The sequence below is a fragment of the Pseudomonas sp. ATCC 43928 genome (assembly GCF_005938665.2).
In the GTDB taxonomy this organism is placed as follows: domain Bacteria; phylum Pseudomonadota; class Gammaproteobacteria; order Pseudomonadales; family Pseudomonadaceae; genus Aquipseudomonas.
This window is the reverse complement of the sequence record NZ_CP041753.1, coordinates 1,152,617-1,210,287: the sequence shown is the minus strand read 5'-3', so window position 1 is coordinate 1,210,287 and position 57,671 is coordinate 1,152,617. Positions and strand designations below refer to the sequence as shown.

Sequence of the window (57,671 nt, the reverse complement as noted above, 5' to 3'; positions counted from 1 at the left end):
CTTCCCTGATCAGGAAGTTGCCGCTCATCTGGGCGAAGTCCTGTGGGCCAATGGCAAACAACGCGAAGCCAAACAAGTCTGGAGCAAGTTCCTCAAGGAGCAGCCCGACAGTCCTACCCTGCGCAGTACCATCAAGCGCCTGACCGGATCAGAGACTCTTTAAAATTATGTTTTTGCGCCACATTATCGTTTTCAGCTTCATCGCCCTGCTCGCCGGTTGCGCGGGCTTCAGCGCCCGTGAATCGGTCGGGGGGCACGGTAACCCGGCCCAATGGCGCGAGCACAAACAACAACTGAGCAGCCTCGACGGCTGGCAGATCAACGGCAAGATCGGTATCCGCGCGCCAAAAGATTCGGGCAGCGGCACCCTGTTCTGGCTGCAACGCCAGGATTACTACGACATCCGCCTCTCCGGCCCGCTGGGTCGCGGCGCGGCCCGCTTGACCGGGCGCCCCGGCAAAGTCTCGCTGGAAGTGGCCAATCAGGGCCGTTATGACGCGTCGACTCCGGAAGCCCTGGTCGAAGAGCAACTGGGCTGGAAATTACCGGTGTCCCATCTGGCGTGGTGGGTTCGCGGTCTCCCGGCCCCGGACAGCAAAAGTCGTCTGACCCTGGACGTCGACAGCCGCCTGGCCAATCTCGAGCAGGATGGCTGGCAGGTCGAGTACCTCAGTTATGCCGAGCAAAACGGCTATTGGCTGCCCGAGCGGATCAAACTGCACGGCACCGACCTTGATGTCACGCTGGTGATCAAGGACTGGCAACCGCGCAAACTGGGGCAGTGAAGATGACTGCCCCACGCCTGACTCTGCCCTCGCCCGCCAAACTCAACTTGATGTTGCATATCCTCGGCCGCCGTGAAGACGGTTACCACGAGTTGCAGACGATTTTTCAGTTTCTCGATTACGGCGATGAAATCACCTTCGCCGTTCGCGACGATGGCGTGATTCGGTTGCACACCGAATTCGCCGACGTCCCTCACGACAGCAACCTGATTGTCAAAGCCGCGAAAAAACTCCAGGAGCAATCCGGTTGTTCGCTGGGCATCGACATCTGGATCGAAAAAATCCTGCCCATGGGCGGTGGAATCGGTGGCGGCAGTTCGAATGCGGCGACCACGTTGCTGGGCCTCAATCATCTTTGGCAACTGGGCTGGGATGACGACAGGCTGGCCGCGCTGGGTCTGACACTTGGCGCCGACGTCCCGGTTTTCGTGCGTGGCCACGCGGCTTTCGCCGAGGGCGTGGGGGAGAAACTCACGCCTGTAGAACCCGAGGAACCGTGGTATCTGGTGCTTGTGCCGCAAGTATCTGTAAGTACAGCAGAAATTTTTTCAGATCCGCTGTTGACACGTAACACTCCTCCCATTAAAGTGCGCCCCGTTCCCAAGGGAAACAGTCGAAATGACTGCTTACCGGTGGTAGCAAGACGTTATCCAGAGGTACGTAACGCCTTGAATTTGCTAGGTAAATTTACCGAAGCAAAACTCACCGGAACTGGAAGTTGTGTGTTTGGGGGCTTCCCAAGCAAAGCTGAAGCTGATAAAGTCTCGGCCCTTCTTACAGAGACCCTTACAGGGTTTGTAGCAAAAGGAAGCAACGTTTCGATGTTGCATCGCAAGCTGCAAAGTCTGCTCTAAAAGGAATCGGGTACTGGGTACTCGTAGCAACAGATACAGGGGCGTCGCCAAGCGGTAAGGCAGCAGGTTTTGATCCTGCCATGCGTTGGTTCGAATCCAGCCGCCCCTGCCATTTTCCTATACTCATCCAGGTTACCCTCAGCCTTCAGGTACTGCGCGTGTCCAAGATGATGGTCTTTACGGGGAACGCTAACCCCGATCTGGCTCGGCGTGTCGTACGTCAGCTGCATATCCCTCTCGGTGACATCTCTGTCGGTAAGTTTTCCGACGGCGAAATTACAGCCGAGATCAATGAAAACGTCCGCGGTAAGGATGTCTTCATTATTCAGCCGACTTGCGCTCCGACCAACGATAACCTGATGGAACTGGTAGTGATGGCTGATGCCTTCCGCCGCTCCTCGGCTACTCGTATCACTGCTGTTATTCCTTACTTTGGTTATGCCCGTCAGGATCGCCGTCCGCGTTCCGCACGTGTGGCTATCAGCGCGAAAGTCGTTGCTGACATGCTTACCGTAGTCGGCATCGACCGTGTTCTCACGGTTGATCTGCATGCTGACCAAATCCAGGGTTTCTTCGATATTCCGGTAGATAACATCTACGGCTCCCCGGTACTGGTGGATGACATTGAAGATCAGCGCTTCGAAAACCTGATGATCGTGTCCCCGGACATTGGCGGCGTCGTGCGTGCACGGGCTGTTGCCAAATCCCTGGGCGTGGATCTCGGGATCATCGACAAACGCCGTGAGAAAGCCAATCACTCTGAAGTGATGCATATCATCGGTGATGTCGAAGGGCGTACCTGTATTCTGGTCGATGACATGGTCGATACCGCCGGCACTCTGTGTCACGCGGCCAAGGCCTTGAAAGAGCATGGCGCTGCCAAGGTTTTCGCCTACTGCACGCACCCTGTGCTGTCGGGTCGGGCGATCGAAAACATTGAAAATTCCGTGCTGGACGAGCTGGTGGTGACGAACACCATCCCGCTGTCCGCTGCAGCACAAGCCTGTGCGCGTATCCGCCAACTGGATATCGCACCGGTAGTTGCCGAGGCGGTCCGCCGCATCAGCAATGAAGAATCGATCAGCGCGATGTTCCGTTAAGGGCCCTGCCCTTTTCATTATATCCTGTTGACGAAAAGCGCCCCGCCCCGGCATTCATGTCGGGGCGGGGCTTTTTTGCCCATATCGCCTTTAGCGCTGGTCGCAAACGCTGGGGCGAATGTGGTTATTTTGGAGATACAACATGAACGATTTTACTCTGAATGCTGAAGTGCGTTCCGACCTGGGGAAAGGTGCGAGCCGCCGCCTGCGTCGTCTCGCAAGCCTGGTTCCAGCTGTAGTTTACGGTGGCGAAAAAGCCCCTGAATCCATCAGCATGCTGGCTAAAGAAGTTGCCAAACTGCTCGAAAACGAAGCGGCTTACAGCCACATCATCGAGCTGAACGTTGGCGGCACCAAGCAAAACGTAATCATCAAGGCTCTGCAGCGTCACCCGGCCAAAGGCCACGTGATGCACGCTGACTTCGTACGCGTAGTTGCTGGCCAAAAGCTGACCGCTATCGTTCCAGTGCACTTCATCAACGAAGCTGCTCCGGTGAAGAAAGGCGGCGAGATTTCGCACGTTGTTGCTGAAATCGAAGTGTCCTGCCTGCCGAAAGACCTGCCTGAATTCATCGAAGTTGACCTGGCTAACGCCGAAGTCGGCTCGATCATTCACCTGTCCGACATCAGCGCTCCTAAAGGCGTTGAATTTGTTGCTCTGGCTCACGGTAACGACCTGGCTGTTGCCAACGTTCACGCTCCACGTGTTGCTCCAGAAGCTGCAGAAGGCGCTGCAGAGTAATTTCACTCTGTACGCCGGAGTGACCGGAAACATCGCGGACTAGAGCGTAGCGAGAAAGCGGGCGAGAACGCGGAGTTTACATAATGGTAAATGAGCACTTGTCGTCCACTTTCGCCGCACTCCCTGATGGCGGCGATGTTATCCACCACTTCAAGGAAGGGCCCCTATCGTGACTGCCATCAAACTGATCGTTGGCCTGGGAAATCCAGGCGCTGAATACGAACAGACCCGGCATAACGCAGGGGCCCTTTTTGTTGAGCGCATCGCGCAGGCACAGGGTGTCAACCTTGTGGCCGATCGCAAATATTTCGGCCTGACCGGGCGCTATTCGCATCAGGGTCAGGATGTTCGTCTACTGATTCCCACCACCTACATGAACCGCAGCGGCCAGGCCGTAGCGGCACTTGCCGGCTTCTTTCGCATAAAGCCGGAAGAGATTCTGGTGGCGCATGACGAACTCGACCTGCCTCCGGGCGTTGCCAAGCTCAAACAGGGCGGCGGCCATGGCGGTCATAACGGGTTGCGCGACATCATTGCGCAACTGGGCAATCAGAATACCTTTCACCGCCTGCGGCTTGGCATTGGCCACCCGGGCGTTGCCAGTATGGTTTCAAACTTCGTCCTGGGTCGTGCGCCACGCGCCGAACAGGAAAAACTCGATGCCAGCATCGACTTTGCCCTCGGCGTGCTGCCGGATATCCTCGCCGGGGAATGGAACCGCGCGATGAAAAACCTGCACAGCCAGAAGGCCTGACTCTTACCCGAGGGGAAACACCATGGGATTCAATTGCGGCATCGTCGGCCTGCCTAACGTCGGCAAGTCCACCCTGTTCAACGCCCTGACCAAGTCCGGGATCGCGGCCGAGAACTTCCCCTTCTGCACCATCGAGCCCAACAGCGGTATCGTGCCGATGCCGGATCCGCGCCTGGAAGCCTTGGCGGCCATCGTCAAGCCCAAGCGTATCCTGCCGACCACCATGGAATTCGTCGACATCGCAGGCCTGGTGGCCGGCGCCTCGAAAGGTGAAGGCCTGGGCAACAAGTTCCTCGCCAACATCCGCGAGACCGATGCCATTGCCCACGTGGTCCGCTGCTTCGAAGACGAGAACGTGATTCACGTCTCCAACAGCGTCGACCCGAAACGCGACATCGAGATCATCGACCTGGAACTGATCTTCGCCGACCTCGACAGCTGCGAGAAGCAACTGCAGAAAGTCGCTCGTAACGCCAAGGGCGGTGACAAGGACGCAGTGGTCCAGAAAGGCCTGCTGGAGCAGCTGATCGCTCACTTCACCCTGGGCAAGCCTGCGCGCAGCCTGATGAAAAACATGAGCACCGATGAGAAGCAGGTGATTCGCGGTTTCCACCTGCTGACCACCAAGCCGGTCATGTACATCGCCAACGTCGCTGAAGACGGTTTCGAAAACAACCCGCTGCTGGACGTGGTCAAGGCCATCGCCGAAGAAGAAGGCGCCGTGGTGGTTCCGGTCTGCAACAAGATCGAAGCCGAGATCGCCGAACTGGAAGACGGCGAAGAAAAAGACATGTTCCTCGAAGCCCTCGGCCTCGAAGAGCCTGGCCTGAACCGCGTAATCCGCGCCGGCTACGAAATGCTGCACCTGCAGACCTACTTCACCGCCGGTGTCGAAGAAGTCCGTGCCTGGACCGTCCGCGTCGGTGCTACCGCACCGCAAGCCGCCGGCGTGATCCACACCGACTTCGAAAAAGGCTTCATCCGCGCCGAAGTCATCGCCTACGACGACTTCATCCAGTACAAGGGCGAAGCCGGCACCAAAGAAGCCGGTAAATGGCGTCTGGAAGGCAAGGACTACATCGTTAAAGACGGCGACGTGATGCACTTCCGTTTCAACGTGTAATGGTCTCCGTGGATTTACACGGAACCCGATAGACAGAAAATCCCCGTAATCACTGGCTGATACGGGGATTTTTGCGTCTTATGATCACCATCATCTGCCATTGCGATCTGAGGTATTGCTGGGTACGCTACCGGGTATGACGCCTGAAGCCGGTTTTAAAAACCGGGTACGACGGAAGTTCGGAGATCATCCCATGCTCACCGATACCCAATGCCGCACCGCAAAACCCAAGGACAAGCCCTACAAGCTCACAGATGGGAAAGGGCTGCACCTAGAGGTCAAACCCAACGGTTCAAAAGCGTGGCGTTACCGTTTCGAGCTTCGATCCGGAGACACGACAAAGGAGAGTACCTTTGCGATTGGCGACTATGCGATCGCGCCTCGGGGCGAATCTCCGGAAGAGGCCCAAGCTCGAAAAAATGGTCGACGCTTCACGTTGGCAGAGGCGCGGGACGAGCGCGTTAAAGCCAGAGACTTGGTGAAGCAAGGCATCAACCCCGCCCGGCATCGACAACTCGAGCGCATCAAGCGAGAGCAGGAAAACGCCACCACCTTCGAAGCGGTGGCGAAAGAGTGGCTGGCCCTGAAAGATTGGGCAGAGATCACCAAGACCAGGCGCCTAGATATGCTCAAGCGCGTGGTCTTCCCCAAGATTGGTCCATGGCCAATCAAGAGCATCACCCCAGCGCATATCCTGGATGTGCTTACCACGTCGGCGAAAAAAAACGGCCTGACGGTCGCGGCAGAGGCCAAACGCAGCATGTCCGGCATCTTCGAACTCGCGGTTTCGACGCTGCGAGCAGATACCGATCCGGTGTATCCAGTTCGCAAAGCACTCCCAGCAAATAAAACCCAGCACAAGCGCCCGCTAACGGCGGATGAAATTGGTCAACTCCTGAGGGACGTCGAAGGACATTGCGGTCGCCACGAAACCATTACCGCATTCCGCCTAATGTGGCTGGTGCTCTGCCGACCGAACGAAGCAGTGGAAGCCCGATGGGATGAATTTGATCTCGATGCCGGTCGCTGGCGAATTCCCGCTGAGCGGATGAAAAAGCGCAAGGAGCACATTGTTCCTCTACCCACCCAGGCAATGGACATGCTGCGAGCGCTGCATTCCATCACAGGCAGATATGAGCACTTATTTCCCCACCGTGATGAACGAACCAAACCGATGGTCACGGCTTCCTTCCGGCAGATGCTCAAAGCCCTGGGCTGGAGTGGAAAATACAGCCCCCATGCCACCAGAACCACGGGAAGTACCCGACTCAACGAGATGGGCTATCCCGCCGACTGGATCGAGCGACAACTCGCCCACGCCGAGCCCAATATGGTTCGGCGCACCTATAACCATGCAGAGTACCTGGCGGATCGTACGAAGATGATGCAGCAGTGGGCAGACATGCTTGATGTATGGACTCTCGGCGAAAGCAACATCACGCCCTTCAATCGAAGTGCCAATCCATAGCCAATACCTGTTCTACCTACTGGCGACACCAGCGACAGGCTGGAAGGGGGCGACAGTATTGGTGACCGTCGCCACTTTTTCTAGCTCGCGAATACGCTTTTCCGGCCAAGCCCTCATGGCAGGGAAGGCTCCGCATTCCCTGCCATGAGGGCTCACATAACAAAGCCGACGAACGGCTAGGCCTCCACCGAAAGCCATCGATTTCCAGGACCATCCAGTGGCCTCAACTGGCGCCACGCGCATCAAAAACAGCGATTGACCCGCAGCCAGGCAGGGCTTAAATCAAGCCCTGAGGACCGCTGTCGTTGACAGCACCCAACCCAGGTAGCCAGAACCTTTAAGGCTACGCCACACCGTGGTGGTTCTCCCCCAAGTGCGATTAGCGTCCGGCGGCTCGCACAGTCACAGCGATGTGATGGATGCCTACTTCTCAGCTTTGCCTACTGCGGCAAAACCCACCCTACCCGGCTGCCCTGCAGCAACCTATCCGCTTGGCCATTTCACTGCGCCAACCTGCGTTCGTCTCTTACTTCCAGGAAGAGACGAACGCGCCTACCGCTGCTGCAGCCCAACTCGTACAAGGCTTTGCGGCATTCCCCCTCGTGACAATCGGCATGACAAACACCGAATACTCACCCGCAGCAGCGATGCAGATGAAGGTGCCGCAGCCCACGGAATGGACTGTACCTGACTGACAGTCAGGCATGCCCCAGTCATCGCATCACTGCCTTCACCCGACTCAGGATCTCGCGGCATTGGTCTCGTCAGGCCAGTGCAGCCTCCACCCGCCCACTTCCTCGGAAGTGCTCAGGAGGCCAGATCATGAGATGCCCAAGCTCTTGGCCGTAAAGAGCCGCCAGTCCCGCGTTAGTGGACAACCCTCACAGGTCGCAGGGGCCTTGATCCCTGATAGCACTCAACATCCATGGCGGGATGACGTGGGGAAAGTTTCAAGGGTTTTGGCTTTAAGAGGAGTTTGATCATGGCATTGGTCGGTAGACGGGACGGGCGAAATTTTGGATGGGGCCGGCAACTGAGTTATGCCGGACCACAAGCATTGCGCGACATGTTTGGCGGCGGGCATTACGGCACGGTCAAAGCACACAGTGATCGGTGGCAGGCGTTTGTGCGCTGGTGTCGGTCGGAGGATGGGCCAGGGTTTAACGATGCGCGAAAAATTGATCGGCAGACCTTGTTTGACTACGCCGGATATCTGCGGCAGCAAGTCGAACAAGGGGCTATCTGCATCGCCACCGCGCAAAACCGGTTGTCCAGCGTGAACCGAACCATGGCCGCGCTGCGCGGTGATCAGTATGTGAAAGTGCCGAGTCCGAGCAAGGCGCTGGGAATGCGGCGCACCAGTGTTCGTCGCTCGGAGCCGCAAGGCCAGGACCGCGAACACGTGAAGCGGATCGTCGACGTGCTCTGCGAACATAAAATGCCGCGCGCCGCGGCCATCGCTCAGTTGGCGCGAGCCACCGGTATGCGCTTGCGCGAGGCCATTTTGGCCGACCTACCGCGTCTAAAACGTGAGGCTGAACAATACGGCAAGATCAACATCCAAGAGGGCACCAAAGGGGGCCGCTCAGGTGCCTCGGCACCTCGCTGGATTACGGTAGATGAGCATATTCGTGACGCTCTGAGGTTTGCCGAACAGGTCTCGCCTGAGGGTAGCCGCAACCTGCTTGCACCGGATGAACGCTACCTCGATTTCCAACGGGGAATCGTTCGTCCGGCACGGGACATCCTCCATACGCACAACCTCAAAGGCTTCCACGAGTTGCGGGCGGCCTATGCGTGCGAACGCTATGAGCAAATCACCCAGCATCTCGCACCCATCAACGGTGGCCGCTGCTACCAGCTCGACCGACGCCTCGATCAGGAGGCCCGAGCACAAATTAGCTGCGAATTGGGGCACGGTCGTATCGACGTGGTATCGGCTTACATCGGTGGCCGAGCATGAGCACGGCATTCGATATGGAGCTTTTCCTTGCTGGGGTGCTGACCGGGGCACATGTCACACGCGAACGTCACATCCGCCAGGCCAAGACTATTCAAGCAGCCATTTCTGAACGCTGGAACCGAGATAATCCATGGACATGGCAAAGAAAACATCTCGTTTGGTTTTTAAACCACCATATGAACTCAAACTCGAAATCGACGCGCTACTACTACCTGCTGACCACAAGTTTGATCACTCTGCGCCTAGGAAAATCCTGGAGTTTTCAACGCTAGCCGAGTGTCAGCAACTGCGCGTTCTATATCCCTCCCCGGCGGGTTGCGCCAGCCAACGATTTGATTGTGGTTAGGGCGGGCCTCTTGAGCCCCCTGAACCAAACCTTGTAGTGATAACCTATGTTTTACTGATGGACTGAGGGTTTGTAGCTCAAGGCTACAAGCTTCATCTGAGACGTAGAGGCTGAAGGTGGTGATAGACACTAGTCTGGTGGCGAAGCTAAGGGCTGAGAATGCAAGATTAGTTGCCTTGCTGGATGCTCATGGCATCGATTGGCGCCCGCCTGCTGAGCCAGTCAAGATAGCGATTGTCCAAGCAGAGCCATCACAGCAACTCGATACTGAAGGAAAGCTTGCCCTATTCCGAAGTTTGTTTCGCGGTAGGACGGACGTTTATCCAACCCGCTGGGAAAGCAAGGCAGGCAAATCAGGGTACGCACCCGCTTGCGCAAACGAATGGAAGCCTGGCGTTTGTGAGAAGCCCCGAATTAAATGTGGCGACTGCGGTAACCGTCAGCTACTTCCGCTGACCGATGAGGTGGTCTATCGCCATCTAGCAGGTGAAGTGGTTGTTGGTATCTACCCCTTGCTTCCTGATGACACCTGTTATTTTCTGGCTGTCGACTTCGATGAAGCCGAATGGCGTGATGATACCCAAGCTTTTGCTCAGTCGTGCCATGAACTGGACGTCCCAGTGGCACTGGAAATATCGCGCTCAGGTAACGGGGCCCACTGCTGGATTTTTTTCGAGCGAAATGTCCCTGCTCATGATGCGCGCCGCCTCGGTGCGGCAATCATCAGTCATGCATGTGAACGCACGCGCCAATTGGCGCTCAGCTCCTATGATCGACTGTTTCCAAATCAGGACTATATGCCTAAGGGCGGCTTCGGGAACCTCATCGCGCTCCCTTTGCAAAAGCGAGCCAGGGCCAAAAACAACAGTGTTTTTGTAGACGACACGCTTGAACCTCATCCCGATCAGTGGGCCTTCCTGGCATCGGTTCAGCGGATGAACCCAGAGGATATCCAGGCCGTTGTTACCCAGGCGATGGGTAACCGGGATCCTATAGGTGTCACCCATATTGATGACGAAGGCGATGCAGAACCTTGGAAAGGTCGGGACTCAAGATCAAGCAAATTGACATGCCCGTTACCGGCGTCCGCCAACATCACGCTGGCTAACATGATTTACTTTGAAAAAACGGCATTGCCACAGCCATTGGCAAACCAGCTTGTCCGGCTCGCTGCGTTTCAAAACCCCGAATTCTACAAAGCTCAGGCCATGCGTATGTCGGTGTGGAACAAGCCAAGGGTCATCGGCTGTGCCCAGAATTTCCCCAAACATATTGCACTGCCACGTGGCTGCTTGGATGCTGTGCTGGAGCTTTTAAGAGAAAACGGCATTACCCCAGTTTTTCAAGATGAACGCTTCGCAGGCAATTCCATCGACGTGAGCTTCCTCGGGACCCTGCGCCCCGACCAGGAAGATGCGATCAGCACAATGCTAAGTCATGACACCGGCATCCTCTGCGCGCCGACAGCGTTCGGTAAAACGGTGAGTGCTGCTGCCTTGATTGCTAAACGTGGCGTTAACACATTGGTGCTTGTGCATCGGACGGAATTGTTAAGGCAGTGGCAAGAGCGCTTGCAGGCGTTCTTGGGAGTCGGGAATGGTGTCGTTGGAACTCTTGGGGGCGGAAAAGCGAAGCTTACCGGCATCATCGACATTGCCGTAATGCAGTCTTTATCGCGAAAAGGCGAGATCAGCGATCAGGTAAAAAACTACGGCCAAATCATCGTTGATGAGTGTCATCACCTATCAGCAGTGTCATTCGAGGCACTACTGAGGAGCGCAACCGCGCGGTACGTGCTGGGACTCACGGCAACCCCTGTGCGCCGAGATGGGCAGCAGCCCATTATTTTCATGCAGTGCGGACCGATCCGACATTCTGCTGCTCGACCAGCGAATGCGCCTCATGACCTATCTGTCGTGCCTCGATTGCTGTCCAAACCAATAGTGGTCCCCGACGGTTTTGGAATTCAGGACATATTTCGGCGTCTAGCCGACGACTCTGAGCGGACAGCCAAAATCGTCTCGGAGATTGAGCTGGCGTACAGCGAGGGTAGAAAAGTTCTAGTGCTAACGGAGCGGACGGAACATGTGGACGCCCTTGAATTAGAATTGAAGCAGCGCGTGCACAACCTTTTCACGCTTCATGGGCGAGTGCCCAAGAAACAGCGCATTTCCCGTATGCATGAGCTTGAGTCCCTTCCCCCTGATGCTCCACGGGTGCTCTTGGCAACAGGAAAACTAGTAGGTGAAGGTTTCGATCACCCGCCGCTGGACACGCTGGTACTGGCAATGCCCATCTCATGGAAGGGAATCCTTCAGCAATATGCGGGGCGGTTGCATCGATCGCATACCGATAAGGCCGACGTGCGAGTGATCGACTTCGTTGACGGGGGTAATGTCGCGCTGATGAGGATGTGGGATAAGCGCCAGGCAGGTTACAAAGCGATGGGCTACCGTATGGCTGACTCCATGGCCACCATGGACCTACTCTAACTCTAACGTGGTTGACGGTTCAGAGAGCAACGCAACCGCTGTGAAAGTAAAATCATATACAGCTTCAAAACCGGGCGCTAAACCGGGTATGACGTAAATTTACCCGTACTAAAGCCTAGACTTTATAAGGTCTGCACCCCATGACTTCTGGTTTAACGTGTAGCGTTGTTGGCATCGAAGAAGCCGCGTTGATTCGCGGCTTTTTTTTGGGCGTTATATCGACCTGCTATGCGCGACTAGAACAGATAGCCCATGTAGATTGCGGCGCCTCCACCGGCCTGCACCCCAGCGTTCATGCCGGCCATGACCACCGCCCTCTTGGCCGACTGCAGCAACTGCCGGTTGACCGTGGAGGAGGCAATGGGAACAAATGTCCCTGGCGCCGCCTGACACCCTGCTGAACTATTACGGAGTCCCGTTTCTTCCATGCAGGAGGTAGCCAGGTCGACGACTCAACCGTTCGTAATAGGCACTTACAGCAGGAAAGTCTGGATGATCGAGCGGTGTTTCAAACCACCGGTTAACCGACAGGCCTATCGGTATGTCTGCGAGAGAAAACCCGTCTTCACTGACATAGGCTCCTGTTGATTCGAGTTGTCGATTCAGGATCTCCATGTGCCTTGACCACAGACTGCAAGCGGCTGCCAAGGCTCTGCTGTCCTGATGGTCAGGCGAATGCCTGACCAACGACATGAAGGCATACGTCCACGATTTGTTGAGGTCCGACGCTTGCCAGTCTATCCATTGGTCCACCCGCGCTCTTGCTCTCGGTTGGACCGGGTAAAAATGACCTCCGTTATAGCGAGACGCCAAATACCGAATGATCGAGTTTGACTCCCAGAGCACGAAGTCGTCGTCCAGGATCACCGGCACCGTTGCGTTAGGGTTCAGCGAAATGAATTTGGGCGTGCGCGTCGACTTGAAGCCTGACCCCCAATCCTCTCGCTCAAAGGGGATTTCGATCTCGGCGCATGCCCAAAGTACCTTTCGTACATTGATCGACGATGCCTTACCCAGTATGCGCAACATTTCATGTCCTTATCGTTCAGGGTGGTTGGTCAGGGGCTTTCGATAACCCGCTCGGATCTTTCTCTAGTGCGCCTGGCGCGATGCACAGGGGCCGCTCTCAAATCCGGGTGACGCAGGTTTACCGCGCCGCACCAACCGCAAACAGCCCGGTTCAGCGCCGCCCTTCTACGGCCATGCGCACGGCCAGCTCGCGAGGACCGTCCCCGTCCCCATCAGCCAGCGTTGCACGATCTGCCACACGGGCCTGCTGGCGAGAAATGTCACGATGGCGCCAGCCATGACGGCAATCAGCGCGTTGACGCTCACGCTAATGACGATCTGTGTAAAACCAAGCACGATGTATTGCGCCAGCATGCTGCCGTGGTCGGCGTGTTGGACTTGACCGCTTGCCAGGCAAGGTAGAGCAGATAGCGCGCGCAGCCGAGTCGTAGCGCGTCATACGCATAGGGAACCGCCAAGACCAAGGCTGCGATAGTAGGGTGGTCAAAGGGGGAACGTTAGATACAGATTGACTGACAAAACGTCATACAGCGGTCGCAGCACTGGGTATCCGCTCCCTTGGAATACGTTCGACTTCAACGTGAGCAATGGCTTGCCCCAATAGCGCATCCAAACACTCTGACGCAGTCAGCCGCGTGCATTATGGATGAGGGCTTTCGGTCAGGAACCGACTGTTGTGACAGGCCAAACAACACCCTGTCGCGGCAGCGGGGGGCTTGGGCCTTGTCGCGCTACAGTTCTGCTGCGAAGGTCTTGGCTTTCTTCGGCGTGACACCGTACCGTTGCTTGTAGACCTTGATGAAGTGGGAGGTATTTTCATATCCCACCTCCGCAGCCGCGTCGGTGACGGAATAATTTTTAGCCGTCAACAGCTGATGCGCGATGTCGACTTTTTTTTCGATGATCCAGCGGTTCGGGGTGGTGTTGTAGCTGCGCCTGAAGTCGCGGATAAAGGTCGACACGCTGCGTCCCGTCAGCAGGGCATAATCTTCAATCTTCAGCTTGTGCGAATAGTACTGCTCCATGAAGTCGGTGATGAGGCGGCGTTTGCGGCTGCCGCCGCAGGACAGCTCGCGCAGGAAACGGAAGGACTTGTCCTGGATGGCGATCAGGTGCAGTAGTTCGAGCAGTTTCAATTCCAGCAGCGCGTCGGAGCCCTCCGCGCCCTTGTAGACATAATTCAGCGAATCGATATAGCGCTGAATCTGTTCATTGGCGTGCAGGGTATAAGTGCCGTGCACGTTTTTCTGCAGGCCGTCCGTATGCGAATTACCTGTGCCGGCCGCGCGCGACAGGTATTTGGCGATCAGCTTGTCGTCGAAAAACAGCAGCACCGCCTCGAAGATATCGCTGCCAGTGACGTAGTCCGATACCGTGTAAACGCCTTTGGAGAGGAAAATCAAATGATTCTCGTCGACGACATTGGCCATGGCGTCATAGTCGCGAATAATCTGCTTGCCCTGCTTGATGTAGACGATCAACGGCGTGGCGATATAGATCGCCTTGTTTTCCAGGTTCGTTTCAAGCGTTTTATGGAGGATGGACGAGCTACCGTCAGCGAGGATTGGCTTTACGTTGCGCATCGAATAAAGCGCCGTCGGTACTACTTCGAGTGTCATTGCTATGGCTTCTCAACAAATTGGCCGCCCCATTTGGACAGGACGGTATCCAGCAGCGCGACATGCTGCTGCCCAAGCGTGTAGGACGTTCGGGACGGAAGAGGATATCCAGGAAAATAGCAGAAAATACATAACAGCAAATAGCGCGTGTATGCCCGAGATGGCGCCGGAGGCGCAGCCGGACTCGCCGCACGCGCCCTGCCGCTGACGTTACGGCATCAAACTTCGCTGAAGTAGCCGCTGACCGGTGCACTGCTCAGATGCTCGACGATGACGCTCCACTGACCGCTCGAGATCATCTGGTCGACGTGGGTGCCGTGCATTTCACGCGAATCCCAGGCTTCCACTAGCGTGAACGCGAGTGGATCCTCCAAGTGGTTGAGGATCTTGACCGTTTGGCAACCGTCCACCTTCGGCAGATTGATCTTCACGTCGTTCATGATGTCCTTGAACGATTGCAGCTTTTCTTCTTTTACATTAAAGCTGATGACGAGATTGACGGACATATTACTTCTCCAGTTGGATTTGAATACAAAATACATCGTCGATTACAGAAACCGTAGATTGACGAGGCGGCCAAACAAAATGCGCAGGATACGAAAAGAATGTTCAGGCTTTCATTTGCTGTTCCGTTCCCGTATCTAACATGGCCAAGCCGACCAGCGAAACCACTAAGTTCTTGATCCATTGCTTGACCTGGACTGCATCAATAAAATCTTTTCCTTTCACATGACGCACAGCGCTAGCCCAAAACCCTCTTTCGTTAGAGATCATTATGTAAATTCCTTTTTGGTGTAGATTCGCTATGGCGCAAAGAATTCGCTATGGAGCAACTACTATATATATAGTTAAAAAATGAAAATGATTAAAAATGATTAAAAATGCACGATTCCAGTCACTCTTGCGTTTTTCTTGCGCGACGGTCGATGGCATGCGCCGCCTGCGGGAACGGGTCCGTGATTCACTCTCTGGATGACTTATCTACAGGAAGCGGGACAAACCGCGCATCAAGACCTGAAAAAAGAGTAGCCAACATTAAAGTGTATACGGGGGTGACTATATTTCTGATTCCAGCGCAAACATCCCTTCAGCCACGGCCCCTGCAGCCTCGACTTCCGGTTTAACGTGTAAAGAGGAACCGTGGTTTTCCACGGACCTCGATAGACACAAAATCCCCGTAATCACTCGCTGATACGGGGATTTTGCATATTGGGACACCCCCCCTCCTCCATCCGTAGCCTGTCCGGTAACGCGGGAACGCTGCCCAGTTATGCAAGAATAGTTTTATTGGCAATCACTACAGGGATGAAGAGCATGCCATTTCCTTTCGAGTGTCTCCTGGTTTTGCTTGATGGCATTGCCATCAGGTCCCAGATCATCGCCGGACTTGAACACCTGGAAAAACATACCTCAGGCTTGCCGCTTCAGGTCGCCAGCGTTTTCGTGCAGTGGGCACACAGGAATTTCAACAAGTGAGCCTGGTTACAACCAAAGACGCCTCTTTCGCCTATCAGGCGGTGTACCGCTATCTGGTCGAGCTGATCGAAACCGCCAATTCGGAACGTGAACAGAAATTGCCGTCCTTGCGGCAACTGGCCCGGCGCCTGAATGTGTCGGTGTCGACGACCAAGTACGCCTATTCGCTTCTCGAAGACGAGGGACGGATCTATGCCAAACCCAAGTTCGGTTATTTCACCAAGGCGATGCCGGCCCCCTTATTGAACGAGGGCTCGCCCAATCTGCTGGACAGCGTATTCTCCAACGCGCGCCAGCCGGGGATGCTGGCCCTTAGCAGCGACGCGCCGGCGATGTTGTTGTCGCTGGAAAACCCGTTGTTGATGATGGAGCGCGAACTGGCCCGGCAATACCCGCGCTCCCATGCGCCACTCTATCAGCCGTTCGGCGAGCCCGAGTTACGCGGCGCCCTGGCCGACCGCTACACCCGTTCCACTCACAGCTACTGGCAGGCCGAGCACGTGTTTATCGGCTCGGACCTGCGCAGTGTGCTGGAGTTGTCCCTCAGCGCCTTGAATCTGGGGGGCACTGTGGCGCTGGTGGAGTCGCCTTGCTCATGGGCGATCCTGCGTCAGCTGCAGGCAGCAAAGATTCGCGTGATCGAAGTCCCGCTCGGCGAGGATGGACGCTTCGATCTGTCCACGCTCAGTGAGTTGCTCAGGCGTGAGCCCATTCGGCTGGCGGTGCTGTCGTCGACCGTGAATATTCCCCAAGGCAAGCTGATGCCGGCGCAGGATAAACAGCAAATCTGTCGCTGGCTGGCGGAGCGGGATGTCTGGCTGTTCGAAAACGACAGCTATGGCGAGTTCTATTTCTCTCCCAAACCCGCGCGCTATCGCGATTTTGCCGATCCGGAAAAGCTGCTGGTGTTCTCAACCTTCGACAAGATCATCGGCTCGGAAGCGCCCTATGGTTATGTACTGTGTCGCCGACACGGGCCTCAGTTGCATCGGCTATTTCTGGAACGGGCATTTCGTCTGTCGCCGATCCGTCAGAAAGCGATCGCCAAACTCTTCAGCTCCAAACGCATCGACCAGCATCTAATGGTGCTGCGGGCCATGCTGCTGGACCGGATGAAACGGATGGAGGCCTTGCTGGAGGCGCACGGCGATGGCCAGTTACGGGTTGTCGCCCCGCAAGGCGGAGCGACCTTCTGGCTCGAGGCCAGACACTCGGTGGACATGCGGCGGGTGTTCGAGCGCTTGCTGGCCCAGCGCATCGTTATCGCCCCCGGGGAAATATTCAGCCAGCAGGGGGCCTGGCGGCATCACGTGCGCCTGAGCTACACCCTCGACTGGAGCAAGGATATTCCCCTGGCCCTGAAGAAACTGGCCCAGGCTATCAGCGAAGAACCATAGCTATGCCTAGAGCCCATAGCAATGCCGCGATTCAGGGAAGCGGCCATCGCGCACCTCTTCGGCAAAACGCTCACAAGCGCCGCGAATCACCGCGCCGACATCAGCGTACTGCTTGACGAAGCGCGGCACCTGTTCACCGCCCAGACCCAGCACGTCCTCGGTGACCAGCACCTGGCCGTCACAGGCCGGTGAGGCGCCAATGCCGATGGTGGGCATTTTCGAATCCAGGGTAATTTGCCGGGCCACGCCTTCGGCCACCCCCTCGAGCAGCAGACTGAAGGCACCGGCTTCGAGGTTGGCCCGAGCGTCCTCGGCAATCATCGCACCGGCTTCGGCGGTCAGGCCCTGGGCCTTGAACCCTCCCATGACATTGACGAACTGCGGCATCAGCCCGACGTGGGCCATGACCGGAATACCGCGTGCCACCAGAAACTCGACGGTACCCGCCAGGGCCTTGTTGGCTTCCAGCTTGACGGCATCGCAACCGGTGCGCGCCAGGACCTGCGCGCAATTGCGAAAGGCCTGTTCGTTAGATTCCTGATAGCTGCCGAAAGGCATGTCGGCGATGACGCAAGACAGGCGCGTGCTGTCGACCACGGCCCGGGTGTGTCCGATGATTTCTTCGAGCTGCATACTCAGCGTCGAGGCCCGACCATAGCCGACCATAGCAGTAGAGTCACCGACCAGAATGAAATCGACGATTGGGTCTATCAACCTGGCAATAGAGCTGGAGTACGCCGTAAGGGATACGATTTTCTGTTGGCCCTTCATCGCGACCAGTTGCGGAACCGTCAATCGTTTAGTACGGGTATGAGCGCTCATAAGTGTCTTCCTGTGATGATTGAAAACCCCGGGGATGGGGCGTCTGTCACTACAACCAGTCTTTCTCCCATTCACGCCAGGTTTCATGGTCCTGGCGGATTCTGTCGGCGCTCGGGTGCACCAGGAATACGGCACCCGGCGAGCTGTTGAGGTCGATGGTCGGCGTTTTTGGGCGACCTTCGGTAAAACGAAAGCGCGCGTTGTAAAAGCTCGGCAGAGCCTCCAGGCGCTTGCGTACATCGAGTTGGGCGAAGACGCCGCTATGGCGGGCGATCAGGTTTAGTCCGCGGGCGTGCTGCTGCAAGCGATAGCGCTTGGGAAACGATGCCAGTCGGGCCGGCTCCAGATAGCTGGTGCAGGTCAGCGCGACCTGGTCGTTGCCAGTCGCCGCTTGCAGCGCCGGTGGGTTGGCCAGCCCGGAAAGACGGGCACCGGTTTCCAGCAGGCGCGGGCCGCGAGTCGTGAGGATCACTTCTGTATGGGCCGGACCGTGGGTGATGGCCAAGGCATCGAGCACGCCTTCGACGTAATCGATCAGCCCATCAAGCTCCGGCGCATCGGCGGGCAGCAGGTCTTCACGGTCATAGATCTTGCGACCGTCGGCGCTCAACGTCTTGGTGCATTTCCAGACATCAGTGATCCAGTGCTCGCCCTGATGACTGACACTGTTGATAACGTACTCGTCGCCCTCCAGGTATTCCTGCAACAACAGCGCCCGGTTGCTGCGCATCATCAGGTTAGTAGCGCCGAGAATGCAGTCGATGGCCGCATGCAGTTGAGCGGCATCGTGACAGATGAACACATTATCGGAGCCCGCACTGTCCAGTGGCTTGACCACCACCGTCGATTCGCCACGAGCCTGGAACCAGGCCAGAGCCTCTGCGCTGGAGGCGGTACGCAGTTGCGCAGCCACCGGCAATCCGGCAGCAGCGACCTGTTCGGCCATCAGTGATTTGTCACGACGGGCGGCAGAGTATTCGGGATCATTACCGGGCAGGCCGAGACGGGCGGCCAGCAAATCCGCCAATTCGACACCGAATTCGCTGCCGGTCAACACCGCCGCTGGCGCCTGGGCCGCGAGCTTTTCCAGCAACGGTTCAAGGCCTTCCTCATGCACGCCGTAGTGCACGCGGAACAGTGTCTGCGGGCAACTCGCGGCAAAGGCCGGTGGCATGTCGTTGCGTGAACGCACATGCAGCAGTGGGCGATGCTCCGCCAAAGCCTGGGCCAGCAGAGCGCCGGTGGAATAGGCGTCGACCAGAATCAGCGGCGCCAAAGTGGAGTCAGTGCAAGGGTTGGTCATAACGGTTCACCGTGTAATGCAACATCTGGAACAATTCGGACGAGGTAATACCCGGTCCGATCGAAGAAAGACCGCAGCTCTGGGGCAGCGGCAGGCCACCGACATTGCCCCAACGCAAGGCACCGTGGTCGTCAATGCGGGTCGTGGCGCGGCCAGGGTTGTCGGGGTGCAGGCAGTAGGGAATGTCGAGCCGCCCACGGGCGAAAGCCTGGAGTAACGCGACGCCAATATCGGTGTGCAGGTCCAGCGTGCTTTCCACCAGTTGCCGTGCCTCGAACAACACTTCCTGGCGATAGCCTTCACTGACCGGGTCGATCTCCAATGCGTCGCCCGCGGCGGCTTCGGCCGCCATTGCCAGGGCTTCGAGGTTGTCCGCGACCGATGGAATCTGCCGGGATTCGGCAACGGTCTTGACGATCAATCGCTCACAGCCGGCAGCCTGGGTCAGGCGCGCACTGTCATAGATCAGGCGGCGAGCACCATGACCGGTGGAGGGAAAGACCCCCATGTAGGAATACACCACGACATGCCAATGGACGCCGTCCAGATAGTCGGCAGCCAGTTCGCGCAGGGCCTGCAAAGCTCCGAAATCCTGGGCCATGGACGTGCCTTGGGCGTAGCTTAACGAGACGCTGCGAATGCCCTGCTGGCGAAAGAACAAAGCCTCGAGCAAGGTCATCGCGATCAGCATTGACGGCGGGCACAGCTGACCCAGCAAACAACCGCCGAAGCTCTCGATATGACCATGGGCAGTGGCATCGGCCAGCAACTGACAACTTTGCGCCCAAGCCTCGACTGCCCGCGCCAGTGGCAAACGGCTGTAAGGCATGCAGTAGGACACCGGGCCGCCTTCGGTGGCGTCGAGTCCGAGGGCCGCCAACCGCTTGAAAACATGCTGCGGTTGGGCGGTGCCATGGCGGACCTGGATCGGGAACGACGGGCCGTAGAGCCCATCGAGCATGCCACGCACCGCTTCCAGCGGATGGCTGATGATCGGGAAACCGTTCAGTGGGCTGTCGCTGTTCAGGCACTGCAGCGCGCTCTGGTAATCACCGACCCGGGTGTAGCTGTCCAGGGTGATGGTTCCGATGGTGGCGCAGGGCAACCCGGCCACTGCGGCCAACCCGGCGCGCATCGGCGCCAGTCCGCCGAAGCCCATGCGTGGTTGCACCACCAGTTCGCGCCGTTCCCGGGCCTGCTCGATGAAGCGCTGGAAATGACCTCCTGTCATGTCCATCACTTAGCGCCCCGACACCAGTTCAACCACGTTTTCACCCGTGGCCGGGTCGAAACGGGTTATCCGGCCCTTATGCGGATCACCGGCGCGAACCCGGGCAATCAGGCTGCTGTCGCTATCGAAATCGATCTGTTGATGGGCGTACAGACTACGTAGCGCCGGCAACGGCAAGCCGCTGACCTGGTTCAGCCACAGGCTCAGAGCGCTGTCCTGGCGACTACCGGCCAGGACGCCGTGAAGGTCCTCCAGATCTGCCAGGCGCTCAGGGTGACAGGTCGTGATGAAGCTCGACAGCTCGCGGCCACGCTCGACGAAGGGCGCGAACTGCAGACAAGTCAGTTGTATCTCGTCGAGCCCGAACGCCTCGCTGGCGAAACGGTTCGCCAGCGCCCGACGAGCGTCCTTGCCTTCGGCCCCGGCGTAGGCCGACAGTGCCAGGTCGATCAGGCGCTGGGGCATTTCCTTTTTGCGCATCAAGCCCTGGGCCAGCTCCAGGTATTCGCTGATACCGTCATGGTAGTGACGACCCTGTACGTACTGCGCCTTGAGCCCGCGAAAGTGCGCCATCAGCATGGGGTTGGCGCAGTCTGATTCAGTGAAACTGAACGCCAGTTCTTCGAAGCGGAAATCGAGAAACTCGGTAATCAACTCCCAGTGGTCTTCCACCCGGTAGCTCACCAGGTCGTAGATGCTGATGAAGTCCGGGTCGGCGCTTTCGCTGCCGCTGGCCACCCGACGTTCAGCCCGCTGTTCGTCGAAGCCTTCACCGAACAGTTCGACGAAATACACCTGGGCCACCCCATCAAGGGCCTGGAGCAGGCCGCGAAATCCCTGGCGCCGACACTCGTCGACGTTCAGCCCCAAACGTTGGGCCAGGCGCATGATCCAAGTGAAGTAATGCTTCTGTTCCTTGCGCGAATCACCAGTGACCACCGCGTCGACACCGCCTTGCCACCAGGCCGCACGCCCGTAGAAGTCGGCGACCGCCAGGTTGCAACTATTACAGAACGTCGGGCGGCCGTCGCCAGCGGTACGATGGCCGTTCATCAGCACATCGAAGCGGTTCATCGCGCGCACCTGCCCAGGGAATGGCAAGTGACGTTCGAACGGGCGAATCTGCTGGTGATCGACCACCAGCATCTCGACCCGAGGATCGTCATACAGGTGCAGGGCCCGATAGACCCGGTCGATGTTCGCCATGACCGCATCCGGGACCCCGGCGTGACGCATATTGGCAATGCGCAAGAAGAAGGTGCGGCCATGCAGTACGTTCAGGTGCAGTTGCACGGCGCGGATCAGCGATACGGTGTAGGAACTGTCCTTGCCGCCGCCATAGGCCACCATCAGCTTGTAGTCCGCGAGCCCGTCAACACCGCCAGCGGCATCGACCAACCGTTCCCCCAGGGTGGCGACGGCACGTCGGTCCACCGCACTGAGGTAGCGATTCAACTCGCCGAGCAAGGGGGCGTCGGCCATTTCAGAGGTAATGGCAATGTTCATATCGGTTCGGCCTGGAAGTGAAAGTTCTTGATCGCGTGGTGGATGTCGCTCTCGATATCCATTTCGCTCGCGTCGGTGAAAATGAAGCGACCGCTGTGCAGGGCGTCGTAGCTGCCGCCGGCTTCAAGGATCTGTCCGGGCCGGGGCAGCAGTTCTCGCCAGAGCGAGTTCAGGTGCGGGCGCAGCGTTTGCGCCTCGATTACCCGGCATGGCAGTTGTGCCGGTTTGGGGACGACCAGCCAGCCACCGCTGGGATCCGCCTGGATCGTCGGCAAGGGCACGCGCTCACCGGCCAGGCCTTTGAGCCAATGCTCATAGAGGTTCACGCCGAAGACTTTGTTGATCAGATGTGGCACTTCGGCGCCGCCCACCCGGGCTCCCACTTCAAGGAACACTAGCGAGCCATCCGCCTCGACGAATATCTCCAGGTGAAAGGCGCTGTTGCGCAGGTCCAATGCCCGCAGGCAGGACTCGCTGAAGACTTCGATCCGGGTGCGCAACTCCGAAGACTGGAGGATCACTGAACCCAGCGGTTTGGCGTTGGCGAAATCCAGGCAGCTGTTGATATAGCGCGACACCACCTGGAAAGGCACCCCGGCGCTGTCATCGGTGAAACCGTCGATGTGATAAGTCTGGCCCTGGATGAAGGCCTCGACTTCATAGCGCCCCAGGTCCACTTCGCTGAGTATCACGCGCAGGGCCTGGGCGTCCTCGACCTTGGCAACGCCGATGCTGGCGGCGCCATCCACCGGTTTGACGATCACTGGATAGCCGACAACATCGGCGAACTCCAGCGCCTGTTTCACGTCATTGCAGCGAATGAACGGTGGCACCGCCAGGCCGTGTTCCTGGAGGACTTCTTTCATTCGTGCCTTGTCGCGGTAAACCGCCACCTGCTCCAGGCCGTGACCAGGAATGTTCAGCGTCTGTCGTACCCACGCCGCGATCTCCAGAGTGAACTCCGACAGCGCGATCAATTGGTCCACGGGACCGACGCGATCGATGATTTCCTGAACGCCTGCCAACAACTGAGGGTACTGATTGACGTCATCGACCTGTACCAGATGGGCGATGTGCTCCCGGGGGGCCAGTACGCCCTCGGCGCCAAGGCCGTCGACCACATAGCTGATCCGATGTCGCTGATGATCGAAGAACTCTTCGTAGCGGGTCAGTTCATTGTCCCAGCGACTTGGGTCCTGGAAACGCGGCCAGCGATTGACGATAACGATATGCATCGATTCGATCCTGTGAAAAAAAGAGGGCTGGACTCAGGTCCAGCACGGTGCCGTGCCGGTACCCAGGACGAGCGCAGGTTTCGAGCGCTCAAGGGTGTTCAGGTAGTTTTCGAAGTTCTCGATAGCGTCGGGGCCGATGAACACCTCGTTGAAACCGGCGGCCAGCAGCTCCTGGCGAACCGCCCGCGTGTGGTCTTCCGAGGTGGTCAACTTGCCACCGATGACACAATGCAGATCCGGGTGCTGTTGACGCACCTGACGAATCAGCTCCAGCCCCTGGAAATGTCCATGGCCGTTGACGCTGCTGACCACCAACAATTGCGTGCGCCGCAGCTCAAGGGTGGCGAGAACCACCTCCACCGGAGTGCAACTGCCGAGGTTCTTGACGTTGAAACCGTGCTCCGCCAACCACAGCTGCAGATAAACCAGATTCCACATGTGCGAATCCGATTCGACGGTTGCAATCAGGCAGTCTTGCGATCCTTTCATTGCGTTGCCTCCATGGCTGAGGGGGGAAAGTCCAGGGCGGTGCGAAAGCGCCGGGTGGTCAGGTTGAACAGCAAGGCGCCGGGGATGGCGAGCAGCAGCGCGAGGGCTAGGATCAATGTCTGGACTCCGTACTCATGGCCGATACTGGCGGTCAGCAGGCCGCCCAATGGGTAGGACAGCAGGTTGACCAGGTAGAACGGGCCCATCACCTTGCCCAAGTGGTCGGCGGCAATCGCCTTGATACGCTGAGTCCGATTGAACACGTTGAACAAGGCACAGCCGGCCATCGCCAGGAGAAAACTGATGGCATAGAGCGCTACACCGCTGGCCGCGCCCATACAGATCAGCCCCAGGCAGAGCAAGGCAAAACCCCATGTACCGAGGCGGTAGATCGACATCCGCGCCAACAGCCGCGGCACCAGAATGAAATTGAGCAAGCCCAGTGCACCGGCCCCGGCGTTCATCAGGCCGAACACCCCGTCGGCGGCACCGAACACGCCACTGATGACAAAGGCATTGGCACTCAGAACGCAGGCAAAGGCCAGGTTGATGGTGAAATTGAGCAGCGCCAGGGATAAGACCGGCGGATTGTTCAATAACAGACTCCAGCCCAGGACCAGGTCCTTGCGGATGCTCTTCGGCGGGCTGGCCGACTGGGTATTGGGCAGGCCTTTCCAACACACACCCGCCGCGGCGAATGCCAGCGCCGCCAGCCCCAGAAGCAGGCGCTTGTCGGCGTACATCGCCAGCAGTGCCGCCAGCGCCGGGCCCAGCGCCATGGCCAGCAGCTCCATGTTCTGCACCAGGGACTGGCAGTGGGCCAGGCGTTCGGGGCCAGCGATCAGCGGTACGCTCTTTTCCACCGCCATACGCACCGGCGCCATCAGCAGCGAGAGCACGATGCCGTTGCCGATCAAGGCCCAGACCGTAAGCATTGGCGCATACCAGCAGACCCCGGCAGTCAACCCCAGGCTCACCGCTCGCGCGGTATTGGCGTGGCGAAACAGCAGACGCCCGCCGAAGCGGTCCGCCAGCAGTCCGGCAAACGGATAGGCCAGCAGTGCCGGTAGCCACTCCAGAGCGAACGCCACTCCGGAGTAACGGACATTGCCGGTGAGCTGGAAGATCATCAACGGTACTGCGAACAGCACCGTTTGTTCCGCCAACAGCGCGAACAGCAGGCCGGCACCGAAACGCCGCAACCGGGCTGTGTCATGCATGCTGGCTTTCCAGTTCGGCCTCGAGCTTGCGCAGGCGTGGCAACACATGGCGACAGAAACCGCGCATTTCGTCACGAGTCGGCCAGCCGGAAAAGATGAACTCGCTGACCCCTACTTTCTTGTATTCCAGCAGATATTCGGCCACTTCCTGATAGCTGCCGACCACGCACAGCGCCGGGCCGCCACGGTAGGCCACGGCACCGGACCAGAGCATTGGCGAGAGCCAGTCATGCTCAGCCTTGTCGGCCAGACGGAACGAAGTCTTGACGGCTTCGGAGTCGCAACGCCCGACGAACTGACGAACCCATTCGCGATGCTGCTCATCCGGGTTTTCCATCATGCTTTCAACGGCCGACAGGGCTTGCGCACGGGTTTCCCGAGCCAGCACATGCATGCGAATCCCCACCGAACAACCTGCCTCGAGCACTGCCCGGCTGGCCTCGGCGATACCCTGCGGCGTGTCGCCGTAGCGTAACCAGCAATCGCTGTGTTTCACGGCGATCTGCTGGGCGATTTCCGAAGCGCCACTCAAATAGATGTGTGGACGTTCGTTGTCCTTGAAAGGCAGTCCCAATTGCGCTTGCTCGATACGGTAATGAGCGCCGTGATGGGTCAGGGGCGTTTCGCCTTTCCAGAAACGATGCAAAATCTCGAGGAATTCGCTGGTGCGTTCATAACGTCCATCGTGGGCCACGAAGTCGCCATAAAAGGCTTGTTCATCGGGGGAAATACCGGCGACCAGGTTCAATGCAATACGCTTGTCGGACATCCACGACACGGTATTGACGATCTGCGTGAACAACGTCGGCGGCAGCAGGCCGGGGCGATACGCCAGGATGAATTTGACTCGGCTGGTCTCTCGGACCAGGGCGCCGATCATTGGCAGCGGGTCAGGCATGTGGTAGCTGATACCCATCAGCAACGAGTCGATCCCCAACTCATCGGCTTCCTGAGCGAAGTCGACAATACCGGCAAAGTCCAGGGCACCAGTGTTGTATTTCTCGGAAGCCTTTTGTTGACCGCTGTCGAGCGGTGAGCACCAGTGGATACGCAACGCGGGCATGGTTTTTCTCCAGAGCAGCGCCTGCCGCCGCCTGAAAGCGGGGCAGCGCAAAAGTGACGGTGGGTCAGAACAGGAAGCTGGTACCGACGGTGCGGTCGAACAGCGCAACATCGCGGATGCGACGTTTGCCGCAGATAAACTTCAGCAGTCGCTCGATCCCCAGCCCGCCGCCGGCGCTCGGATGAAGCAGGCCGCGCTTGGCGACTTGGAGGTAATTGGCGAAGGGCGCAAGGTCCATCGACAACTCTTCCATGCGGTAGATGATCTGTTCGTACTCGAACTCTCGTTCGGCACCCGACAGGGCTTCGCCATAGCTGTCGGGATAGATCAGGTCGTAGTTGTTGTACTGGCCGCGCTTGCCGGGTGTTTCGCGATCATAGAATTCCCGGCGGTAGTTGGTGACGAAGAACGGCGTGTGGGCCTTGGCCGACATGATCTTCTCGAAGTCGTCGCCATACTCGGCGCGCAACTCGTCCGAGCTGTATATCGGAAAGTGCGTCTCGTAGTGCGGCAGCTGGCGATTGAGGTGGGCCAGCTGGGCCGAGCAGTGTTGCCTGACCTCGGCGAAGGTGTGCTTGATCAAGCCTTCGATCAGCGCCATGACCTGGTGCATGTTGCCGCCACGTATTTCGAAGTCGAACTGGGAGAATTCCAGCAAGTGGTTCTCCGAATCCTTGATCTCGGCTTTTTCCAGACGAATGTTCGGCGCCACGATAAAGATCTTGTCATGACCTCTGGCGGTCAATGCCAGCTGTTTATGGAAGATCATGCTGGCGGTCAGTTTCAGGCGCCGCGTTTCGTACTGGAGTTCAGCGGGGTAGACCGCATGGTTCAAGGGGTCAGTGATGGGCGACATGAGAATGGGCATCAGCTGCTTGAAGTCGCGCTCCAGCAAATATTGTTGCAATGCCTGCAACACGCGACCGCGGATAATCGCGATCGCTTCAACGTCCGGGTGATTAAAATCGTCGAAATTACGCTGAATTTCTTCCATGTTGCGCTCAATATCCAGGGTTAGGAAGTGCCCGATTATTGGTTAAACACGCAAAAACTCAATGTACAGATTTGCCCTAAAAAGCAACCCAGATGCATTGTCTGGTTGTCCCGCCCGATAATTGGATGGACCATTACCGGCTATGTACCTGATGGCTTCATTCGAACGACACTGCCTGTTCAAGGGCGTGGTTTCGAATGCTGTTTCAGTCGCGAGTTTTCATGAGTTCCTGTTTAGAGTCCCTTTATGACGGCCCACATTGATCCACAACCCGGTCGCTTTTCCCGGTCTGACTACAAGACCCTGGGCCTGGCGGCGCTGGGTGGTGCGCTGGAAATCTACGACTTCATCATCTTTGTGTTCTTCGCCCTGACCCTCAGCCAGTTGTTCTTTCCGCCAGAGATGCCTGAGTGGCTGCGCTTGCTGCAAAGTTTCGGAATTTTCGTCACCGGCTATCTGGCCCGTCCGCTGGGCGGCATCCTGATGGCGCATTTCGCAGACCGGGTGGGGCGCAAGCGGGTGTTCAGCCTGAGCATCCTGATGATGGCTTTGCCCTGCCTGTTGATCGGAATCATGCCGACCTACGAACAGATCGGTTACTGGGCGCCCTTGACGCTGCTTCTGTTGCGGGTGCTGCAAGGCGCCGCTGTGGGCGGCGAAGTGCCTAGCGCCTGGGTGTTCGTGGCCGAGCATGCCCCGGTCAGGCGTCGTGGCTATGCCCTGGGTGTGCTGCAGGCCGGATTAACATTTGGCTATCTGCTGGGGGCACTGACCGCAACCCTCCTGGCGCGGCTCTATAGCCCCGCCGAGATACTCGACTTCGCCTGGCGCCTCCCCTTCCTGCTGGGTGGTGTATTCGGGGTGATCGGGGTCTGGCTGCGGCGCTGGCTGAGTGAAACCCCGGTGTTCATGGCCTTGCAGGCGCGACGTGAGTTGGATGCGGAGTTTCCATTACGGACAGTATTGCGCGATCACCGCAAATCCATCCTGCCGGCGATGCTTTTGACCTGTGTGTTGACATCGGCGGTGGTGGTGCTGGTGGTGATCACCCCGACAGTCATGCAGAAAAGCTTCGGCATGAGCGCCAGCCATACGTTCGCGCTGAGCAGCCTGGGCATTGTGTTCCTGAATATCGGCTGTGTACTGGCTGGATTACTGGTGGACCGGATCGGCGCCTGGCGCACGGTGCTGGTTTATAGCCTGCTGCTGCCGGTGGGGACCGCGGTGCTTTACGCCAGCCTGATCAGTGGCGGCTACTGGATCAGCGTGGCCTATGCGCTGGCCGGCCTGACCTGCGGCGTAGTGGGTGCGGTGCCCTCGGTAATGGTGGGGTTGTTTCCGACCCGGATCCGGGTGTCCGGTATCTCCTTTACCTACAATATTGCCTATGCACTCTGGGCCAGTACCACACCGCTTCTGCTGATCGGACTGATGCCGTGGAGCCCTTGGGTCTGCGTAGGCTATTGCGTGGTCATGGGGGCCGTCGGGGCACTCATGGCGTTGTTCTTCGGCTTTCGCTCCTCGTCGGTGGCTGACGTTTCGGTGGTTCCAGGCGCCTGAGCCTGACCTTTTCGCGCCGCCGGTCGCGGCGCTTGCCCCTGAATACCAAAGGACGGCAATTGGCATGAGCTGCGTCAACGATTTGCATGATCTATCGGCGGTGCAACTGTTGGTGTTGTTCGCCAGCAAGGAACTGTCACCGCTGGAATACTACGACCATTTGCTGGCCCACATCGAGCGCTGGGAACCCCATCTTAATGCCTTGTACGCCTTTGACCCGCAACGGGTCCGGGAACAGGCGGCTGCCGCCAGCGAGCGCTGGAGCCGGGGCCAACCCCGTGGTCTGCTCGATGGTTTACCCGTGACACTCAAGGAGTTGATAGCGACGCAAGGCGACTGCATTCCCCTGGGCTGCGCCGCGACCGAGCTGATCCCGGCCACAGCCGACGCACCACCGGCGGCGCGGATGCGTGAGGCCGGAGCGATAGTCCTGGGCAAGACAACGGTTCCGGACTACGGGATGTTGTCGTCGGGGCTGTCGAGTTTCCACGGCGTGACACGCAATCCCTGGAACCTGGCGAACAATCCCGGAGGCTCCAGTGCCGGCGCGGCGGCGGCAGCAGCGGCCGGCTATGGGCCGCTGCATGTCGGCACCGACATCGGTGGGTCGGTCCGTTTGCCCGCAGCCTGGTGCGCCCTGGTGGGATTCAAGCCGACACTCGGGCGCATCCCCATCGACCCCTATTACACCGGCCGTTGTGCCGGCCCCATGACCCGCAGCATGGATGACTGTGCGCTGATGATGCGCTACCTGTCCCGCCCCGATGCTCGGGATGCCACCAGCCTGCTACCGGAACAAGGCGATTGGGCCCTGGGACAGTTGTCGGTCCAAGGGCTGAAAATCGGTCTGATGCTCGATCCCGGCTGTGGCATTCAACCAGACGAACAGGTGTGCTCGGCGGTTCGGGAAGCGGCTCGCCTATTCGAAAGCAGGGGCGCCCAGGTACGTCAGATCAAGCCACTGATGGACCGCGCCGTGCTCCAGGGCCTGGATCAATTCTGGCAGGCGCGACAGTGGAGTCAGTTGCAGGCCCTGAGCCCCGAACGGTTCGATCAGGTCTTGCCCTACATTCGCGACTGGGCGGCAGCGGCCGAGAACCTGAGCGCCGTGCAGGCGGTTGAGGGGTTCAACCAGACGTTCGAAATCCGGCGCCGGGCAGCCGAGGTCTTTCATAATGTCGACCTGGTGTTGTCGCCGACCAACCAGGTCAGTGCCTTTGCGGCTGAATGGGCCTCGCCCACCAATGACCCGCGCCTGCCGTTCGAGCACATCGTCTTCACTGTGCCGTGGAACATGGGCGAGCAGCCAGCCCTGTCAATCAACTGCGGCTTTACCGACCAAGGCATGCCGATCGGCCTGCAGATGATCGCTCCGCGCTTCGCAGACCAGTGGTTGCTTCGGCTCGGCAAGACCTATGAAAACTGGCGCGGCACGATTCGCCACTGGCCCAGCCCGCCGTCTCGCCAAAGTATTTTATAGCCCTGTGGGATCGCCGCACCGCACGCTCCCACAGGATTTTCGTTGCTCAAATTTCTTAACTGACAGGCATTAGCAGCGTGTGCCTGTTTTTTTGTCTAGAGACTGATCGAAATGGATTTTCGTGTACTTCTGATGGCCGGCATTGCCGTCGGCAGCCCTTTGATTGTAACTGCGGATGAAACGCCGACCACTCAAGCCCAGGCCCCGGGTTTTGTCGACGGCAGCCATTTGGGGCTGAACTTGCGCCATTACTATGCCAACCAACACACCCGACGTTCTACCTACCTGGGGATCAAGAAAGAAGATGGCCTGGAGCGGACCCGCATCCGTGAAACCTGGGTGCAAACCGCGATGCTCAACTACAGCTCCGGATATACCCAAGGGGCGGTCGGCTTCGGGCTGGACGCTTCATTGTTCAGCGCCATCAACCTGGAGCGCGGACATGGGCGTGTCGCCAATGGTGGCGATCGGGTGCTGGTGGACAGCGATGGCGATGCGCTACCGACCTGGAGCCGTTTGGGTGTCGGTGATCTGCGGCTGCGTTTTTCCAGCACAGAAATCAAGGCCGGTCGCTTGCTCACCGACAACCCGATTCTGCGTTACAAGGACAATCGCGCCCTGCCCTCGAGCTTTCAGGGCGTAGGCCTGTTCAGCAACGAACTCGATTGGCTGTCATTGCAGGCCGGCAGCTTCGAACGGGCGATTCCACGTACCGGTACCGGCAGCGAAAAACTCACCACCACCTTCGGTAACCGGGCGTATTCGGGGTCGCGTATTTCCTACCTCGGAGGAATGGCCAAAACCCCTTACGGTCTGGACGTCAGCCTCTACACCTCACGCTTCGAGGACATGTGGCAGCAGACCTATCTGGGATTGACCCAGTTGATCGGGGATCGGCGCGAGATTGCGCTCAAGACTGCACTGAATTACTACCACACCGAGGATCAGGGCGAGCAGCGCCTGGGCTACATCGACAATGACGCCTTCAGCCTGGCGTTCACCGCATCGCACCGGGCCCACAGCCTGACTCTGGCCTGGCAGCAGGTGTTTGGCGACGAGTATTTCGATTACGTCTGGGAGTCCACGGGCAATTACATGGCCAACTCGTTGTACTCGGACTACAACGGCCCGAACGAGAAGTCCTGGCAACTGCGCTACGACCTGGATCTGGCGTCTTTAGGGGTACCGGGCCTGACGACCAGTCTGTGGCACGCAAAAGGCTGGGACATCGACGGCACCCATTACAGCGGCGACCGTAACGGGCGCAATACCGGTTACAACGTGCGGGGTCTGGACAATGCCAAACACGATGAAAACGGTTTAATGGTGGCGTACGTGGTGCAATCCGGAGCACTGAAAAACGCGGTGTTTCGCACCATTGTCTACAACCATCGGGCCACGGGCGGGCAGATCGACGGTAGCTACGACGAGGTCCGCCTGGTGGCGAATCTGCCGATGTGGATTTTTTGAGGCGGGCTTTTTGGGCCGAACAGAATCATCGGCCCCACTTGCGAAACACTGTGGAAGCTTAGCGAGCTCGCCGGTCCCCACAGTGGAGGGATGTTGGTTCAGACTTTTTTGGTTCTTGGCAGAAAGATCGCCAACACCCCAAACAGCGGCAAGAACGAACACAGGAAGTACACATACTCGATGCCGCGAATATCCGCCAAATGCCCGAGCAACGCCGCACCAATCCCACCGAAACCGAACATGAGGCCGAAGAACACTCCGGCAATCATCCCGACATTCCCCGGCACCAGTTCTTGCGCATACACCACAATGGCCGAGAACGCCGAGGCCAGAATGAAACCGATCACCACGCTCAACACACTGGTCCAGAACAGGTCCACATGGGGCAGCAGCAGCGTGAACGGCGCCACACCGAGGATCGAGAACCAGATCACTGCCTTGCGCCCGATCCTGTCACCGATCGGCCCGCCGAAGAAGGTCCCCGCCGCTACCGCACCGAGAAACAGGAACAGATGCAGCTGCGAACTGGCCACCGACAGGTCAAATTTCTCGATCAGGTAGAACGTGAAGTAACTGGTGAGACTGGCCATGTAGAAATACTTGGAGAACACCAGCAACCCCAGTACCACCAACGCACTGATCACCCGGCCTTTTGATAAACCGTGCGTCGCTGCCTGACCTTGTTTGAGTTTGAACAGGTTCAAGTGATTGGCGTACCAGCGGCTGATCCGGTACAGCACGAACAACGCAAACAGTGCGAACACGCCGAACCAGGCCACATTGCCCTGACCATAGGGAATGATGATCGCCGCCGCCAGCAACGGCCCGAAGGCCGAGCCCGCATTACCGCCGACCTGAAACGTCGACTGTGCCAACCCGAAGCGCCCACCCGAGGCCAGTCGCGCGACGCGAGAAGCTTCCGGGTGAAAGGTCGACGAGCCGATACCGATCAACCCCGCCGCCAGCAGAATCATCGGAAAGCTGCCGACCACCGACATCATCAGAATGCCGATCAATGTGCAGACAGTGCCGGCCGGCAACAGCCAGGGCTTGGGATGGCGATCCGTGTGATAACCCACCCACGGCTGCAACAACGAGGCCGTCAATTGAAAGGTCAGGGTAATCAGGCCGACTTGGGTGAAGGTCAAGCCATAGTTGGCCTTGAGCATCGGATAGATCGAGGGCAGCACCGCCTGAATCAGATCGTTGATCAAGTGCGCCAGCGCCACCGCGCCGATGATGCGCATGACCAGCGGACTGCTTTGTGAAGGAGCGGGCGTCGATGTCGCGGCGGACTGAGCGTTGCTGATGGCCATGAGAGTTTCCGTACTGCGGATGGGTGCGCACAGGCAGGTCGGTCAATGTGCCATTTTTCGGTGCAGTCGCGCCATCCCCTTAGCTTGCTAACGACCTCAAAAAAGGTGATAGCGCAAAGCCATGGTCTGAATCTTGCCTTGCTTATCCGCTTCAACGCGGCCCCTTACAAAGGGGACCGAGAATGGGAAGTTTCGCTACAGAGTCGGCCTACAGAGCGGACCAAGGTGAACTTTCGAGGCCTTTTAGAAGGACATCAGTCGCGGTCGCCATGGCCTCGACGCACGCCAATGGTGCGTGGTGTCCAGAGGAGTCATGGGGCATGCAGGCTTTTTTATCACCGGGGATCGGGCTGCTGGGGCGTTTCGGCTTCGCGCGCAAATTTCAGCTGCTGTTTCTGCTGTTTATCCTGCCGCTGGCAGGCAGCTTGTGGATGATCGGCCAGGACTATCGTGACAAGTTGAGCCTGATCGCCGGCGAACGCGCCGGGGTCCGGCAATTGATTGCCCTGGATGCGCTCGACAACTTGCTCGCCGCCCAGCGTGACCGCGCCGCGCGCTGGCGCGCCACCGAAACCAATCGCCAGCCGACACCTGCAACTATCGCGGCGATGGCAGCGTTCGACACGGTTCAGCCGGCGGTGGCCCAAGCGATCACAGACTTGGGCAATGCCCTGAAAACCGAAGGCGCCGAGGGCGAGACCCTCACCCGCTATCAAGCCTTGCAAAGCGCCCTCACTGGCCTGGATTCGAAAAGCCTGAGCAGCGTTGGATGGTGGCCGGACGGCTATGATCGCTTCACCAATGCCTTGAGCGCCCTGCAAGCCTTGCGCGAACAAATCGCCATGGACAATCGCCTGACCCTCGCGCCATGGCTGGAAACTTATCTGCTGACGCAGATCTCCACTCAACACGCACCGGACCTGATCGAACGGGTCGGTCGCCTCGCCGCGGTTGGTCAAGCTTCGGTGGTGTCCGGGCAGTTCACTCTGCAAAGCCGCCTGCAATTGCGCGACTTGCGCAGCCGCATCGGCGATGCTCGGGAACAGCTGGTGAAAACTGGTAGCCTGCTGGAAGCCCGCTTGCCCAGCGCCCTGCAAACCTGGGCCGGGCAGTACCATGACAGCCTCAAGCAGCTGGATGCCGGTTTGAAAGTGCTGGACGACGGCGTCTTCGGTGGCAGCATCAACCTCAAGCCCGAAGACTTCGAACGCAGTCTCGACGCCGTCCTCGGTAACCTTGCCTCGCTGCGCCAGCAATCGTTGGTTTCTCTGGATCAACGGCTGGATTATTACCACGGTTCGGCCATCCGCCAGTTCATTCTGGTGGCGACAATTTTTGGCTGCCTGCTGCTGGCCGCGCTGTACCTGTTCATCTGTCTACAGGCCTCGATCCGTCGCAGCGCCAGCGGCATCACACTGCTGGCCGAAGCACTGCGCGACGGCAACCTGAGCCTGCAAGTGCCGGTACAGGGCCGCGACGAACTGGCGGCGATCAGCACCTCGCTTAACGTCGCGGTGGTACAACTGCGCAACAGTTTGCTGGGGGTCGATCACGAAACCCTGCAGTTAAGCAACGCGGTGCGCACCCTCAACGATCACTCCAGCGGTGCTCTTGGCGAGGTCGAAGCCCAGCAGTTGCAGATCAGCCAGATCGCCGCAGCGGCCACGCAACTGGCCGCGACCTCCCAAGGGGTCGCCCAGAGTTGCGAACAGGCGTCTGGCAGCGCTCAGCACACTCAGCGCATCGCCGCCGATAGCAGCCGTGACAGCCAGCGTACGACAGCGAGTATTCAGCAACTCAATCAGCGGTTGAATGACACGGCGGCGGCACTGGGTCGGGTCAGCGAGCAAGGGCAGCAGATTCAATTGGTGGTCGATACCATTCGCGGCGTGGCCGAGCAGACCAACCTGCTGGCCCTCAACGCCGCCATCGAGGCCGCACGGGCTGGCGAGCAAGGTCGCGGCTTTGCGGTGGTGGCCGATGAAGTGCGCAGCCTGTCGCAACGCACCCAGTCCTCCACCGCGCAGATCGCCGGCACCGTCGACAGCCTGCGCAGCACCGTGAACGAAGCGGTAAGCCTGATGGAAGCCGCCTGCGGCCAGGCGCAATCGGATGCGCAAGCCGTCACCGGTCTCGGCGAACGCCTGGGGGAAATCGCCAGCGCGGTGCAAAGCGTCACAGACACCCTGGCGCAAATCGCCACCGCCGTTGAAGAGCAAGCGAGTACCGCTGATGAAGTCAGCGGCAACATCCAGCAAGTCGATCAGGCGGCGGTACGCTTGCTCGAAGGCGCGCGGGCGGTGAACCTCGCCGCGGACACCTTGAGCCAGGGTAGCAAGGCCTTGAGTGCGAATACCGGGAGATTTCAGCTCGGTTGATGCCCTCCCCTGACCCGTTTTTTCGGGTCAGCGGGATAAGCGGTTGAAAGTGTGGAGAAATATTTTAGATTTACGCTTGACGCATCGTCGTTCCAGGTGAATAATGCGCGCCACTTGGCTACATAGCTCAGTTGGTTAGAGCATAGCATTCATAATGCTGGGGTCCGGGGTTCAAGTCCCTGTGTAGCCACCAAGTACTAAAAACGGCTTACCGAAAGGTAGGCCGTTTTTTTATGCCTCGAGAAAAGTGGCGGGCGAACCCTGATTTGCGTAGCACTCCTTCGGCCGATAAAGTCCCTGGACCTTTTATCCCATGGACGGAGTGCCTCGCGTGTTCTCAGCCTTCCACTTGAACCGCTATCGCCTGTCAGCCTTTTCGCTGATCGCCACCGCTTTAACCCTCGCCGCGTGTAACGCCCCGCCCTCTTCGCCTTCGGTCTCGACCTTGCCGGCCGCGCCGGAAATCACCTCTGGTTATCGCACCGACCTGCAGACGCGGCACGCCTCCAGACACATGGCCGCAGCCGCCAACCCGTTGGCGGCCGAAGCCGGACGGGAGATGCTACGCGAGGGTGGCTCGGCGATTGATGCGGCCATTGCCATGCAAGCGGTGTTGACGCTGGTCGAACCGCAATCGTCGGGCATCGGCGGTGGCGCGTTGATCGTGCTGTGGGATGGCAAGGCCGTGCGCACCTACGACGGTCGCGAAACCGCACCGGCTGGCGCCACCGAGAAACTGTTCCTGCAAGCCGACGGCAAACCGATGCCTTTCACTCAGGCGCAGATCGGCGGGCGCTCGGTGGGTACGCCGGGTGTGTTGCGGGCGTTGGAGCTGGCCCATCAAAAGCACGGTCGGCTGCCGTGGGCGAGGTTGTTCGAGCCCGCGATCAAACTCGCCGAGCAAGGTTTCGCCATCTCGCCACGGCTGCATCAGTTGATCGCGGCCGACGCGTTTATCCAGCGCTCACCGGACATGGCCGCCTACTTTCTGAATGCCGATAGCAGCCCGAAAGCCGTCGGTACACAGCTGAAAAACCCGGCACTCGCCGCGGTATTCAAGCGCATCGCCAAGGAAGGTCCCGACGCGCTGTACACAGGAACCATCGCAAAAGAGATCGTCGCCAAGGTTCAGGGCCATACCAACCCCGGCAGCCTGTCGCTGAGCGATCTCCAGGGCTACAAGGCCAAGGAACGCGCGCCGCTTTGCACCGACTACAAACGCTGGCAGGTCTGCGGCATGCCGCCACCGTCGTCGGGCGGGATCGCCGTGGCGCAAATCCTCGGCACCTTGCAGGCCCTGGAAACCCGCGACCCACGCTTTGCCCTGGCACCACTCAAACCGGTCAAGACCAACAAACCGGCGGGCATAGAGCCAGCCCCTGAAGCCGTACACCTGATCGCCGAAGCCGAGCGCCTGGCTTATGCCGATCGTGCGCAGTACGTTGCCGACACCGACTTCGTACCCGTACCGGTCAAAGGGCTGGTCGACCCGACTTACCTGGCCAGCCGCGCCGCCTTGATAGGTGATCGCAGCATGGGCCAGGCCAAACCCGGCACCCCGCCGGGCATTCAGGTCGCCTACGCGCCGGACCGCTCGCCGCTGCGCATCTCCACCTCGCAGGTGGTGGCAGTCGATGACGAGGGCGATGCCGTGTCCATGACCACCACCGTGGAAGCGGCATTCGGCTCACACTTGATGGTCCAGGGTTTTCTGCTCAACAACCAGATGACCGACTTTTCGTTCATCCCCGAAGAGCAAGGGCAAAAAGTCGCCAACCGCGTCGAACCCGGCAAACGCCCGCGCTCGTCCATGGCACCAACGCTGATCTTCGACCGCCAGAGCGGCGAGTTCCTGGCCACCGTCGGCTCGCCCGGCGGCTCGCAGATCATCGAGTACGTGGCCAAATCCACCATTGGCCTGCTCGACTGGAACCTCGACCCACAGGCCGCCATCAACCTGCCCAATTTCGGCAGCCGCAACGGCCCGACCGAACTGGAACAGGGTCAGTTCAGCCCGGCACTGATTCAGGCACTGAAGGACAAAGGGCACAGCGTGGGCGAGATCGACATGACTAGCGGGACTCAGGCGATTGTTCGAGTCAAGGATGCGCAGGGGAAAGCCGCGTTGGCCGGCGGGGCCGATCCACGGCGTGAGGGGGAAGCGTTGGGGGATTGAGTCTTACGCAGGAATGAGGAAAGGCTTACCGGGAGGTAGGCCTTTTTGAGGACTACCCGCGCCGGATAGATAGCATCAAGTCGATAATTGGTTGGCAAACTGCCCGACTGCGTTCACCACTTTCTGCGCACCGTCCTGGATCTCGACGATCACCGTGCCCGCCTCCGCCGCCAGCGCCAGGCCTTGTTCAGCCTGCAGTTTGCCGTCAGTCATGAGCGCCACGGCGTTGCGCGCCATGTCCTGGTTCTGACGCACGACGCCGACAATTTCATCGGTCGCCTGACTGGTGCGCGAGGCTAATTGCCGGACTTCGTCCGCCACCACGGCAAACCCACGTCCCTGTTCACCGGCACGAGCCGCTTCGATGGCCGCGTTGAGCGCCAGCAGGTTGGTCTGCTCGGCGATGCCGCTGATGGTTTTGACGATGGTGCCGATCACCAGCGATTGCTCGTTCAGTGCTTCGATACCTTCGCCAGCGGTTTGCATGTGTTTGGCCAGGTCACGCATCACGTCTACAGCTTGGGTCACCACGGCAGTTCCGCGCTGTGCACTCTGGTCGGTTTGCTGAGAAGTGCCGTAGGCAATGTTGGCCGCCTCGGCGACAGCCTGCTCCTGATTGACCTGATCGGTAATCACCGTGGCGAACTTCACCACTTTGTAGAGTTTGTTGTTGGCATCGACCACCGGGTTGTAGGAAGCCTCCAGCCAGACCAAGCGACCGTGGCTATCGACACGCTTGAAACGATCAGCGACGAACTCGCCAGCGTTCAGACGGCGCCAGAAGTTCTGATACTCAGCGCTGTTGTATTCCTCTGGCTCACAGAAGATGCGGTGATGTTTACCCTGGATCTGCGCCAGACTGTAACCCATGCCACTGAGGAAACGCTCGTTGGCCATCAGCACGTTGCCATTGAGGTCGAACTCGATCACTGCCGTCGAACGCACCAGCGCGCCAATCAGGTTTTCATGCTCACGGGACGCCTCGATGGTACGGGTCAGGTCGCTGGAGTAAATCGAGAAGTTCTTGATACGGCCGTCCGAGGAGCGCACCGGCTGCATGATCGAACGCAACCAGGCTTCGGCACCGTTGCCGCGTAGCAAACGGACCGCGCCGGCAAAGTGCTCGCCACGGGTCAGCGCGGCCTTGAAACGGTTATGGAATTCATCCGATTTCACATGGACCGGAACAAGGTCTTCGATGTGCCGGCCGATCAGATCATTGCTTTTGTAGAGCATCTCACTGACGAAGTTTTGGTTGACCGATTGAATTCGCCCATCGGAGTCAAGAGTCAGGACCAGCATCTCGCTTTCCAGACTCTCCTTGACTTGCAGAAGGCTGGAGAGTTCTTCGCGAAGAGCCGACAGCTCCTGCTTCAAGCGTTTATTGAACATGGGAAGCACCGATGGACAGAGATAAAAAGCGGCTTACAGCCTAGCCATCGGCTTTGCAGGTATTTTCTGAAGAGTGTTGCAGGGTTGTCCTACAAAAATAGTCGCGGCACAAACAGCCTCATGCCGCGCCAGCCACCGAACAGCCCCCGACTCGCGGCATTCGCGCACCGAAATACACCGCGCTGCTGATGCCCACGGCCCCCATCACCGCGCAGAAGATCACACAAATCCACGGACTCCATGGCATCAGACCGATCAACAGCAGCGGTGTGACACTCGCCCAGGCGGCGTAGGCAATGTTGTAGGTGAAGGAAATCCACCGTGCGCAGCGGCAGCTCGACAGCGGCCTCGCGCCGGGCCTGCATCGCCATGAACACCGGGGTTTCGCTGAGCCAGCGGCGCAGCCAGACACCGATCACGCCAAACACACCGCCCAGCAGAAACGGGTAACGCCAGGCGTAATCGAGGATTTGCGCCGGGGTGAACGCCTGAGCCAGAAAAGTCGCCGTCAAGGCGCCGATCAGGTAACCGAAGGTCAGCCCCGCCTGCAGGAAACCGAGGGCATATGCTCAGGCTGAACACCTTCTTGCGTCCCAACCGGTCAGCGAAATGCGCCATCAGGATCCCGCCCAACGGACGCGCGAGGTAGCCCGTGACGAAGATCCCGAAGCTTTGCAGCAGACGCAGCCACTCGGGCATTTCCGGCGGGAAGAACAGCTGGCTGAGGGTCAGCGCGAAGAATACGAAAATAATGAAGTCGTAGATTTCCAGCGCACCGCCCAAGGCTGCAAGCCCCAGGGTCTTGTAGTCCGAGCGAGTGAAGGGCGCCGGGCGCGCATTGATGTTGGCAGTCATGTAAAAGAACTCTGGCAGGCAAAAAACCAAGGCGCCCACGGTCTACGCAAATGCGCTTGTGGACAACCCGTTAGACCATAGTCCCAAACGCCCCAAACAGCGTCCCCGCAACGGGCCGATTGATTTACTGTTGGCACCGACCGGATGGGCCATTGCGCCCTGAACCCCACAATAAACATAAAAACGAGGTACTCCCGTGGCCGCTGATATCGAAGAGAGCCGCTATGCGCGCTTTGCCCTGCATTGTTCAAACTTTGCCGAACGCTGGTTTCCCGACTCCTGGGTATTCGCCGCGCTGGCAGTGATCATCGTCGCTGTGGCGACCATGGCCATGGACGCCAAACCCACCGACGCCGCCATGGCCTTCGGTGACGGTTTCTGGAGCCTGATTCCGTTCACCATGCAGATGGCATTCGTGGTGATCGGCGGTTACGTGGTCGCCAGTTCGCCACCGGCGGTGAAACTGATCGACCGCCTGGCACGCGTCCCGAAAAACGGCCGTTCCGCCGTGGCCTGGGTGGCGCTGATTTCCATGGTCGCGTCGTTGCTGAACTGGGGGCTGTCACTGGTATTCGGCGGGCTGCTGGTACGTGCCCTCGCCCGCCGTACCGATCTGAAAATGGATTACCGAGCCGCCGGTGCCGCCGCCTATCTTGGTCTGGGCGCGGTCTGGGCCTTGGGTCTGTCGTCGTCCGCGGCACAATTGCAAGCCAACCCCGCCAGTTTGCCGCCATCGATTCTGTCGATCACGGGCGTCATTCCCTTCACTCAAACGATCTTTCTCTGGCAGTCGGGTGTGCTGTTGCTGGCACTGACCGTGGTCTCGCTAATCGTTGCCTACGCCACCGCGCCCAGCCCCGCGACAGCCCGTGACGCCAAAGCCTGCGGTATCGATCCGGGTTTCAGTCTGCCGGCGCCAGCACCGCGTACCCGCCCTGGTGAATGGCTGGAATACAGCCCGCTGCTGACGATTCTGCTGGCATTGCTGGCGGCCGGATGGCTGTTCCATGAGTTTGCGACCAAACCGGCGATCAGCGCGATTTCCGGACTGAACACCTACAACTTCCTGTTCCTGATGCTCGGCGCGCTGCTGCACTGGCGCCCGCGCAGCTTCCTCGATGCGGTGGCCCGTGCGGTGCCGACCACCACCGGTGTGCTGATCCAGTTCCCGCTGTACGGCTCGATCGCTGCCCTGATGACGGTGGTCAAGGGCACCGACGGACAATCATTGGCCCACCACATCTCGACCTTTTTCGTACAAATCGCGTCCCACGACACCTATGCCCTGCTGATGGGCGTGTACTCGGCCATCCTCGGCTTTTTCATCCCTTCCGGTGGCGGCAAATGGATCATTGAAGCGCCATACGTCATGCAAGTGGCCAATGACCTGAACTACCACCTGGGCTGGGCCGTGCAGATCTACAACGCCGCCGAAGCGCTGCCGAACCTGATCAACCCGTTCTACATGCTGCCGCTACTGGGCGTGCTCGGGTTGAAGGCCCGGGATCTGATCGGGTTTTCGTTCGTGCAGTTGCTGGTGCACACGCCACTGGTGCTGTTTCTGCTGTGGGCGCTAGGGACGACGCTTACGTATATGGCGCCGGTGATGCCTTGACGCCGACCTTCAATCCACCACCAATCCAGTGTGGAAGCGGGCTGCTTCCACACTGGCGACTCATTGTTTTCACAAACGTAACCCCTCTGTCACACCTCGCTGCTAGCGTCCCGCCGAAACATATTGAAACAACTTAGCAAGACGGAACTCGCCATGAACGATGAAGAAAACCGCAACGACGCCTCCTCCCCGCAAACAGATACGCCCACCGACACCAGTCGCCGCCGCTTCCTGGGTGGCGTGGCGGTACTCGGTGTCGGCGCGACCCTCAGCGCTTGTGGCAGTCACGGCGATGAGTCGGGTAAACCGCTCGAACGCCTGCTTTCACCTGTCGAATTGGACAAAGCCCTACGCGACCAGGTGAAAACCGTAGTGGTGATCTACGCCGAGAACCGTAGTTTCAATAACCTGTTCGGCGACTTCCCTGGCGTCGAGAAACCGCTCTCGGGCCTCAAGCCCGTCGAATATCAGCAGCGCGATCGCGATGGCAGCCTGTTGCAGACCCTGCCGCCAGTCTGGGGCGGCGTGCTGCAGATCGGCCCGCAAACCCTCGATGGCGTGACTTACCCCAGCGCAACCCAGTTCCAGGAACACCTGCCTAACGCGCCCTTTGCCCTCAAAGGTCCGAACGCAGAAGACTTGCCGTTCGGCCTGGTGACGCGCGACCTGTGGCATGCGTTCTATCAGAACCAGATGCAGATCAACGGTGGCAAAAATGACGGCTTTGTCGCCTGGGGCGACTCCGGTGGCCTGCCCATGGGGCATTACGCCCAGAGTCGATATTCCCTGCGGTTGTGGGACGTTGCCCAAGAATTTGTGCTCTGCGATAACTTTTTCCAGGGGGCTTTCGGCGGCTCGTTTCTCAACCATCAGTACCTGATCAGCGCCACCGCGCCGTTCTATCCGGACGCCGTCAACTCGGTAGCCAAGACACAGATCGCCACGCTGCAAAGCGATGATCCGGCCGATCCACGCCTCAAGCCCCTGGAACAATCCCCAGCCAGCGCCATGACCGGCCCACCCCAATTCGGCCCCAGCGCGCTGACGCCGGACGGCTATGGGGTCAACACGCTCGCTCCGCCGTACTGGCCGACCTGGATTCGCGACCCGGAGCGTCCTGCGTACGCCAAACCAGACCTGCCGAACGTCATGGTCCCCCAGACCCACGAGCACATAGGCGACAAGCTCTCGAAGAAAAACATCGACTGGGCCTGGTATGCCGGAGGTTGGCAGGCGACGCTGGATCAGTACAAGGACTCTGGCGGTATTCCGAAAATCCCGAACTTCCAGTACCACCACCAACCGTTCAACTACTTCAAGCAGCAGGGGCCGGAAAACCCGCTGGAGCGCGGTAAACGTCTACGGGATGCGGGGCTGGGCGATGAATCGAATACCAACAAGTTCTTTGCCGATGCCGAGGCGGGCAAGCTGCCGGCGGTGAGTTTCTATAAACCCCAGGGCAACCTGAACATGCACGCCGGTTACGCCGATGTAGCGTCCGGCGACCGGCACATCGTCCGCGCCCTGAAAGTGCTGCGGGAAAGCCCGCAGTGGAAAAACATGGTGGTCGTGGTCACGGTCGATGAGAACGGCGGCTGGTGGGATCACGTCGCACCGCCCAAGGGCGACCGCTGGGGGCCGGGCTCGCGGGTACCGACGCTGGTAGTTTCGCCGTTTGCGCGCAAGGGCATGGTGGATCACACGGTCTATGACACTGGCTCGATTCTGCGGTTGATCACCCGGGTGTTTCAGCTTGAAAAGCTCGATGGCCTCAGGCAGCGGGACGATGCAATGATTGCCCGTGGCCAGAAACCCATGGGCGATTTGAGCAATACACTGCACTTTGCCTGATGAAAAAGGGGCTCTGACTGGCGCTCTTTTCACTTGTGTACTAGACCGTTCGACACAACTAGTTCCAGTATGTACCCGCCCCACCTCCGAGGGCTCACGCTGAAAAGGATCTGAGCATGTTCAAACTCGCAGGATTCACCCTCGCCGCGCTCACCCTGAGCGCCGCCGCTCACGCCGATGTCGATCTGAATCTGGGCAGTACCGAGCGCGTTACCCGGCTGTTCGCCTACCCCAACAACTGTAATGTCATCTGCTTCCGCAACTGGACACTGGAGCAGACCGTCGAGCATTACCTGACCCAAAGCGTACAGCGCGATGGCTACAAGACCGCAAAAGTGCTGGTCAAAACCGAAAACAAGCAGCTCCACGCCCATATCAGCGGTGTGCCCAAAGGCTATGACAAGCCACTGACCGCACTGCTCAATGCTGGGGATTTGGCCTACAACGGTGCCAACAAGCTGAGTGCCGATGGCAAATGGACCTATAACTGGTACCTGTTCCTGCCGCTGGGCATGGCGCTGGAAAACCGCAAAAGCGTCGAACTGCTGCACTTCCCGCCAGATTATTCCCTGACCCAGGCCCAGGACTATCTGGAGTCCAAGACCACCGACCGCTGGGCCGCGCTGCTGACCGCCAACAACATTCCCGCCGACCAGACGCCGGCCTATCAGACCATCATCGACATCGCGCCGATTGCCGCGCCGTCCACCGCCGGCAAGGATCTGGAAGGCGTCTACAACTACTTCACGGACTACCAGACCACCATGGTCAAGGAAGTCAGCCAGAATGCCAAAGGTGCAGCATTGCCAATGGTCGCCTTTGGTTCACCAGTGCGTAACTGGATCAAGCAACAATACGGGCAGACCGTAGAAATATTGGGCCTGGCAACCATCAGCCCGAGCAAGGGGGTGACGGTACCCGTACTGGGTTCCAATCACCCGAGCTACATCTGGTACGCCGCCGACCCCGAAGCCTATAGCGGCGACGATGCGCAGGCCAAGGCCGACGCCGCGGGGCTGAAAGTCATGGGGCAGGATTTGAGTGCCGCGTGCTGGCAGGCCGGAATGGGCAGCAAACCGGGCACTGACCCTACCGCTCAGCTGAAAAGCTGCACTCAGACCTGGCAAGTGACCCAGAAAGAAAAAACCTGCGAACTGTTCTACACCTCGATTCGCAACCTGACGCCTGAGCAAGCGGTGGCCAAATGCTCGACAGCGCCGGTCAAATCCGAGCTGAAACAGCTGCAGACCCCGGCCCTTATGACCTCCGCATCTGCCCCACACTTGTAAAACGAAGGAAGTCTTTCCCGCGTGAGCCATGGCTGACGCGGGAAAGAGCTTTTCTCGACTGTCATATCTGACAGTAGACCGGTTATCTCATTTGCGAGAGGCTTGTGTCGTATCCACGTGCTGCAGAGCTGACAGGATGTCAGCAGACGGAGGTCGTAGCACCCAACTGACAAGGATTGTTATGAGACGCCATGCCGAACAAGGACTACCACCGCCGTCATCAAATGGCATCTATCCGTTTGTAGAGTTGCCCCTTCGCCTTGGATTCCCCTCCAAAGACGACTTTGAAATCATCTACAACGCTGAGGGATCGGCAATGGCGGTCGCGGCACTGCGCGAGTTCCCCCGCATCAGCCGAATCTGCCGGGTTTCCGGACATCTATTGCCCTATCGCTGCCGACACACCCGGCAGTTGGCGCCGGGAATCCATGTCTACGATCCGTGCTTCAGTGGTCTGCTGAGTCACTCCTGCGACCCCAACGTCTTTCTCGATATGAGCGAGCTGTGGTTATGGGCGCTCAAAGACATCAAAAAGGGTGACCGGCTGACGATGGATTTCGCCGCGACAGAAGACAAGCTGCTGCGGCAGTTCGCCTGCCGCTGCGGTTGTCCCTGCTGCCGTGGCTGGATCATCGGCTACGATGAGTCGCCGAATGCCAATGGAGAACAGTTCTTTCAACACTGGCGTCGGCGAAGTCTCGGCTGAAAGGCTTTTACAACGCCTCGACCGGGCGCAAACGGTACTGCGGCGGCAACTGCTCGAAACCGCTGATGGTGGCGTTCAGGCTCTTCCAGCGACCGTCCTTGATGCCATAGATGCAGCCGTGGATCGACAGGCTCTGCCCGCGGTGCCAGGCATTTTGCACAATGCTGGTGTGACCGACGTTGGCCACCTGCTGGATCACATTGAGCTCACAGAGGCGGTCGACCCGCTCTTCTTCGGTGGGCAACTTGGCCAGTTCGTCGCGTTTTTCATAGTAGAGATCACGAATCGAGCGCAACCAGCCGTCGATCAGGCCCAACTGACGATCCTGCATCGAGGCGCGTACACCGCCGCAGCCATAGTGGCCGGTCACCAGGATGTGTTTGACCTTGAGTACATCCACCGCGTACTGAATCACCGACAGGCAGTTGAGGTCGGTGTGCAGCACCACGTTGGCCACGTTGCGGTGCACGAACAGATCACCCGGCAGCATGCCGACGATTTCGTTGGCTGGCACGCGTGCGTCTGAACAGCCGATCCACAGGTATTCCGGGGTTTGCTGACGGGCTAGCTTGGCAAAAAAATCAGGATCTTCGCGGGTGATCGCATCAGCCCAGCGTTCGTTGTTATCAATCAGATCTTGTAAGTCGTTCATGCAATGAAGCCTCGAGAATGATGCACTGCTTTGACAGACAACCGCCCGTCGGGGTCACGCACGAGATGCAGATCCCCCTGATGTCCTGATGTATGTAGCGGCTAGCCGGCGCTCCATGCCCGCGGGAATTCTCGGCAGCCCAGTGGGTCAATTGTAGTAGGGCCTACAGTATGAGGAATTGCCATGACTGATTCACGACGTCCGTTCGATCAGGAGCCACCCGAGCCCATCGACGACGATGAAGACCGCATGGGCTCGGTGCATGAGCTGGATTTCGACGAGGAAGAACCCGGCACCAGAATCGGCGACCTGACACCTGAACACGAGCATGCACAGCAGATGCCCGACGCGCGCGTCCGTAAACCCCGCATGACTGGGGGCTCGACCAATGACAATGACGCCACCGACGATGACTTGACCCCGGAAACCCTGATCCGTGAAGACGGCGCACGGGATGCCCACGAAGCGGGTGAAGACGGCCAGGCGGATTGGGAGTTGCGCATTGTCGACGAGGACGATATCGGTGGGGGCGATGGGCTGGATGAAGAGGAACTGGCACAGCAGGATCCATTGGACGGCAAGCCTTGATCGTTGACGTTCGTGAAGACGCCTTCGCGGGCAAGCCTCGCCCGCGAAGGCTTTAGAAACGATCAATCAACCAAGGTGCAAGCCATCACCACCGCATCTTCCCGCCCGCCAACCGCCGGGTAGTAATCCCGCCGACGCCCGATCTCGTTAAACCCATACCGCTCATACAACCGAAACGCCGCCCGGTTGCTGTCGCGCACTTCCAGGAAACATTCCCGCGCCTCAGCCTTGTAGGCAATCGACATCAAGTGCTCCAGCAGCGTCAAGCCCAGGCCGCGGCCCTGATTTTCCGGTTTGACGGTGATGTTCAGCAGATGCGCCTCATCAAGGATGATCTGCACTACGCCATGACCGACCTGCTGCTGCCCTTCGAACATCAGCCAGATCTGGTACTTGCCCAGGCCATCGAGAAAAATCCCGCGGGTCCAGGGATGGCTGTAGGCTGCGTATTCGATTTTCAGTACAGCGTCCAGGTCCGCCTCGGTCATCGGGCGGAACGATACAGCGTCACTCATTCGATTCTTTCCAACGCGCCATCAGCCGACGCATGGCTTGCCAGACATCAGCCTTACGCTGTGGCTCTTCCATTAATAACTCCAGGCCCGGCAAGGCCCAGACCGACCCCAGGCCTTCGACCTGAAGTTCACGGTTGAAGGATTCGGCGCTGGCCTCACCGGCAAAACGCACCGCCGGCAGGCCGATCAGCCACAGGCAGACGCACGGTGCGTCTTCCAGGCGGGCCGACAGAAAACCTTGTACGAAATCCCGAGCCGCTTCCGGCCCTTGGTCCATGGTGCCGCGAGCCAGCAGCGGCCAGCGCACCGGCTCGCCGACGATCTGCGGGCTGTCCGGCAGACCGGCGGCGCGCAGCATGTCTTTGAGCAACAGATAAGCGGGATCGCGGGTCTGGAAAGTTTCGCCTGTGGGTAACTCCACCAGCAACAGGCAGCGACCGGCTCGCAGCAATTGCAGAGCGAAACGCGGCGGCGGCACTGGCGCAGCCTTGGCGACGAGCGGTACCTCTTCGCTCTCTTGCGTCGCTTTGCTTGCTGGTTTTCCAGCCGATGGCGTCGGCCGTGGCACCTCGATTTTCACCCGCTCGGCCGGTTTGGCCGCGGGTTCCACGGGCGTTTGCGCTACCGGAGCAGGCGTCACCGGGGCGACGACCAACGGTTCAGGCGTCTCCAGCAGCTCGGGCCGCGATGGCGCAGCAAAGGGCAATTCGGTGCGCGGCAGCCAGTTGACCACCTGCATGGCGGTCAAATAAGCGCGGCGACGGGACTCGATAAGCAAAGGTCGGCCACTTGTGGATAACTAAAGTGCGGTGATTCTACCGCCCTTCGCTCAAGATCGCCCACGCTTGATCGATAGACTTCACCGATAGAAGAAGCGACAGCCCATCCCCAGAGTGAATCGACACGGCTGCGATGAAGTACAATCGCGGCTTTTAATTGCCAACCAGCCGGCCATTCCGATGATCGAACCCAAGCGCGTCTTGCGCGCCCTCGCTGAACACTGGGCACTTCTGGAGCCACTGTGCGAGCACTTCGACCAAGGCACCCTGAGCCTCAACGAACTGCGTTCACAGTTGGCCGCCCAGCAACTGGACAGCACACCGCAGGACATCACCAGCCTGCTGGACGTGTGGATTCGCCTCGACATTCTGGTTCCCGTGGCGAAAAGCCCGAACCGTTTCGAGCTCAACGCACAGATCCATGACTTCCTCGCTTACCTGCGCCGTGAGCACCGTCTGGGCCTGTGCCTGGAAATCGAAGCCTATCTGCGCCACCTCGAACGCCTGGCCGGTTATATCCAGGACGCCTTCGACATTCGCGACGGCAACGATCTGGCGCGCCAGTTGCGCCTGCTCGACATGCGTGTGCGGGACGTGCTGAAGAAACTCGCCAACGACGAACAGGCCCTGGTGGCCGTCGCCGAACGGGCCAAGACCAGCGACCGGCAGATTCCGCTGCGTCAGCGTTATGCTGAAGTGCTGGCGACCTGGGACGAATACGTCGAACCGATGATCCAGCTGGTGAATGCCGACGGCGCCTTCGAACAAGGCGTGCGCAAGGTTGAGAACGTGTTGTTGCGCATGCTCACCGAACAGCAGCGCCTCGGCCATCTGGTCGACGACGACATGCTGCTGCGCACCCACGCACGCATCCTCGAAATGCAAACCAGCGCCCAGCTGACCTTGCGTCACGCCCGCGAACTGCTGCTGCCGCTGCGCGAAGAAGCCCGCCGGCACAACGCCGTGACCCGCGGCGCAGCCCTGGCGTTGTCGGCCATTCGTCGTAAAGGCATTGATGCGGTGCCGCAAGCCGCGATGCCGCTGTTCACCCGCCCGCAAAGCACCTTCCTCGGCAGTGCCAGCCAGGTCGAAGCCTATGTCTACGCCCTGGCCCGTTTCGAGCCGAAACCGGCGCGTTTCCCCAAGGCCCACAAGACCCAGAAAGGCGAAGCCCCGCGCGCGCCACGCACGGTTCGGGAAATGCTCGAACGTTGCGAAGATGCCCTGCCAATGCCGGACCTGATGAGCTGGCTGCTGGAGCAGGAGCCGGACGGCGCCACCGACGAATTGCTCTACTGGTTCTCGCGCCTGTCGCGGGAAAAACGCTTCAAGCGCGAGCGTCTGGAACGCCGCGATTACCATACTCACGAGCATCAGGTCAGCCTGCGCTCCTTCGCCCTGCTCTCGGCCCGCGACACCGCCGCCGAGGATTCTGCGAGCACCCCACATGCATCTTGATCTAAACGAACTGTCCCAGCTGGCGCCGATTTTTCGCGAGCTGTTCAAGGGCTACCACGTCAGCCGCCGCGACCCGGAGCTGTACGCCCAACTGTCGAACTTCCAGGACCAGTACCGCACCCTGTTCAAGGCGTTGGGTTTTGAACTGGTGTGCGACACCCGTGGTTTCTACTACTTCGTGCCGGACCTGGCGGCGGCCGCGGTAAACAAAACGGCGCAACGTCTGGCGCTGTTCACCTTCATCCTCGTCGAACACCTGGCCGACCAGGGCCGCGACCCGATCGCCGTGCTCGACGGTGGCAGCCTCGGTCGCGATGAGTTGCCATCGTTGCTGGAGAAGTACCGCGACCTGTTTATCCAGGCCGAAGTGCAGACCGTCGAAGAACTCGAAGAAAAAATCATGCGCCGCATGACCCAGCTCGGATTCGCCGGCGAAGAAAACGGTGTCTACCGTTTCCTGCCGCCGATGCACCGCTTCCTCGATGTCTGCCTGTCGGTCCAGCAAGACCGCGACCTGGCCGCCAGCCTGCACAGCGTGCTGCCGTTGCCGGCGCCGGTGCTGATCGACGAAGACAGCGACGAAAAGCTGCTGCAGACCGACGACCCGCTCGATCTCACCGAGTTTGAAGAAGAGAGCGAAGAAGACGCCCTGGCCCGCGCCATTGCCGAAGAACAGGAGACCGACGCATGAGCAAGGAACGCTACGGCATTCGCCGCTTTGCCCTTTTGAACACCGCCGGCTACAGCCTCGGCCTGTTCCCGCTGGAAGAACCGCTGTCGGTCTACGGCGCGAACAACCTCGGCAAATCCGCCTCGATCAACGCCTTGCAATTCCCGATCCTGGCGCGCATGTCGGACATGAGTTTCGGCAAGTACAGCCTGGAGCAATCCCGGCGTTTCTACTTCGCCTCGGACACCAGTTACATCCTCGTCGAAGTCTCCCTGCCCCACGGCCCGCACGTGATTGGCGTGGTCGGTCGCGGCCCGGGTGGTGGTTTCGGTCACCAGTTCTTTGCCTACGCCGGCAAACTCGACCTGGCTCATTATCAGAAAGACGACACCTGCCTGCGGCAGAAAGAGCTGTTCACCAATCTTGAGCGCGAAGGCCTGAAAGCCTACGAACTCAAGCCGGATGAACTGCGTCGCTTGCTGGTGGGCGGCCACACCTCGATTCCGCTCGACCTGACGCTGATCCCGCTGCGTTCCACCAGTGAGCAGAGCCTGAAGACCTTCCGCGCCCTGTTCATCAACCTGCTGCACATGCGTGAAATCACCGCGGCCAAGCTCAAGCAGCTGTTCCTCGATGCCTTCGAACACAGCCTGCGTTCCGGCAGTGTCGATTACATCGCCGCGTGCGAAGAAGCGTTCCGCGATGTCCGCCGCATGGAGCAGGACTACAACTCGCTGGTCGCGGCCGGTCCCTTGGTCGAAGCCTTGGCCAACGGCGTGAAACAGCGGGATATCCTGCGCGGCAAACTGCATCGCCTGTCGCCGCTGCTCGACTCCCTGCTCGGCACCTGGTCGGACTACGCCAGTGCGCGCAAGGAAGAACTGACGATTCAGGCCGAGCATTACCGCAACGAGCAGGACGCCCTGCAAAACGATCAACGCGGCGGCACTCAAGAGCTGATGCGTCTGGAGCGGGAAATCACCGGTATCCAGCGCTGGCTCGGCGAGTTGTCGGTGCTTAAGCATCGCTTCGCCCTGGTCGATGACGTCAAAGTCCTCGAACAGCAATTGCTCGCCGCCAAGGACGCGCACGATGAACTGGCCGGTGCGCTGGCCCAGTCGCGGCAGTTCTCTGCCGAAGATCTGGAAGAGCGCCTGCGCGATCTGGAAAAACGCCTGAAATCGGTGAAGCAGCAACTCGATCACGCCGACAACAACAGCTATGCCCGTCTGCGCGAAGAGTTCTCGCAGCAGGACGTCGAGCGCCTGATGCGGCTGTTCAACAGCGCGCTGTTCAGCCTGCCGTTGGGCGCACACGGCATTGCGCTGGATGAGGACGGTGAATGGGTCAAATCCATGGAGCTGATCCTCGATGGCTTCAAAGGCGAGCGCTTCGAAGTGCCGGGCCTGTCCATCGACCTGTCGCACATCGAGCCGCCGGCCCTGCAAGCCTTGGCCGACCGTGCGGCACTGCGCGATCAGAAAGAGCGTCTGGACAAAGAACTCAAGCAACTGAAAACCCAGCAAGCCGTAGCAGCCGACCGTGCGGCCAGCAAGACCCAGACCGAAGCGCTGTACCAGCAAGTGCTAGATGCGCAGAAAGCCCTGGAAGACTTCCGCCGCGCGCAAACCCTGAGCGCCGAAGAAGGCGACAAGCTTGAGCAATTGGCGCAGATGGAAGCCGCCCAGGACGAGTTGAAACGCTCCAGCGATGCCTTCACCGAACGCGTCCAGCAACTGTCGGCCAAGCTGCAACTGGTTGGCCGGCAGATCGGTGACATGGAAGCCAAGCAACGCACCCTCGACGACGCCCTGCGCCGCCGTCAGCTGTTGCCGGCCGACCTGCCGTTCGGCACGCCGTTCATGGACCCGGTCGACGACTCCATGGACAACCTGCTGCCATTGCTCAATGACTATCAGGACAGCTGGCAAGGCCTGCTGCGGGCCGACGGGCAGATCGACGCGCTCTACGCGCAGGTTCGCCTCAAGGGCGTGGCCAAGTTCGACAGCGAAGACGACATGGAGCGTCGCCTGCAACTGCTGATCAACGCGTACGCACACCGCACCGATGAAGCCCTGACCCTCGGCAAGGCGCGTCGCGCGGCGGTTACCGACATCGCCCGGACCCTGCGCAACATCCGCAGCGACTACGACAGCCTCGAACATCAACTGGCGCTGTTCAACCGCGAGATCAACAAACGTCAGGTCTCCAACCTGCAGAGTTTCCGTATCGTGCTCGCGCCGAACAAGGAAGCGCTCAAGCACATTGACCAGATCATCCACAGCGCCGGTCAGTACGAAGAAGGCGAAACCCTCTCCGTCTTCGACTTGAGCCAAAGCGCCGAGCAGGACAACAAGAACGAAGAAGCCAAGGAATACCTGGCACGGCTGGTGGCGGCCAACCACAACCAGCTCGGTCTCAAGGATCTGTTCGAACTGGCGTTCGAGATCACCAAGGTCAATGGCCAACCGGTGATCCACACCGACATCGACGGCGCGGCGTCCAACGGCACCACCATGACCATCAAGGCGCTGACCAACATGTACTTGTTGCTGCACTTGATGGACCGCGACCAGGCTGGTCGCGTGCGCCTGCCGTACTACCTCGACGAGGCAGCGGACATCGACGAGAAGAACCAGGCAGCGCTGTTGGAAACCAGCCTGCAACTGGGCTTCGTGCCGATCCTGGCGAGTGTGAAGCCGCAAGTCTGCGCCAGCGTCGCCATCGACCTGGAAGGCGGCAGCGGCCCGAACGGTATCTACATCGACGAGGCGGACTGGAAGTTCATCCGTCGTCACGATGAAGTGAAAGCAACCGTTAACATCCAGGCGGACGAACCGGAGCTGGATGCGGTCTGACGCCTGAATCGAAGCCAATGAAAAGGCCGCGATCCAATATGGATCGCGGCCTTTTTATTTATGGGTACATTCTTGAAACCTTCAGTCAGTTCCAAGGCCCCTTCGCGGACAAGCCCGCAATGAACGATAACGCTGTCTTACGTGATCGGCGCCGGGTTGAACAAGGTGATGTCGTTATGCAGCTTGTGCTGCTCCGCCCACGTCTGTTTCTTGCCGCTGGCCACGTCCAGGTAGTAGTGGAACAACTCCCAGCCGAGGTCTTCGATCGATGCCCGCCCGGTGGCAATCCGCCCGGCATCGATGTCGATCAGGTCCGGCCAGCGCTGCGCCAGTTCTGTGCGAGTCGAGACCTTCACCACTGGCGCCATCGCCAACCCATAAGGCGTACCGCGGCCGGTAGTGAACACATGCAGGTTCATCCCCGCCGCCAACTGCAACGTCCCGCAGACAAAATCACTGGCCGGGGTCGCGCAGAAAATCAGCCCTTTGCGCTTGAACCGTTCCCCAGGGCCAAGCACCCCGTTGATCGCACTGCTGCCGGACTTGACGATCGAGCCCAAGGACTTCTCGACAATGTTCGACAACCCGCCCTTCTTGTTCCCCGGCGTGGTGTTGGCGCTGCGATCCGCTTCGCCCTTGGCCAGGTAACGGTCGTACCAGTCCATTTCCCGCACCAGTTCCTGAGCGACTTCTTCGGTTTCCGCCCGGGACGTCAGCAGGTAAATCGCATCGCGTACTTCGGTGACTTCGGAAAACATCACCGTCGCACCAGCCCGCAGCAACAGGTCCGAGGCATAGCCCAGGGCCGGGTTGGCGGTGATCCCGGAGAACGCATCGCTGCCGCCGCACTGCATGCCGAGGATCAGCTCGGACGCCGGCACGGTTTCCCGGCGGCGTTGATCGAGCTTCTTCAAACGGGTTTCGGCCAGCGCCATGATCTGCTCGATCATCTCGGTGAAACCGTGACTGGAATCCTGCAAGCGATACAACCACGGCTCGCTCAAATCCACCGAGCTATCGTTCTCATGCATCACCTGCCCGGCCTGCAATTTCTCGCAGCCCAGGCTGATTACCAGCGCCTCGCCCCCCAGGTTCGGGTTGCGCGCCAGGTTGCGCACGGTGCGGATCGGGATGTACGCGTCGGTGGCGGTGATCGCCACGCCACAGCCGTAACTGTGGGTCAGCGCCACCACGTCATCGACGTTCGGGTACTTGGGCAGCAACTCGTCCTTGATGCGTTTTACCGCGTGATCCAGCACGCCGGTGACGCACTGCACGGTGGTGGTGATGCCGAGAATGTTGCGCGTGCCGACGGTGCCGTCGGCGTTGCGATAGCCCTCGAAGGTGAAGCCTTCCAGCGATGCCTGCGCAGCCGGCACTTCGGTGGACAGCGGCAAGCTGTCCAGCGGTGGCGCGGTAGGCATGCGCAGTTGATCTTCCTTGACCCAACTGCCGCGAGGAATCGGCTGCAACGCGTAGCCGATCGTCTGGCCGTACCGAATCACCTGGCCGCCCTCGGGAATGTCCTCGAGGGTGACCTTGTGGCTCTGCGGCACGAAATCCACGGTGACCAGGCCATCGGGGAATTCGGTGCCGGCCGGCACGCCCTGATCGTTGACCACGATCACCACATTGTCCCGCTCGTGCAGGCGGATGTAGCGCGGCGAGTCGGAATGTTCAATCAACTGCATGACGCCGCTCCTCAGGAATGCGCTTCAGATAACTTGTTGTTCGTTTCAGGACCGCTGACTGGCGGCTCTTTGAGTACCACACGTTTGATCGGGCCAACGATCACCAGGTAGCTGAATACCGCGACCAGCGCGTTGCAACCGACGAACACCAGCGCCCATTTGAAGGAGCCGGTGGAGCTGATGATGTAGCCAATGACAATCGGCGTGGTGATCGACGCAATGTTGCCGAACATGTTGAACAGGCCACCACTCAAACCGGCGATCTGTTTCGGCGAGGTATCGGACACCACCGCCCAGCCCAATGCGCCCACACCTTTGCCGAAGAAGGCCAGGGCCATGAAGCCGACCACCATCCATTCGATATCGACATAGTTGCAAGCCACGATGCTGCTGGAAACCAGCAGACCGGCGATGATCGGCGCCTTGCGGGCGAAGGTCAGCGAGTGGCCCTTGCGCAGCAGATAGTCAGAAATCACTCCGCCGAGCACGCCACCGATAAACCCGCAGATTGCCGGCAACGAGGCAATGAAACCGGCCTTGAGGATGGTCATGCCGCGTTCTTGCACCAGGTACACCGGGAACCAGGTCAGGAAGAAGTAGGTGATGCCGTTGATGCAGTACTGGCCCAGGTACACGCCGAGCATCATGCGGTTGGTCAGCAACTGGCGGATGTAGTCCCACTTCGGACCGTCGACCTTTTTGCCTTTACCTTTGTCCTGGTCCATGTCGACCATGCCGCCGTTGTCAGCGATGTGCTTGAACTCGGCGTCGTTGATCATCGGGTGCTGGCGAGGACTGTGGATAACTTTCAGCCAGATCCCCGAGAAGATGATGCCGATCACGCCCATGACGATGAACACGTGCTGCCAGCCGAAGCTGTAGACGATCCAGCCCATCAGCGGCGCAAACAGTACGGTGGCGAAGTATTGCGCCGAGTTGAAGATCGCCGAGGCGGTGCCGCGTTCTGCGGTCGGGAACCACGCCGCTACGATGCGTGCGTTGCCGGGGAAGGATGGCGCTTCGGCCAGGCCCACCAGAAAGCGCAGCATGAACAGCGCGACGACGGCGGTGGAAAGCCCGAACTCACCGACATAGCCTTGCAGTACGGTGAACAGCGACCAGGTAAAGATGCTCAGGGCATAGACTTTTTTCGAACCGAACCGGTCCAGCAACCAGCCACCGGGAATTTGCCCGGCCACGTAGGCCCAACCGAATGCGGAGAAGATATAACCGAGAGTGACCGCGTCGATGCCGAGGTCTTTTTGCAGGCTGGAGCCGGCGATCGCGATGGTCGCCCGGTCGGCGTAGTTGATCGTGGTCACCAGAAACAGCATGAGCAAAATCAAATAGCGGACGTGAGTCGGCTTGGTCGATTGCATTGTAGATGTACTCCCACTGATTATTTTTATGCGGGTAATAACGATTTATTTGTAGGCGCCGGCTTTTATGGGAGCCGGCGCCTACAGGTATTGCGGTGTATCAGGAACCGATGTAGGCAGTTTTTACGACCGTGTAGAACTCTTGCGCATAGCGACCTTGCTCACGTGAACCATAGGATGAACCTTTACGCCCACCGAACGGAACGTGGTAATCCACACCGGCGGTCGGCAGGTTGACCATCACCATCCCGGCCTGGGAATGGCGCTTGAAGTGGTTGGCGTACTTCAGCGACGTAGTGGCGATACCCGCCGACAGGCCGAACTCGGTGTCGTTGGCCATTTCCAGTGCAGCGTCGTAATCCGCTACGCGAACGATGTTGGCCACCGGGCCGAAGATCTCTTCGCGGCTGATGCGCATCGCAGCTTCGCTGTCGGCAAACAGCGTCGGGGCGAGGAAGTAACCCTCGGTGTCGCACGTCACCAGACCACCGCCGCTGACCAGACGCGCACCTTCGGACTGGCCGATGTCGATGTACTTCAGGTCCTGCTCCAACTGCGCTTGCGAGACCACAGGGCCGATGTCGGTGCCGGACTTCAACGCATGACCGACCTTGATCGACTTCATGCGCTCAGCCATGGCTTCGACGAATTTGTCGTGAATCCCGGCGGTGACGATGAGACGGCTCGACGCGGTGCAACGCTGGCCGGTGGAGTAGAACGCGCTCTGCACCGACAGTTCGACCGCTTGCTTGAGGTCGGCATCGTCGAGAATGATCTGCGGGTTCTTGCCGCCCATCTCCAGCTGCACCTTGGCCTGGCGCGACACGCAATTGACCGCGATCTGCCGGCCCACGCCGACCGAACCGGTGAAGCTGATGCCATCGACTTTCGGGCTGTTGACCAGCGCCTCGCCGACTACTCGCCCGCTGCCCATCACCAGGTTGAACACGCCGGCCGGGAAACCGGCGCGGGAGATGATTTCCGCCAGCGCCCAGGCACAGCCTGGCACCAGATCGGCAGGTTTCAGCACCACGCAGTTGCCGTAAGCCAAAGCCGGAGCGATTTTCCACGCCGGGATCGCGATCGGGAAGTTCCATGGCGTGATCAGGCCGACCACGCCCAGCGCTTCGCGAGTGACTTCGACATTGACGCCCGGACGTACCGACGGCACGTAGTCACCGGACAGGCGCAGGCATTCACCGGCGAAGAACTTGAAGATGTTGCCGGCGCGGGTCACTTCGCCGATGGCTTCGGGTAGGGTCTTGCCCTCTTCCCGGGCCAGCAACGTGCCGAGTTCTTCGCGACGGGCGAGGATCTCGCTGCCGACTTTATCCAGCGCATCGTGCCGAGCCTGAATACCGGAAGTGGACCACGCCGGGAACGCGGCGCGGGCGGCGTCGATGGCGGCGTGGACCTGCGCCAGATCAGCCTTGGCATAGTCGCCGAGGGTATCGCTCAGCTCGGACGGGTTGATGTTGGCGCAGTAATCACTGCCCGTCACCCATTCACCGTTGATGTAGTTATCAAAACGCTTTGCATCTGCCACAACAAATCTCCTCACGCAAAAAGCCGCTGATCGCTCAGCGGCCCTGGTTTTATCGAGTGTTACTGCGCGCCCTGCTTGTCGATCAGCGCGGCGAGCATTTCGTACTCTTCGCCCGTCAGATCAGTCAGCGGTGCACGCACCGGGCCTGCGTCATAGCCGGCGATTTTTGCCCCGGCCTTGACGATGCTCACCGCGTAACCGGCCTTGCGGTTGCGGATATCCAGGTACGGCAGGAAGAAGTCATCGATGATCTTGCCGACGGTGGCGTGATCTTCGCGAGCAATGGCGTGGTAGAAATCCATCGCGGTTTTCGGGATGAAGTTGAACACCGCCGAGGAATAAACCGGTACGCCCAAAGCCTTGTAGGCCGCGGCGTAGACTTCAGCAGTCGGCAAGCCGCCCAAGTAGCTGAAACGATCGCCGAGACGGCGACGGA

47 protein-coding genes, 2 tRNA genes and 4 pseudogenes (2 of these 53 running past the window's edge) are annotated in these 57,671 nt (G+C 59.3%); 28 read left to right on the top strand and 25 right to left on the bottom strand.

The genetic code is table 11. The features are described 5' to 3' along the window. The 12 genes from FFH90_RS05430 to FFH90_RS05370 form a co-directional block, all read left to right on the top strand. Positions 1-163, top strand: partial view of a tetratricopeptide repeat protein gene (locus FFH90_RS05430; RefSeq protein ID WP_086946020.1) — the 3' portion only. It extends 1,562 nt beyond the left edge of the window; 163 of the gene's 1,725 nt are visible here — the last part of the coding sequence; its start codon lies off the left edge, out of view; it ends in the stop codon at positions 161-163. Positions 164-167: 4 nt separating this feature from the next. Beyond that, complete coding sequence (gene lolB, locus FFH90_RS05425; protein WP_018929569.1) at positions 168-785, top strand: lipoprotein insertase outer membrane protein LolB; 618 nt, start codon at positions 168-170, stop codon at positions 783-785. A 2-nt stretch (positions 786-787) separates the two neighbouring features. Beyond that, entirely contained in the window at positions 788-1,639 is an 852-nt protein-coding gene (gene ispE / locus FFH90_RS05420) for a 4-(cytidine 5'-diphospho)-2-C-methyl-D-erythritol kinase (RefSeq protein ID WP_064616180.1), read from the top strand. Between the two features lie 37 nt (positions 1,640-1,676). Then, a tRNA-Gln gene (locus FFH90_RS05415) sits at positions 1,677-1,751 on the top strand. A gap of 46 nt (positions 1,752-1,797) precedes the next feature. After that, on the top strand, positions 1,798-2,739 hold the full coding sequence (locus FFH90_RS05410; protein WP_003171603.1) for a ribose-phosphate pyrophosphokinase: 942 nt from the start codon (positions 1,798-1,800) through the stop codon (positions 2,737-2,739). Positions 2,740-2,881: 142 nt separating this feature from the next. Then, positions 2,882-3,481, top strand: coding sequence for a 50S ribosomal protein L25/general stress protein Ctc (locus tag FFH90_RS05405; RefSeq protein ID WP_018929567.1), 600 nt, complete (start codon positions 2,882-2,884; stop codon positions 3,479-3,481). Positions 3,482-3,650: 169 nt separating this feature from the next. Then, complete coding sequence (pth, locus tag FFH90_RS05400; protein ID WP_008074178.1) at positions 3,651-4,235, top strand: aminoacyl-tRNA hydrolase; 585 nt, start codon at positions 3,651-3,653, stop codon at positions 4,233-4,235. A gap of 22 nt (positions 4,236-4,257) precedes the next feature. Further along, positions 4,258-5,358, top strand: coding sequence for a redox-regulated ATPase YchF (gene ychF / locus FFH90_RS05395; protein ID WP_018929566.1), 1,101 nt, complete (start codon positions 4,258-4,260; stop codon positions 5,356-5,358). A gap of 193 nt (positions 5,359-5,551) precedes the next feature. Continuing rightward, the gene (locus FFH90_RS05390; protein WP_138866795.1) at positions 5,552-6,826 is read left to right on the top strand and encodes a tyrosine-type recombinase/integrase; all 1,275 of its coding nucleotides are present in this window, start codon (positions 5,552-5,554) and stop codon (positions 6,824-6,826) included. A 982-nt stretch (positions 6,827-7,808) separates the two neighbouring features. Then, on the top strand, positions 7,809-8,789 hold the full coding sequence (locus FFH90_RS05380) for an integrase domain-containing protein (protein ID WP_138866794.1): 981 nt from the start codon (positions 7,809-7,811) through the stop codon (positions 8,787-8,789). Further along, a complete protein-coding gene (locus FFH90_RS05375) occupies positions 8,786-9,061 on the top strand; it encodes a hypothetical protein (protein WP_131698532.1) in 276 nt (91 codons plus the stop codon). The genes FFH90_RS05380 and FFH90_RS05375 overlap by 4 nt, the downstream gene beginning before the upstream one ends. Before the next feature lie 193 nt (positions 9,062-9,254). After that, on the top strand, positions 9,255-11,627 hold the full coding sequence (locus FFH90_RS05370) for a DEAD/DEAH box helicase family protein (RefSeq protein ID WP_131698539.1): 2,373 nt from the start codon (positions 9,255-9,257) through the stop codon (positions 11,625-11,627). 405 nt (positions 11,628-12,032) lie between these two features. Here the strand turns inward: FFH90_RS05370 and FFH90_RS05360 are convergent, their stop codons facing one another. The 5 genes and pseudogenes from FFH90_RS05360 to FFH90_RS29930 all read right to left on the bottom strand — a co-directional run bounded on the left by FFH90_RS05360 (position 12,033) and on the right by FFH90_RS29930 (position 15,049). Then, positions 12,033-12,656 carry a glutathione S-transferase family protein gene (locus FFH90_RS05360; protein ID WP_138866792.1) on the bottom strand — a complete coding sequence of 208 codons (624 nt, stop codon included), beginning with the start codon at positions 12,654-12,656 and terminating at the stop codon, positions 12,033-12,035. Positions 12,657-12,807: 151 nt separating this feature from the next. After that, positions 12,808-13,129 (bottom strand): annotated as a pseudogene (locus tag FFH90_RS05355) (LysE family translocator); the annotation flags it as partial. Positions 13,130-13,387: 258 nt separating this feature from the next. Further along, on the bottom strand, positions 13,388-14,275 hold the full coding sequence (locus tag FFH90_RS05350; RefSeq protein ID WP_138866791.1) for an AraC family transcriptional regulator: 888 nt from the start codon (positions 14,273-14,275) through the stop codon (positions 13,388-13,390). 218 nt (positions 14,276-14,493) lie between these two features. Next, a complete protein-coding gene (locus tag FFH90_RS05345) occupies positions 14,494-14,781 on the bottom strand; it encodes a putative quinol monooxygenase (RefSeq protein WP_018929562.1) in 288 nt (95 codons plus the stop codon). Between the two features lie 103 nt (positions 14,782-14,884). Further along, positions 14,885-15,049: a hypothetical protein gene (locus FFH90_RS29930; protein WP_018929561.1), complete on the bottom strand. Its 165-nt coding sequence runs from the start codon at positions 15,047-15,049 to the stop codon at positions 14,885-14,887. 540 nt (positions 15,050-15,589) lie between these two features. Here FFH90_RS29930 and FFH90_RS29925 point away from each other — a divergent pair. Further along, positions 15,590-15,751, top strand: coding sequence for a hypothetical protein (locus FFH90_RS29925; RefSeq protein WP_018929560.1), 162 nt, complete (start codon positions 15,590-15,592; stop codon positions 15,749-15,751). Next, positions 15,748-17,148 carry a PLP-dependent aminotransferase family protein gene (locus FFH90_RS05340; protein WP_018929559.1) on the top strand — a complete coding sequence of 467 codons (1,401 nt, stop codon included), beginning with the start codon at positions 15,748-15,750 and terminating at the stop codon, positions 17,146-17,148. Before FFH90_RS29925 ends, FFH90_RS05340 begins: the two co-directional genes overlap by 4 nt. A 6-nt stretch (positions 17,149-17,154) precedes the next feature. Here FFH90_RS05340 and panB read toward each other — a convergent pair whose 3' ends face one another. From panB to FFH90_RS05295, 9 genes are all read right to left on the bottom strand, one after another. After that, a complete protein-coding gene (gene panB, locus FFH90_RS05335; RefSeq protein ID WP_018929558.1) occupies positions 17,155-17,970 on the bottom strand; it encodes a 3-methyl-2-oxobutanoate hydroxymethyltransferase in 816 nt (271 codons plus the stop codon). 49 nt (positions 17,971-18,019) lie between these two features. Beyond that, positions 18,020-19,273, bottom strand: a complete 1,254-nt coding sequence (locus tag FFH90_RS05330) for an ATP-grasp domain-containing protein (protein WP_018929557.1) — start codon at positions 19,271-19,273, stop codon at positions 18,020-18,022. Then, entirely contained in the window at positions 19,254-20,510 is a 1,257-nt protein-coding gene (locus tag FFH90_RS05325; RefSeq protein WP_082920821.1) for a methylaspartate mutase, read from the bottom strand. Before FFH90_RS05325 ends, FFH90_RS05330 begins: the two co-directional genes overlap by 20 nt. A 3-nt stretch (positions 20,511-20,513) precedes the next feature. After that, complete coding sequence (locus tag FFH90_RS05320; RefSeq protein WP_138866790.1) at positions 20,514-22,010, bottom strand: hypothetical protein; 1,497 nt, start codon at positions 22,008-22,010, stop codon at positions 20,514-20,516. Further along, complete coding sequence (locus FFH90_RS05315; protein ID WP_138866789.1) at positions 22,007-23,245, bottom strand: acetyl-CoA carboxylase biotin carboxylase subunit family protein; 1,239 nt, start codon at positions 23,243-23,245, stop codon at positions 22,007-22,009. Before FFH90_RS05315 ends, FFH90_RS05320 begins: the two co-directional genes overlap by 4 nt. Before the next feature lie 33 nt (positions 23,246-23,278). Then, positions 23,279-23,734 (bottom strand): cobalamin B12-binding domain-containing protein, encoded by a 456-nt coding sequence (locus FFH90_RS05310; RefSeq protein ID WP_018929553.1) that lies wholly within the window; start codon positions 23,732-23,734, stop codon positions 23,279-23,281. Beyond that, on the bottom strand, positions 23,731-24,954 hold the full coding sequence (locus tag FFH90_RS05305; protein WP_064616173.1) for an MFS transporter: 1,224 nt from the start codon (positions 24,952-24,954) through the stop codon (positions 23,731-23,733). The genes FFH90_RS05310 and FFH90_RS05305 overlap by 4 nt, the downstream gene beginning before the upstream one ends. Beyond that, positions 24,947-26,017, bottom strand: coding sequence for an LLM class flavin-dependent oxidoreductase (locus FFH90_RS05300; RefSeq protein WP_018929551.1), 1,071 nt, complete (start codon positions 26,015-26,017; stop codon positions 24,947-24,949). The genes FFH90_RS05305 and FFH90_RS05300 overlap by 8 nt, the downstream gene beginning before the upstream one ends. A gap of 64 nt (positions 26,018-26,081) precedes the next feature. Then, on the bottom strand, positions 26,082-27,011 hold the full coding sequence (locus FFH90_RS05295; protein ID WP_018929550.1) for an asparagine synthetase A: 930 nt from the start codon (positions 27,009-27,011) through the stop codon (positions 26,082-26,084). Between the two features lie 246 nt (positions 27,012-27,257). On the opposite strand from FFH90_RS05295, the gene FFH90_RS05290 reads away from it, so the two are divergent. The 3 genes from FFH90_RS05290 to FFH90_RS05280 all read left to right on the top strand — a co-directional run bounded on the left by FFH90_RS05290 (position 27,258) and on the right by FFH90_RS05280 (position 31,521). Further along, positions 27,258-28,571 carry an MFS transporter gene (locus FFH90_RS05290; RefSeq protein WP_138866788.1) on the top strand — a complete coding sequence of 438 codons (1,314 nt, stop codon included), beginning with the start codon at positions 27,258-27,260 and terminating at the stop codon, positions 28,569-28,571. Positions 28,572-28,635: 64 nt separating this feature from the next. Further along, entirely contained in the window at positions 28,636-30,051 is a 1,416-nt protein-coding gene (locus FFH90_RS05285) for an amidase (RefSeq protein ID WP_138866787.1), read from the top strand. Between the two features lie 132 nt (positions 30,052-30,183). Beyond that, positions 30,184-31,521, top strand: a complete 1,338-nt coding sequence (locus FFH90_RS05280) for an OprD family outer membrane porin (protein WP_372240861.1) — start codon at positions 30,184-30,186, stop codon at positions 31,519-31,521. Positions 31,522-31,619: 98 nt separating this feature from the next. Here FFH90_RS05280 and FFH90_RS05275 read toward each other — a convergent pair whose 3' ends face one another. Beyond that, positions 31,620-32,837, bottom strand: a complete 1,218-nt coding sequence (locus FFH90_RS05275) for an MFS transporter (protein ID WP_064616169.1) — start codon at positions 32,835-32,837, stop codon at positions 31,620-31,622. A gap of 320 nt (positions 32,838-33,157) precedes the next feature. Here FFH90_RS05275 and FFH90_RS05270 point away from each other — a divergent pair, with 320 nt between their 5' ends. The 3 genes from FFH90_RS05270 to ggt all read left to right on the top strand — a co-directional run bounded on the left by FFH90_RS05270 (position 33,158) and on the right by ggt (position 37,391). Next, complete coding sequence (locus FFH90_RS05270; RefSeq protein ID WP_138866786.1) at positions 33,158-35,215, top strand: methyl-accepting chemotaxis protein; 2,058 nt, start codon at positions 33,158-33,160, stop codon at positions 35,213-35,215. A gap of 116 nt (positions 35,216-35,331) precedes the next feature. Further along, positions 35,332-35,408, top strand: a tRNA-Met gene (locus FFH90_RS05265). 138 nt (positions 35,409-35,546) lie between these two features. Beyond that, a complete protein-coding gene (ggt, locus tag FFH90_RS05260; RefSeq protein WP_138866785.1) occupies positions 35,547-37,391 on the top strand; it encodes a gamma-glutamyltransferase in 1,845 nt (614 codons plus the stop codon). A 75-nt stretch (positions 37,392-37,466) separates the two neighbouring features. On the opposite strand, the pseudogene FFH90_RS30605 reads toward ggt, so the two are convergent. The 3 pseudogenes from FFH90_RS30605 to FFH90_RS05250 form a co-directional block, all read right to left on the bottom strand. Beyond that, positions 37,467-37,901, bottom strand: a pseudogene (locus FFH90_RS30605) (methyl-accepting chemotaxis protein); the annotation flags it as partial. 105 nt (positions 37,902-38,006) lie between these two features. Continuing rightward, positions 38,007-38,693: pseudogene (locus FFH90_RS30600) on the bottom strand (PAS domain-containing protein); the annotation flags it as partial. Positions 38,694-38,901: 208 nt separating this feature from the next. Beyond that, positions 38,902-39,638: pseudogene (locus FFH90_RS05250) on the bottom strand (MFS transporter). A gap of 196 nt (positions 39,639-39,834) precedes the next feature. Between FFH90_RS05250 and FFH90_RS05245 the strand changes: the two are divergent. From FFH90_RS05245 to FFH90_RS05230, 4 genes are all read left to right on the top strand, one after another. Continuing rightward, the gene (locus tag FFH90_RS05245) at positions 39,835-41,253 is read left to right on the top strand and encodes a short-chain fatty acid transporter (RefSeq protein WP_138866783.1); all 1,419 of its coding nucleotides are present in this window, start codon (positions 39,835-39,837) and stop codon (positions 41,251-41,253) included. A 153-nt stretch (positions 41,254-41,406) separates the two neighbouring features. Continuing rightward, the gene (locus FFH90_RS05240) at positions 41,407-43,104 is read left to right on the top strand and encodes an acid phosphatase (RefSeq protein WP_138866782.1); all 1,698 of its coding nucleotides are present in this window, start codon (positions 41,407-41,409) and stop codon (positions 43,102-43,104) included. A gap of 116 nt (positions 43,105-43,220) precedes the next feature. Then, complete coding sequence (locus FFH90_RS05235) at positions 43,221-44,393, top strand: hypothetical protein (RefSeq protein ID WP_018929540.1); 1,173 nt, start codon at positions 43,221-43,223, stop codon at positions 44,391-44,393. 181 nt (positions 44,394-44,574) lie between these two features. Continuing rightward, complete coding sequence (locus FFH90_RS05230) at positions 44,575-45,099, top strand: SET domain-containing protein-lysine N-methyltransferase (RefSeq protein ID WP_138866781.1); 525 nt, start codon at positions 44,575-44,577, stop codon at positions 45,097-45,099. A 7-nt stretch (positions 45,100-45,106) separates the two neighbouring features. Here FFH90_RS05230 and can read toward each other — a convergent pair whose 3' ends face one another. Beyond that, positions 45,107-45,751, bottom strand: a complete 645-nt coding sequence (can, locus tag FFH90_RS05225; protein ID WP_007939732.1) for a carbonate dehydratase — start codon at positions 45,749-45,751, stop codon at positions 45,107-45,109. 183 nt (positions 45,752-45,934) lie between these two features. On the opposite strand from can, the gene FFH90_RS05220 reads away from it, so the two are divergent. Further along, positions 45,935-46,339, top strand: a complete 405-nt coding sequence (locus FFH90_RS05220) for a serine kinase/phosphatase (RefSeq protein ID WP_111454504.1) — start codon at positions 45,935-45,937, stop codon at positions 46,337-46,339. A 62-nt stretch (positions 46,340-46,401) separates the two neighbouring features. On the opposite strand, the gene rimI is transcribed toward FFH90_RS05220, so the two are convergent. Next, entirely contained in the window at positions 46,402-46,854 is a 453-nt protein-coding gene (rimI, locus tag FFH90_RS05215; RefSeq protein WP_018929537.1) for a ribosomal protein S18-alanine N-acetyltransferase, read from the bottom strand. Then, the gene (locus tag FFH90_RS05210) at positions 46,847-47,593 is read right to left on the bottom strand and encodes an energy transducer TonB (protein WP_138866832.1); all 747 of its coding nucleotides are present in this window, start codon (positions 47,591-47,593) and stop codon (positions 46,847-46,849) included. Before FFH90_RS05210 ends, rimI begins: the two co-directional genes overlap by 8 nt. A gap of 220 nt (positions 47,594-47,813) precedes the next feature. Between FFH90_RS05210 and mksB the strand changes: the two genes are divergently transcribed. The 3 genes from mksB to mksF are packed head-to-tail and all read left to right on the top strand — an operon-like array spanning position 47,814 to position 52,619. Further along, entirely contained in the window at positions 47,814-49,091 is a 1,278-nt protein-coding gene (mksB, locus tag FFH90_RS05205; protein WP_026286675.1) for an Mks condensin complex protein MksB, read from the top strand. After that, positions 49,081-49,782 (top strand): Mks condensin complex protein MksE, encoded by a 702-nt coding sequence (gene mksE / locus FFH90_RS05200; RefSeq protein ID WP_018929534.1) that lies wholly within the window; start codon positions 49,081-49,083, stop codon positions 49,780-49,782. The genes mksB and mksE overlap by 11 nt, the downstream gene beginning before the upstream one ends. Beyond that, on the top strand, positions 49,779-52,619 hold the full coding sequence (gene mksF / locus FFH90_RS05195) for an Mks condensin complex protein MksF (RefSeq protein WP_138866780.1): 2,841 nt from the start codon (positions 49,779-49,781) through the stop codon (positions 52,617-52,619). Before mksE ends, mksF begins: the two co-directional genes overlap by 4 nt. A gap of 137 nt (positions 52,620-52,756) precedes the next feature. Here the strand turns inward: mksF and garD are convergent, their stop codons facing one another. The 4 genes from garD to kdgD all read right to left on the bottom strand — a co-directional run. Continuing rightward, complete coding sequence (garD, locus tag FFH90_RS05190) at positions 52,757-54,310, bottom strand: galactarate dehydratase (RefSeq protein ID WP_138866779.1); 1,554 nt, start codon at positions 54,308-54,310, stop codon at positions 52,757-52,759. A gap of 11 nt (positions 54,311-54,321) precedes the next feature. Beyond that, positions 54,322-55,689 carry an MFS transporter gene (locus tag FFH90_RS05185; RefSeq protein ID WP_018929531.1) on the bottom strand — a complete coding sequence of 456 codons (1,368 nt, stop codon included), beginning with the start codon at positions 55,687-55,689 and terminating at the stop codon, positions 54,322-54,324. A gap of 100 nt (positions 55,690-55,789) precedes the next feature. Continuing rightward, positions 55,790-57,235 carry an aldehyde dehydrogenase family protein gene (locus FFH90_RS05180; RefSeq protein ID WP_018929530.1) on the bottom strand — a complete coding sequence of 482 codons (1,446 nt, stop codon included), beginning with the start codon at positions 57,233-57,235 and terminating at the stop codon, positions 55,790-55,792. 59 nt (positions 57,236-57,294) lie between these two features. Continuing rightward, positions 57,295-57,671, bottom strand: the end of a protein-coding gene (kdgD, locus tag FFH90_RS05175; protein ID WP_007939720.1) for a 5-dehydro-4-deoxyglucarate dehydratase. 535 nt of this gene lie beyond the right edge of the window; 377 of the gene's 912 nt are visible here — the last part of the coding sequence; its start codon lies beyond the right edge, outside the window — the gene reads right to left on this strand; the stop codon is at positions 57,295-57,297.

What these genes read in the sequence shown, in the direction of transcription:
- FFH90_RS05295 (WP_018929550.1), bottom strand. Translation starts at nt 27,011, where the DNA reads ATGGAAGAAATTCAGCGTAATTTCGACGATTTTAATCACCCGGACGTT.
- FFH90_RS05270 (WP_138866786.1), top strand. Translation starts at nt 33,158, where the DNA reads ATGCAGGCTTTTTTATCACCGGGGATCGGGCTGCTGGGGCGTTTCGGC.
- FFH90_RS05185 (WP_018929531.1), bottom strand. Translation starts at nt 55,689, where the DNA reads ATGCAATCGACCAAGCCGACTCACGTCCGCTATTTGATTTTGCTCATG.
- FFH90_RS05325 (WP_082920821.1), bottom strand. Translation starts at nt 20,510, where the DNA reads ATGGACATGACAGGAGGTCATTTCCAGCGCTTCATCGAGCAGGCCCGG.
- mksB (WP_026286675.1), top strand. Translation starts at nt 47,814, where the DNA reads ATGATCGAACCCAAGCGCGTCTTGCGCGCCCTCGCTGAACACTGGGCA.
- FFH90_RS05305 (WP_064616173.1), bottom strand. Translation starts at nt 24,954, where the DNA reads ATGCATGACACAGCCCGGTTGCGGCGTTTCGGTGCCGGCCTGCTGTTC.
- mksF (WP_138866780.1), top strand. Translation starts at nt 49,779, where the DNA reads ATGAGCAAGGAACGCTACGGCATTCGCCGCTTTGCCCTTTTGAACACC.
- FFH90_RS05350 (WP_138866791.1), bottom strand. Translation starts at nt 14,275, where the DNA reads ATGACACTCGAAGTAGTACCGACGGCGCTTTATTCGATGCGCAACGTA.
- FFH90_RS05345 (WP_018929562.1), bottom strand. Translation starts at nt 14,781, where the DNA reads ATGTCCGTCAATCTCGTCATCAGCTTTAATGTAAAAGAAGAAAAGCTG.
- FFH90_RS05360 (WP_138866792.1), bottom strand. Translation starts at nt 12,656, where the DNA reads ATGTTGCGCATACTGGGTAAGGCATCGTCGATCAATGTACGAAAGGTA.
- FFH90_RS05315 (WP_138866789.1), bottom strand. Translation starts at nt 23,245, where the DNA reads ATGCATATCGTTATCGTCAATCGCTGGCCGCGTTTCCAGGACCCAAGT.
- FFH90_RS05240 (WP_138866782.1), top strand. Translation starts at nt 41,407, where the DNA reads ATGAACGATGAAGAAAACCGCAACGACGCCTCCTCCCCGCAAACAGAT.
- garD (WP_138866779.1), bottom strand. Translation starts at nt 54,310, where the DNA reads ATGCAGTTGATTGAACATTCCGACTCGCCGCGCTACATCCGCCTGCAC.
- FFH90_RS05230 (WP_138866781.1), top strand. Translation starts at nt 44,575, where the DNA reads ATGAGACGCCATGCCGAACAAGGACTACCACCGCCGTCATCAAATGGC.
- FFH90_RS05235 (WP_018929540.1), top strand. Translation starts at nt 43,221, where the DNA reads ATGTTCAAACTCGCAGGATTCACCCTCGCCGCGCTCACCCTGAGCGCC.
- FFH90_RS05405 (WP_018929567.1), top strand. Translation starts at nt 2,882, where the DNA reads ATGAACGATTTTACTCTGAATGCTGAAGTGCGTTCCGACCTGGGGAAA.
- ispE (WP_064616180.1), top strand. Translation starts at nt 788, where the DNA reads ATGACTGCCCCACGCCTGACTCTGCCCTCGCCCGCCAAACTCAACTTG.
- FFH90_RS05290 (WP_138866788.1), top strand. Translation starts at nt 27,258, where the DNA reads ATGACGGCCCACATTGATCCACAACCCGGTCGCTTTTCCCGGTCTGAC.
- mksE (WP_018929534.1), top strand. Translation starts at nt 49,081, where the DNA reads ATGCATCTTGATCTAAACGAACTGTCCCAGCTGGCGCCGATTTTTCGC.
- FFH90_RS05375 (WP_131698532.1), top strand. Translation starts at nt 8,786, where the DNA reads ATGAGCACGGCATTCGATATGGAGCTTTTCCTTGCTGGGGTGCTGACC.
- FFH90_RS05390 (WP_138866795.1), top strand. Translation starts at nt 5,552, where the DNA reads ATGCTCACCGATACCCAATGCCGCACCGCAAAACCCAAGGACAAGCCC.
- FFH90_RS05210 (WP_138866832.1), bottom strand. Translation starts at nt 47,593, where the DNA reads ATGCAGGTGGTCAACTGGCTGCCGCGCACCGAATTGCCCTTTGCTGCG.
- lolB (WP_018929569.1), top strand. Translation starts at nt 168, where the DNA reads ATGTTTTTGCGCCACATTATCGTTTTCAGCTTCATCGCCCTGCTCGCC.
- FFH90_RS05220 (WP_111454504.1), top strand. Translation starts at nt 45,935, where the DNA reads ATGACTGATTCACGACGTCCGTTCGATCAGGAGCCACCCGAGCCCATC.
- FFH90_RS05300 (WP_018929551.1), bottom strand. Translation starts at nt 26,017, where the DNA reads ATGCCCGCGTTGCGTATCCACTGGTGCTCACCGCTCGACAGCGGTCAA.
- FFH90_RS05310 (WP_018929553.1), bottom strand. Translation starts at nt 23,734, where the DNA reads ATGAAAGGATCGCAAGACTGCCTGATTGCAACCGTCGAATCGGATTCG.
- rimI (WP_018929537.1), bottom strand. Translation starts at nt 46,854, where the DNA reads ATGAGTGACGCTGTATCGTTCCGCCCGATGACCGAGGCGGACCTGGAC.
- ychF (WP_018929566.1), top strand. Translation starts at nt 4,258, where the DNA reads ATGGGATTCAATTGCGGCATCGTCGGCCTGCCTAACGTCGGCAAGTCC.
- FFH90_RS05275 (WP_064616169.1), bottom strand. Translation starts at nt 32,837, where the DNA reads ATGGCCATCAGCAACGCTCAGTCCGCCGCGACATCGACGCCCGCTCCT.
- FFH90_RS05280 (WP_372240861.1), top strand. Translation starts at nt 30,184, where the DNA reads ATGGCCGGCATTGCCGTCGGCAGCCCTTTGATTGTAACTGCGGATGAA.
- can (WP_007939732.1), bottom strand. Translation starts at nt 45,751, where the DNA reads ATGAACGACTTACAAGATCTGATTGATAACAACGAACGCTGGGCTGAT.
- FFH90_RS05320 (WP_138866790.1), bottom strand. Translation starts at nt 22,010, where the DNA reads ATGAACATTGCCATTACCTCTGAAATGGCCGACGCCCCCTTGCTCGGC.
- panB (WP_018929558.1), bottom strand. Translation starts at nt 17,970, where the DNA reads ATGAGCGCTCATACCCGTACTAAACGATTGACGGTTCCGCAACTGGTC.
- FFH90_RS29930 (WP_018929561.1), bottom strand. Translation starts at nt 15,049, where the DNA reads ATGATCTCTAACGAAAGAGGGTTTTGGGCTAGCGCTGTGCGTCATGTG.
- FFH90_RS29925 (WP_018929560.1), top strand. Translation starts at nt 15,590, where the DNA reads ATGCCATTTCCTTTCGAGTGTCTCCTGGTTTTGCTTGATGGCATTGCC.
- FFH90_RS05330 (WP_018929557.1), bottom strand. Translation starts at nt 19,273, where the DNA reads ATGACCAACCCTTGCACTGACTCCACTTTGGCGCCGCTGATTCTGGTC.
- FFH90_RS05285 (WP_138866787.1), top strand. Translation starts at nt 28,636, where the DNA reads ATGAGCTGCGTCAACGATTTGCATGATCTATCGGCGGTGCAACTGTTG.
- FFH90_RS05380 (WP_138866794.1), top strand. Translation starts at nt 7,809, where the DNA reads ATGGCATTGGTCGGTAGACGGGACGGGCGAAATTTTGGATGGGGCCGG.